This window comes from Streptococcus sp. SV2 (assembly GCF_030440175.1).
In the GTDB taxonomy this organism is placed as follows: Bacteria; Bacillota; Bacilli; order Lactobacillales; family Streptococcaceae; genus Streptococcus; species Streptococcus raffinosi.
In genome coordinates this window covers 1-48,986 of the sequence record NZ_JAQFJQ010000014.1, presented here as the reverse complement: position 1 = coordinate 48,986, position 48,986 = coordinate 1, and the positions used below count along the sequence as shown (strand labels likewise).

Below are 48,986 nucleotides of genomic sequence, written 5' to 3'. Positions count from 1 at the left end.
GATACCAGGTAACAGCCCTCAGCTTGCCTTCAAAAGAAACCTTACTTTTTCTAGACATAATAAAAATCCTACTTTCGTAAACAGTACTTTATGTATTTTTACTGTCTACTTAAGTAGGACTATATCAGGTTAAAGCAGCTTTTTTCTTCTACAATTAAGTCCCTAAAATAAAGGGATAATAAGTGAAAACAAGGTCAAAATTGCAGGTCCACCTTGAGTTAAAATAATTTTCTTATTAGCAGTTACAGCACCATAAACAGCAGCAAAGAAAACATTAAGGACAAAAATCGTTACAAGTAGTTGACTATTTGTAAAAATACCATACAAGAGGAACACAGCAATCAAACCATTGTAAATCCCTTGATTTTTAAATAAGTTTGTAACAGAATCACGTTGAAGTTCTTCTTTGCTCATATTGAAAACACGACTAGTCGTGTCCGAATGCGTCGCAAAAGTTTCCAAATACATGATATAGAGATGTTCCAAAGCAACAATCCCAGCTAAAATTAGTGTAATAATAGACATTATATCTCCCTTCTTGAGTAACTTTGACAGTATATCAAAAGTAAAACTCTAAAACAACCTAAATGCTTTATTCGATTTAAAATATGGTAAAATAAAGTGTGAAAGAGAGGTTTTTATGACAAAGACAGAAGTAATCCAGCGTCTCCAAAAAGATTTGAAAATCCCTAGATTTCAGGCTTATATAGAGGATAGAGATTACTCCGAAGAGGAGTACGACCAACTAAAAAAAGATTTTGAAACCTACTTCACTAACTACGTTGAGAATGTTTCAGCAGATTTCGAAGGTGGATTGGATAATAAATAATCAATACCTCAAAGTCATCTATCATAATATTTCGAACCCCTAGTCACTTGTATTAGATAGACTAGGGGATTTTTTATATTAGAAAACAGAAAAGACGTCTCATTCTATGAAATGGCTCTAAAATCTATATAAAAGTAAGCAAAAAGGTAAGCAAATTGTCGAAATAGTCTTTGAAAACAAAGAAAAAGCCCATAAAAATGGGCTTTGATACAATAATCTTAAAATTAAAGCATTTTGTTGTAGAATTCAACGACAAGTGCTTCGTTGATTTCTGGGTTGATTTCATCACGTTCTGGAAGACGTGTCAATGAACCTTCAAGTTTTTCAGCATCAAATGATACGAATGCTGGACGTCCGATAGTAGCTTCTACTGCTTCAAGGATAGCAGGAACTTTAGCTGATTTTTCACGAACTGAAATTACTTGACCAACTTCAACGCGGTATGATGGAATATCAACACGTTTACCATCAACAAGGATATGACCGTGGTTTACGAATTGACGTGCTTGACGACGAGTAGTTGCAAGACCAAGGCGGTAAACAACGTTGTCAAGACGACGTTCCAAAAGAACCATAAAGTTGAAACCAAGTGTTCCACCTTTAACTTTAGTAGCTTGTACGAACAAGTTACGGAATTGTTTTTCACCCAAACCGTATGAGAAACGAAGTTTTTGTTTTTCAGCCAATTGCAAACCGTATTCTGAAAGTTTTGAACGGTTGTTTGGACCGTGTTGACCTGGTACGTAGTTACGACGTGCCAATTCTTTACCTGTTCCTGTAAGTGAGAAACCAAGGCGACGTGATTGTTTCCATGATGGACCTGTATAACGTGACATTAATAATGTCCTCCTATAAAAAATATTTTTTAGGAAATAACGTTTTAGATAAACCTGATTCGTTCAGAAAGACTTCGCCCAAACAGCAAAGGTTACTTTTTTAGCTGACTTCCTGTTGACGAGCTTCATTTTATCCTGCTATTATTTCACATACTTTAATAGTTTACCACGAAAAAAAGCCCAAGTAAAGGCTTTTTATTATTTATTCTCAATTTCAGCCTGTTCCTCAGGACTCAAATAGCGAATAAGGGTCTTTTCAGTTAAGATGTCTGAATAAGTATAAGACTCAACATAACTATTGTTAATAGCTCCTGCTTGAGAACTGAAGTCTTGATATTCAACAATAAACAACGATGGATAGACTTCCGTCAAACGGCCAATCTTGTTCTTTTCACGTTTACGACCATTCTCTAGGGTCAATTCCACCAACTGACCTTCATGGGCCTTAATAGCTTCCTTGATGTTTTTCATCTTGGCAACATCTGCAAATGCATCACTCATATATATCTCCTTAAATCTGAAAGTTATGATTCCTCAAACTGAGCAATCGATGAAAATTTATTATACTCTTTTTGAAATAGCAATTTAACCGTTCCACGCGCTCCAGCACGATTTTTCTCCAGAATAACTTCAATTGTATTATCTTCAATCTCGTTACCTGGTTCTTTGCCTTCTTTTCGATAGTAATCCTCACGATATAAAAAGGCAACAATATCGGCATCCTGCTCGATAGATCCTGATTCACGGATATCAGACAACACAGGACGTTTATCCTGACGTTGTTCCACGCCACGAGATAACTGACTCAAGGCAATTACAGGAACTTTGAGCTCCTTGGCCAAAATTTTTAACTGTCTCGAAATATCTGATACCTCTTGTTGGCGATTTTCTGGCCGTGTCCCTGTAATCAACTGTAAATAGTCAATGACAATAAGACCTAGACCACCCTCTACTTCCTGTGACAATTTACGAGACCGTGCCCGAATCTCAGTAATCTTAATACCAGGAGTATCATCAATGTAAATAGGTGCCTCGGCCAGAGCTCCCTGAGCAATCATAACATTATTCCAATCTTGCTCTGTCAATTGACCTGTACGTAAAGCATGGGAATCAATCATACCTTCTGAAGCCAACATACGATCTACTAAACTTTCCGCCCCCATCTCTAGGGAGAAAACTGCAACAGCTTTATTTTGCTTGGTGCCAACGTTCTGAGCAATGTTTAGAACGAAAGCTGTTTTACCAACAGCAGGACGAGCTGCTAAAATAATTAATTGATCAGGGTGTAAACCTGTTGTAATTTTGTCAAGATCACGGAAACCAGTTGGTAATCCGGTAACATCCGACGTTTGTTGTGAACGCATCTCCAAAGTATTAAAGTTGACATCAAGAACTTCAGATATTTTACGAAAACCACTACGATTACTATGCTCCGAAACATCCACCAAGGCTTTTTCAGCATTTGCAATGATTTCATCAGATTCAGTTGAACCCTCATAGGCTTGGTTGACAGTCTCTGTCAATCTACTTATAATACGACGAAGCATGGCTTTCTCAGCCACAATTTTAGCATAGTATTCAGCATTGGCAGATGTGGGTACACTATTGACCAAATCTACAAGATAAGAAATACCCCCTATATTTTGGAGGTCATCTTGGTCATCTAGAATGGTACGTACTGTCGTGGCATCAATGGCTTCATTTCGATCCGACAGAGTCACCATTGCTTTAAAAATGACACGATGGGAATACTTGTAAAAGTCATCTGCTTCGATATATTCTCGAACTGCAATCAACTTGTCAGGATTAATAAAAATAGCACCCAGAACAGACTGCTCAGCCACTAAGTCCTGAGGTTGTACCCGTAATTCTTGAGGTTCTGACACAATTACTCCCTCCTTTACAAGATTTACTTATAGTGTCAAGGTTTACTCAGCACTATTTTTGATATTAAGCTTAATTTTTGCACTTACTTCTTTATGAAGCTTTACAGGAACCTCAATCAAACCAATCGCACGAATAGGGTGTTCAAGTTCAATATGACGTTTATCAACCTTGATTCCAAATTGTTTCTGAAGTCCTTCTGCAATCTTTTTGGCTGTAATTGAACCAAAAGTACGACCGTCTGGTCCAACCTTCTCAGTAAATTGAAGACGATTTTCTTCCTTCTCAAGTTGCTCTTTAACGTATTTTGCTTCAGCTAACAACTCTGCAGCATGTTTTTCTTCAGATTTTTGTTTACCTTTCAACTCACCGATGGCTTGGTTTGTTGCTTCCTTAGCAAGGTTCTTTTTAATCAAGAAGTTTTGAGCGTAACCTGACGGTACTTCTTTGATTTCACCTTTTTTTCCTTTTCCTTTAACGTCTTGTAAGAAAATAACTTTCATTTTAGTCCTCCTTAGGAGCCAACTCTCCCATAATAGTTTCAATTAATTTATTTTTTACCTGCGCAACACCACAATCTCTTATTTGACAGGCAGCTAAGTTGAAATGCCCTCCGCCACCTAACTTTTCCATAATACGTTGCACATTAATTGTTTTATGACTTCGAGCAGATATATTTACCGTAGAATCGCTTGTACGAGCGATAACAAAAGTGGCTTCGATTCCAGCCATAGCAAGCATCGTATCTGCTGCTTTTGAAATGACAACATTATTGTAGCATTTATGATCTTCACCCATAGCAACGATAATATCGTTGGTAATTCGATCACCTGCTAAAATCAACTCATTAATACGTCGATACTCCTCAAAGTCCGTAGCCGAAATCGTTTGAATCTCTCCACTATCACTTCCTAAACTACGAAGGTATGAGGCAACATCAAACGTTCGACTTGTTACACGAGTAGAGAAGTTTTTCGTATCTAGCATTATGCCTGCCATGAGGATAGAAGCTTGAATTTTACTTAACCGCTCTGGAGCCCCTTGAAATTGCAACAATTCCGTAACCAACTCACAAGCGGAGCTTGCTCCACTTTCAATAAAGGTCAAAACGGCATTTTCAGGGAAATCATCATCACGACGATGGTGGTCTACGACAATAACTTCGTTAAATCGAGTATAGAAACTCTTAGATAAAGTCAGATTTACTTTAGAATGGTCGACCATAATCAGCAATGAATTCTGATTAACCAGTTCCTCAGCCTCTGAAAGTGTAATCAGTGGTGACTGTCCATCCTCCTTCAAACGATTAACTGCACGCGCAATATCAGCATTCATAGATTCATCATCGTAAACAGCAAAGCTCTTTCGAACAATCTGACTAGCAAAGTGAGCCATTCCGACGGTAGCACCTAGGGCATCCATATCCAAATTCTGGTGTCCAACAACAAATACTCTTTCGACTGTTTTCAACTTATCCGAAATCGCTGTCATCATAGCTCTTGTTCTTGTGCGAGAACGCTTGACCGTTGAGACAGAACCTCCGCCAAAGTATAGTAATTCTTTGTGATCGTCATTTTCCTTGACTACAGCCTGATCCCCACCACGAACAAGGGCAATGTTAAGATTCTGCAAAGCCACTTGTCCGATTTGATCATGCTTAATTGTTCCAAATGAGATCCCCATACTCAGTGTCAGTGGTAAACCACGTTCTTGAGCCTGTTGACGAAAATCATCTAAAACAGAAAACTTTTGATTCATGAACTCCATCAAAACCCTGTAATTAGTGAAAAAGTAAAAACGGTCACCTTCAATACGTCGATAATGGATGTGTTTAGCTTTGGCAAACTCTGAAATAAAACCTGCCACGAATGTATTGATCTTTGAAACATCTGCATCTGGCAAACTTCCTGTCACATCGTCGTAGTTATCGACTGAAATAATACCGATAACAGGACGTGTCATATTTGGGTCTGTATTCGTATCATGATTATAAACATTATCAATAAAGTAAATCAACTTATTATCAAAGTCAACAAAAGCAGCATATTTGTTTTCGCCAACTGTAATCACATTGGATGGTGATCCTTTACGCTTCTGAGCAATAAAATTAGCAACCAATTGCTTATTGAAGTTTCCGTTTTCATCCGAAAGTACTAGCTTCGCATAAGGATTAAACCATTCAATATAATCATTCTCATCAAAAGTAATTACCCCAACAGGCATTTTTCCAAGAAGGGTCTTCAAAGAATCTTCAACATCCTGATTTAGTTCATCTAATTGTTCTATTTCCAAGGATTCGTATGTTGTCTTTTGGTAATGTAATAAGGCAACAACCACTACCATAATGATAAAAAGCGCAAAAATGAGTGCAGACTCAGATTTTAAAATACGAACAAAGATGGTAGCAATTCCAAAAAGAATTAACCCTATCATTACAAGATGAATCGTTGCAAAGTGAAATCTTTTCATATAAAACCTCTTAATCTAGTAATTATAACATAAAAAAGCCCTAATTAAAAGGCTTTTAAACGCATTACTACCGTTAGTCCACTTTACGACGGGCCTTATTATTGCCTTCAAGGTAGACCATCAGAATAGAGATATCTGCTGGATTGACCCCTGAAATACGACTCGCTTGACCAATGGTCTCAGGATTAATTTTCTTAAATTTTTGACGAGCTTCAGTAGCGATAGAATCAATAGCATCCCAATCAATATTTTTCGGAATTCTCTTTTCTTCCATACGCTTCATCTTGGCTACTTGATCCAAAGCTTTATTGATATACCCTTCGTACTTGATTTCAGTCTCAAGCAACTCTATAATCTTAGCATCCAAATCTTCTGAAGCTGGACCTACAAACTGAGTAGCTGTGGCATAATCAATCTCTGGTCTACGCATAAACTCTTTAGCAGTCATGGCATCTGTCAAGGGCTTAAAGCCTAGGGCTTGAATTTTTTCATTCGTTTCTTTGACAGGTTTCAATTTTTCTTTTGACAGACGTGTCAACTCACTGTCAAACTGATTTTTCTTAATTTCAAAGATATTCCAACGTTCATCGTCAACCAAACCAACTTCTCGACCAATAGGTGTCAAGCGCATATCAGCATTGTCATGACGTAATATGAGGCGATACTCCGCGCGTGATGTTAATAAACGATATGGCTCCAAGGTTCCTTTCGTGACAAGATCGTCAATCATTACACCAATATAGGCATCACTACGTTTGAGGATAAGCTCAGGTTTACCTTGAACTTTAAGAGCCGCATTAATACCAGCAACTAGACCTTGGCCAGCTGCCTCCTCGTATCCAGAAGTTCCGTTGGTTTGTCCTGCTGTAAAGAGACCCGAAATCAACTTCGTTTCAAGTGTTGCACGTAATTGATGAGGGAGAACGATATCATATTCAATCGCATAACCAGTTCGCATCATCTCCGCTTTTTCAAGACCTTTGATTGAGTGAAGCAATTCTTTTTGAACATCTTCAGGCAAACTTGTTGAAAGCCCTTGTACATACACTTCCTCAGTTTCTCGTCCCTCTGGTTCAAGGAAAAGCTGATGACGATTCTTATCGGCAAATCGGACAATTTTATCTTCGATTGATGGACAATAACGAGGTCCTACACCCTTGACAATACCTGAAAACATTGGTGCACGGTGTAAATTATTATTGATAATATCGTGGCTCTCTTGATTCGTATAAGTTAGCCAACAAGGTATTTGATCCTGAAGATAGTCTTCATCTTTCGACAAGAATGAAAAATGATTTGGCTTTTCATCACCTGGTTGAATTTCAGTTTCTTCGTAATTAATTGATGATGCCTTAACACGAGGAGGGGTACCCGTTTTAAATCTTCCTATTTCAAGGCCAAGATCCCTCAGGTTATCTGCCAATGTAACAGATGCAAGGCTATTATTAGGACCTGAAGAATATTTGAGCTCACCTAGGATAATTTCACCACGCAAAGCCGTTCCTGTTGTTACAATAACTGCCTTAGCTCCATATTTTTGATTTGTTGCCGTTCTTACACCAACTACCTTACCATCTTCAACAAGTATGTCATCAATCATTGATTGACGGAGGGTCAGGTTTTCCTGGCGTTCAACTGTATGTTTCATTGTCATAGCATACAAAGCTTTATCTGCTTGTGCACGCAAGGCTCGAACAGCAGGCCCCTTACCGGTATTAAGCATTTTCATTTGAATATAAGTTTTATCAATATTTTTACCCATCTCTCCACCAAGGGCATCAATTTCACGAACAACAATTCCCTTAGCTGACCCACCGATAGAAGGGTTACATGGCATAAAAGCCAGCATCTCGAGGTTGATAGTGGCTAGTAAAACCTTACAACCCATGCGAGCTGCGGCCAAACTAGCTTCCACACCAGCGTGACCAGCTCCAACAACGATTACATCATAATTTTCATCAAACCTGTAAGACATTTTTTTGATTTATGCAGTGACTTACAATCAGCTGCCTTATCCTTTCTCTGATATTTTTCTACAAAAATAGCCAAAACTCCAGAAAACTGTACGCAAAAAACGCACAATTCCCATGAGCTTTGACCATCATGACTATTGTTAAAGTTATTGTATCAAATCAAATCATTTTGTCAAATCAAATCACTATTTGATTAATGACTGAACACTAGTGATAATCATTTGGATACCTATTGAAAATAGTAATAGTCCCATAAATTTCGTTATAATTTTCATCAAATTTTTTCCCAAGAAGCCTGCAATTTGTTTTGCACTTCTTAGTAGGAGATAAGTGATGACACATAGTAGAGCAAAAGCAACTACGGTTATTAGTTGATTCCGCAAACCTCCATTAGCCAAGCTTAAGGCAGTTGTAATTGTTCCTGGTCCTGCAAAAAGCGGCATTGCAAGAGGAGAAATAGCAATAGACATTGGATCTGAATTTACTGCTTGCTGCTCCATTCCTTTATAGCTAGGTGAATGATTACCATTAATCATATGATAACCGATAACGGCCACTAATATTCCACCAGCAATTCTGAAAGAAACAATTGTAATTCCAAAAACTTTGAAAATCAAATCTCCAGAAAAGACAAAGACTGTAACAATTATAAAGGCAATTAAAAGACTCTTAAATGCAATTTTTCGTGAAATCTTTTGACTATCATCTGCTACTAAAGCCATATAAGCAGGAAGGTTTGAAATGGGATTCATTATGGCAAAGAAGGACATAAATGCATAAAAAAATTGAGAACTCATACTTTTTACTTCATTCATCTAGATATATTGACAAACTTTTCCATCTTTATAGGCTTGGTCAATAATACCGCCACCCAAACATTCCTGACCATCATAGAAAACAACGGCTTGACCAGGTGTAATCGCACGCTGAGGTTCAGCAAAAATAACCTCTGCTTTATCACCCTTAACCTTTACAGTAACTTTACTATCAGGTTGACGATAACGGAATTTTGCTGTACACTCCATGTCAAATTCTTCAGGCATATCTCGAGTAAAATGAATCATTGAAGCGTCAAGAGAAGTTGACATCAATGACTCATGGTGGAAACCTTGACCCACGTAAAGAATATTCTTCGAAAGATCTTTCCCAACTACAAACCAAGGAGCATTATCGCCACCTTTTTGGCCACCAATGCCCATACCACCACGTTGACCAATGGTGTAATACATGAGTCCGTTATGTTCACCCATGTCACGACCATCTACAGTCATCATACGACCTTTTTGAGCTGGCAAGTATTGGCTAAGAAATTCTTTAAAGTTTTTCTCACCAATAAAACAAATTCCTGTCGAATCCTTTTTCTTGGCTGTTGCAAGACCTGCATGTTCAGCAATCTCACGAACTTCTGGCTTTTGTAGATGTCCTAATGGAAACATCGTTTTCTGCAACTGCTCTTGTGAAAGCTGACTAAGGAAGTAGGTTTGATCTTTATTGTTATCTGCACCACGCAACATATGGACAATGCCATCTTCATCACGAACAACTTGAGCATAATGTCCTGTAGCCACGTAGTCTGCTCCCAATGTCATAGCGTAGTCTAGGAAAGCCTTGAACTTGATTTCCTTATTACACATAACGTCTGGATTAGGAGTACGACCTGCGCGGTATTCTGCAAGGAAATACTCAAATACACGATCCCAGTACTCTTTCTCAAAGTTGACAGAGTAATACGGGATACCAATCTGATCAGCTACTGCTGCCACATCTTTATAATCTTCGGTTGCTGTACATACACCAAATTCATCTGTGTCATCCCAGTTTTTCATGAAAACACCAATTACATCATAGCCTTGCTCTTTTAAAAGTAAGGCTGTCACTGATGAATCAACGCCACCACTCATACCGACAACAACACGTGTTTTTGAATTATCAGTCATTGATAACTCCTCCCATCAAATAAAAATTAACATAGACTTGAAGGGTCTAGTTATTCAAATATCGATTTGAAGGTCGATTTTGAAGCGTAAAAGCACGCAAGCTTAATTATATCATGATTAAAGAATAATGCAAAAAGGTTACCACTAGGCAACCTTTTTTATACTTATTTTTGTGTAAAGCCACTGTAAACCTATTGTTCCTAAAACTACAAGTGGGGCACTTATTGCTACAAATAACCATTCTGGTTCTTGATACCGTAACTCAAGTTTATTTTTTCCTTCTTGCGATGAAACGGTCGGCGTACCAATCGTTGACAAGTTATAGTCATCCTTGTCTAGTTCTTTACCATTTAGTATCAAGATGGAATCTTTATATACAACTATCGGTAGATTCAATTCCTCCCCTTCATCAGCTTGCCAAGTTAATACGAGGTAGTTATCTTTAATTAACTTTTCGGTTCTTTGATTCATAACAATGTTTTCATAATAAAGATCGTAAGTGTTTTGCTTACCTATTGTCCCATAGATAGGTACATAATCTGGTGTGGATTTGACAACTAAATTTAAAAACTGTGACAGGTCACTGTCATTCATGGTAAGACTTATCGTCTGATAATCTCCTTCAACGTAAGTATGTTTAACAATGGAAATAAGTTCACCATCTTGAGCTGCACTCTTTACACGATCTGTAGTATCCATTATATTTTGAATTAGCCCAACCCCTGCAAAGGCAAATAATAAAACAGCAATACTTTTTCGCCAATTTACAAAACGTGTGACAGTCAACCCTGTAATCGCCAACAGCAATATAGTAGCTGGAACAAAAAAGCGAAATGGGAATTGGATCAACTCAGCAAAAGTATTTCCATTTTCTACCAGATACTGCCATGGAAAAAGACCTGTTGATAAAAAGAAGAAAACGAAATAAATAAAATGTAGTATTCGCTTCCATCTTGCTAGTTTTTTCCAATTTACAATAGCGTAAATAAACTGTAAAATGAGTAAAACCATTAAGGATATTGGAGTGTATAGCCAATATCTTGCTGTCCCATCAATTCCATTCTTACCTATCTCCCTATTGATAAATGGATCTAAAAGATGATTCGCACCTCTTAGATAGAGAAGCACCCCCCATACATTTACAGTCAATAAAAGAAAAAGAATAACTGCTATTAAGACTTTTAAAATAGTTTCCTTTTTTTTATAAGTAGTCGCCTTTACAAAAGTGTAAAGATAAAAAGGAAGATACATCATAGCTAGCATTAAAGCACTAAGCACATGAATCTGAAAAATTAAAGCCATTGATAGGGCTAGTCTAACTTGATCTACTCGTTGATAAAATACATAATGAATAGCAGGAATGAAACAATAGGGTAATAGAGCAGCTCCCCAACTAGAAAAGCCTTGACGCATCGTCCAATATTGAATAGAGAATGTCGTTGCATATAGTAAACCTAGTGACAAAGCAATGCTTGTCTTAACTTTACACTGCTTAAGTAACGCATACATTGAAGATTCAGCCAATATATGTAACAATACCCTAGAAACAATCTGATAACGGAACCAAGTACCACTTATTAAAATAAGCCCTCCTTGTAAATAGGCAAAAAAAGGGCCATATAGGGCATTAACAATACGTCCAGACTGTTGAAAACCATATAAGGATAGAAAGTAAGAAAAATTACCATTCTTTAATTGCATAGCAGCTTCATAAAACCTGTTATAGTGAAATATAGAATCTGATCCTAAAATGACTTTTCTAGTAAATAGCTGTGGTGTAACCAGTAATATAGCAAAAGAAATAATAAAAAGACTAACCCACAATCTCTCTCTTGATTTAAATATTTGTTTCATTGTCAAACCTTTCATTTTTTATTATAACAGAAAGGCCTATTCCTACCTAATAATAGTTACAATCTAATCTAAAACCCTATAAAACGACTCTTACTTACATCTAGAATAAAAAGCTGGGAGTCTCCTCCCAACTTCTTTAATTTCTTAGTAATTCCAAGCTGACAATCCTTGCGCATTATAGGCGTTCAAAGCCGATTGAATTTGGTCCTCAACAGTTGCTGTTGAGCCCCATCCTGGCATTGTTTGGAAAAGACCCGATGCTCCTGAACCATTTGCTACGGTATGATCACCGTTTGACTCACGCGCAATAATTGACTCCCAAGTTGACTGAGGGACGCCAGTGGCAGCCGCCATTTGTGCTGCGGCGTAAGAGCCGATTTCTCCTGCAGTATTGCCATTCGAAAGGATAACTGAGCCATTGCCACTCGCAGCAACTGCAGGTGTTGTCCCTTTATCTGAAGTTTGTGTAGTTTCAGTACTTGTTGTAGTAGTCTCTGGCTGAGACTGTTGAGGTGTTTCTACTGTTTCACTTGTTGTCTCAGATTGAGGCTTACTTTCTTCAACGTTTTCTTTGTTAGCTTTTTTCTCTTTGTTGGAGCTAATAGTTGATGATTTGACTAAATCTGCTGTTGATTCTGTCGCTGTTGACGTTGGTGAAGGAGTCGGTGTAACAGAATCTGAAAATGCATTAACCAATCCCTTATTGATTAGTGTAGAAAGAGATACTGCCAAAACGACAATAAAACTTGTTACAATTGCTACTGGCACTGTCAATGATTTTTTTGCTGCTAATTTGACACGACGTCCTTTATAACTTTTTTTAAACATAAATCCCTCCTAGTTTATTCTAGCCACATTCATCATAACTTAGTAATATTACTGTGCATTATTTGTAATGTGTCTAATGTTACAATGATTTATCATTTAAATAAAAAAATGCCAAAAATCTGGCATTTTCTTCATATTTGTATGAGGTTTTAGCTTAATACCAACCGTTAGCATTCCAGAAAGCTAGAGCTGCAGTCCATGAACCATAACGGCTTGCTACATAATTATCCGCTACTTTCTCTTGATTTTCAGGAGATAGGTCCCCATTTAAATATGAGGCAGCCAATTGATAACGTCCATAATATTGGCCATTTTGAGCTGTATAGCTACCGCTTGACTCACGTTGAGCAATTTCTTCCTTGGCAGCTGCCTCTGAGGAAGAAAGACTTGTATTTGTTGTTTGAGTACTTTCACTTTGTGTAGACTCTGCCGATTGTGCTGATTCAGCAACTGCTTCAGTTGTAGTTGGCGTAGCTGAGGCTTCTGTAGTCTCTTCTGTAGTTTCATTAATTGTTAAGTTTTGACCTACGGAAATCTTATTGGCATCTTGAATGCCATTTTTTGAAACAATTTCATCGACAGTAGTACCATTCTTCTTGGCAATAGCTGAAAGGGTATCACCTTTTTGAACTGTGTAAGTTTCTGCATTAGCTAAAGCTGTTGCCCCAAGCGTTGCCACTGTAACAAGTCCAAAAAGACCCAATTTTTTAGTGTTAGATGTATTCTTTGTTTGCATGATGATGCTCCTTTATCTATCTATAGTTCAGTCCATATTAGCCAATGATATTTTATTATTTTATTTGGTGATGACTAATAAGCAAATAAAATGGCTTAGTCTATATGGGAATTTTTCATTCCAGATTAAGCTGAAGAACTATAACCATGTAACTATCATACCGTGCAAATATAACATCCACTTGTTAGGGATATTAAAAATATTACAGGCAGTTTGGGATTAGACGAAAAAGAACGCCAACTTGGGCGTTCTTTCAATGGTTCTAGGTCTTAAGACCTAGTTTATATATATTAACCACTTAACTCTTAAGATAAAAAAGTATTACCCCCAAAGCTAAAATAGCAACAATGGATAAAGTATCTCGGCCATTCCATGAAAGTCGACGATATTTTGTTCGGCCGTCGCCACCTTGATAGCCTCGTGCTTCCATAGCAATCGCCAGAGCATCTGCCCGTTTGAAGCTAGATGCAAACAAAGGAATTAATATTGGTATAATTGAGCGTACCTTTTGAATAATATTTCCTTCACCAAAGTCAACTCCACGCGCCTTTTGAGCATTCATAATTCGCATCGTATCATCCATCAAAGTTGGTACAAAACGTAAACTTAAAGATAACATTAACCCAATTTCGTGTGCTGGTACTTTAAAAACAGTCATAGGTTTTAAAAGAGATTCAACGGCGTCAGATAAGCTTAAAGGTGTTGTCGTTAGAGTAAGCAAAGTAGAAAAACTAATAATAAGAATAAATCTAAGAAAAATCATCCATCCTTGATTTAACCCAACCTCAGTAATCTTTAAAAAGCCAATAGACCAAAGCACATTCCCTTTTGTATTGAAAAACACTTGAAACAGCGTAGAGAATAAAATAATCCAAATCATCGGTTTAATACCATCTAGAAAAAAACCAAGCTTAATTTTAGATAAGATAACCAAGAAAAGTGTAAACAGGGTTATAATGACATAAGTCAAAGGATTATTGGCCCAAAAGATAATAACAATGTAAACCAACATGGCTAATAATTTACTTCTAGGATCTAATCTATGTATGAAAGAGTTTCCGACAATATAACGTCCAATAATTAACTTATCCATTAGCTAATACCTCTACGAATTCCTCCATTGTAATGGGAAGACTTTCAAAGTGATAACCTTTTTTTTGTAGCTGTAACGCAAACTCTGTAATTTTTGGAACGCCTAATTGCTTCTCTCTAAGTAAGGTGACCTGTTGGAAAACTTCTTTAGGAGCTCCTGACAATACTAAATGTCCTTTTTCCATAACGTTTACAGCTGTTGCGTAATCAGCAACATCATCCATCAGGTGGGTCACTAAAACAATTGTCATTCCAGAAAGGTGTAATTGTTTAAATAGTGTCATTAATTCCTTTCGTCCCTGAGGATCAAGACCAGCAGTAGGTTCATCCAACACTAGAATATCTGGTTGCATAGCCAGAATACCCGCTATAGCAGCACGTCGCATTTGTCCTCCTGATAAATCAAAAGGATTCTGTTTATAAAACTCCTCTGGAAGACCAACTAATTTTAGACTCTCAATAGCACGCTGCTCTGCCTCCTCTTTAGAAATACCGAAGTTCTGAGGTCCAAAAGAAACATCTTCTAAAACAGTTTCTGCAAATAACTGACTTTCTGGAAATTGAAAAACTAACCCGACCTTTTTACGGATTGGCTTTATTTCCTTATTCTTGGATTGACTAGTTATAATAGTATCATCAACTTGGACATGACCGCTAGTTGGTAAATAAAGTCCGTTCAACAACTGCATGATGGTTGACTTACCACTTCCTGTATGTCCAATAAAGGCTGTATATGAACCATCTTTTATTGTGGTTGTCATATCAAAAAGGGCACGCCCCTCAAAAGGAGTACCCGCTTGATAAGTATAACTTACATTTTCGAGAGAGATACCCATAATTGTTCTACCAATTCCTTTTCTGTCAGATAGTCTTCACAGTCTATCAGACCTTTATTTCTTAGCTTTTGAGTTAATAATGCACTGAAAGGGATATCCAAACCTAAATCTACCAATTCTGAGCCCCTACTAAATAGTTCACGAGGACTTGAAATAGACTCCACTTTACCTTTCTTCAAAACCAAAACACGGTCACTCATTGCCACCTCATCAAGATCATGAGTAATTGATAAAACAGTCATTCCATATTGTTGGCGAATATCCTTAATGGATTGAATCAATTCCTGGCGTCCTTCTGGATCAAGCATGCTAGTTGCCTCATCCAAAATCAAAATAGACGGCCTCATAGCAATAATCCCTGCAATGGCCACACGTTGTTTTTGACCGCCAGATAATCTAGCTGGCTCTCTATCCTTAAACTCCAACATACCTACAAAAGATAAAGCTTCTTGAACTCTAGAAACCATCTCTTCATAAGCAATTCCTTTATTTTCAAGACCAAAAGCAACATCATCTTCAACGGTTGCCCCAACAAATTGATTGTCTGGATTTTGAAAGACCATACCAATCTTATTACGAATCTCCCAAACATTATCCTCTGTCAACTCTTGTCCATCCACAATAATATGACCTGATTCAGCCACCAGTAGTCCATCAATAAGACGTGCTGTCGTGGATTTTCCGGAACCATTATGACCAACAATGGATAGCCACTCTCCAGGTTTCACGTGAAACGACACATCATCAAGAATATAAGATGTCTGGTCTTGATTATATTTAAACTTTAAATTTTTTATTTCAATCATTGTTTTATCGTACTACTTAAAAGTGTCTCTAAATAAGAATCCTGCACCTTTGAAATAATCATAGCCTGAGTAAATCGTAAAGAATAAAGCTACATAAAGCATAATCATTCCTATAAGATTCACATGACACAATAACAAAATAATAGATAGCATCTGTGTCACTGTTTTTATCTTACCAGGCATAGCCGCAGCAAGAACTGTCCCCCCGTTTTCAACTAATAGAAGACGGAGACCTGTAACAGCCAGCTCTCGACAAATAATAACTGAAACAACCCATGCAGGTGCTTGATTAATACCAACAAGCATAATAAAAGCTGACATCACCAACATCTTATCTGCCAATGGATCTGCAAATTTTCCAAAATTAGTAACAACATGCCACTTTCTTGCCAAATACCCATCTAAATAATCTGTAAAACTTGCAATTGCGAAAACAATCGCTGCAGCAATATGCATTACGTTATTTCTAGCAAGTGATGTCATCACTAAAAAGACAGGGATTAAAATGATTCTAGCGAGGGTTAGCAGATTAGGTAAATTTTCTTTTTTGAACATTTCTTCTCGATTCTATTGAATTTTTAAAGTTAGGTAACTAGGTTTGTTTTTATCTAATTGAGACAAATCAAGAGACTCACCATTTATCTTTACGGTTACTTTTGAAGATTGTGCAATGGTAATTTGAGTCGTTCTCGTTTTATCTGAAAGATCTAAGGAATATTTTGATTTTTTTGTTTTTGAAAGAAGATAACTCTCTGAAACATCTGAGTTATCTACAGAAAACCATGTATCTTCGTTATTTCCAGACAACTCCACACCTAAAACCACAGAAGAAGCAACATTAGAAAGGTCAACCATTAATTGATTACCTTGCGTAGTTGTTTTAACATTTGCTCCAGAAACCGTAACTTCAGAAATATTTCTAGACGATTTAGCTTTTCCTGCTACTGATAGGTGATTAGCTGTTGAAATAGTATTGAGCTTAATCACCTGAGGTTGATTAGAAAGATGTCTAATAATGATATAACCAACCGAACAGATAATAAGCAACGAAACTGCACTGAGAATTAGTAAGGGGAGGTATGTGGATTTTCTTTTTTCTTCACGTTTATGCTTAGAAAAGCGTGACATGGGAGTTTTTGCATCTAAGCTGTCTTCCTTACGATTAGATTGATTCTTCTTTTCTGCTAATCGTCGCTCCTTCTGTCTCTGCTCTTCATACAAACGTTTACCATCCAAACCTACGAAGGTAGCATACTTTTCAAGCGCCTCTTGCTGAATTTCCTCTGGTAAAGCTTTAAGTTGATCCATTTCCATAGCTAAAAGAAACTGTGCTTCAACTCCAGTAAGTTTCTCCACATCATATAAACTTAATTTTTTCTTTGTTCGTGCCGCACGTAACTGCTCACCAAGAGAATATAACTTCATTTTTCCCCTTTCTAATATTTTTCTTTTTTAGTGCTTCTATTATAACAAATAATTACCTATTTGGGGAATACAACAAAGTCGGTAATTACCATATTTGACAAGTAATGATTCAAAAAATCCTTTAGTTCCTTAGAAGTAATACTCATCAATTCCTGTCCTAAATCAAAATAAGTTTTGTCATTATCTAAGAATGCTAAATATTGATTTCCTAACCCCTGGATATTGTCTAAACTACGTAAGAATTCACCATACAAAGCTTTTTTTTGTAAATCTAACGCTTCTTCTGTCAACAATCTTTTTTTGTCCGCTGACGTCATTACTTGACGAATTAGACTTGACATTTTTATAGGTTCTACGGTGTCCATAGTTATAATGACAAACGAATATCGATTAGAGACCTCGTATTCAATTGATACAGATTCATCAATTTTTCCTTCAGAGTACCAATTTTGATAGTAGGGAGACGTCCACCCAAACAATAAATTAAATAATAATTGTACTAGTAAATTTTCTCTCATACGACTGTCAGAAAAAGTAGCACTTTTAAAACCCACGGCTAATTTGGCGATAGACACCTCCATTTGAAGATTGTCCCTTTTTTTGATCTCGGCCTCAATGAGTTTTTTTTCTTTTTCTACTATCGTTTTCAACTCTGTCAACCTTCGTTGTCTTTCGTTTACAAATGTGTAAACATCATCAACATCAAAATCACCTACTAAGACAAGATGACAGTTTTCTGGCCTATAAAAACAATCAAAGTTATTCTTCAAATCCTCTACAGTAATTTTTTCAATACTTTCATTATTTCCAGCAATGTCTTGACCTAATATGGTATTTGGATACAAGTTTTGCAAACAACCTAGATAAGCTCTATAATCAGGGTCATCTTGATACATATTTATCTCTTGTTCGATAATTTTTTTCTCGTGATTGACAGATTTTTCAGAGCTTGTAAAACCTGACGTAAATTTAAGTAAGAGGCCTAATGCCTCCTCAAAGTTGTCAAGTGTAGAAAAATAGTAAGTTGTCCTGTCCAAGGTTGTAAAAGCATTAACATCAGCTCCAAGTTTGACAAAATCCAATGTTACATCTTTTCCTTGCTCATCCTCAAATAATTTATGTTCAAGAAAATGTGCAATACCAGCAGGATAGGTTTGTAACTCTCCATCAAGATAATAGCAATTATCTATTGATCCAAAATTTATTGATAGAAAAGCAGCTTTTTCTAAGAATCCTTTTTTCTTGATAATAGATAAAGATAAGCCATTATCTAAGGTTGCTGAATAAATCTCTTCATCAATCTTTTGATAATAACGTTTTTTTAAAGCAGACATTCTAAGACACTCCCTCTAAAAAGAACAAACTTTGCAGTTTGACTTGACGTGCCACACGGCAAACATCTTTTTTAGTAACCTTTTCCATATTATCTAACCACTGTTCTGATGAAAGACTTTTATCTTCAAAAATAACCTTATTGAAACATTGTTCAACTAATGTTAACGCATTGTCCTCAGAAAGAAGGGCATTCATTCGTATGATTTTCTTTGTCTGATTTAATAGAGAGCTTGAAAAACGCCCAAGTTTAATATTATTCAATTCTCTACTAATTCCTCGGATAGCTTGATTTCTATTATCTTTTTCAATCCCAGCGTAAACTTCAAGTAAACCTGTAAAAACATTAAGTTGACTACTAATTGAATATGCTAATCCTTCTTTTTCTCGAATCTCTGTAAATAAAACTGAGTGAGCAAATTCACCAAACATCGCATTGAATACAATCAAAGCAAAATAATCTTTATCACCATATTGACAAGTAAACTGATATCCCAACTGTAAAATAGATTGACTACTTTGTCTAGGTTCTATTTTTTCTTTTACGACGTTGGAAAAAGGCTGACTATAGCTGAACTGTAAATCAACTTGACGTCCCTCTAAAGGAAATCTATGTAACCCTTGTAATACTTGATACTCATCAAAATCTCCAACCATAAAGATATCAATACGATCCTTTGTCAACATGTTTTGAAACTCTTGAAAAGCTGTATATGAAGTCTCTACATCAACAAGTTCCGATTGACCATATTTAGGAACTTTCAATCCTTCGTTTACAAAATAAAGTTTCCTTCCTTTAACCTCACTATAATAGTAATTATTTTCATTGTCAACATCCAGATAAGTCATCAAGTTTCGCTTTTCTATATCAAATACTTTATTTTGGTATTGAGCTACTCTTGACAAAGGCTTGTAAAGACAATCTTTTAGAAATCCTAGGACTTCCCAAAACAATCCATTATCAGAAGGGATAAAAGCCTCTTTTAAATATGTCAACTCGATGTCAACGCTATGTGTCAAGCCTTTCGTTGACACCCTAGTTGACAACTGTGTTCCATATAGAGAGGCTAATCTCTCTTTGAAAGCTTGCACTGTTGGATAGGGCTGGTTGGCTGTAGCCAACATTTGTGAAGCTAAAGCTCGTTTAGCAATCGTTTGTTTGTTCAAAGAAGCCGTCATTCGAAAAACGATACGGTTAGTTTTATATTTTTGTGTTGGAATGAAGTGTACATGGACACCATCAGCAATTTTCATTGATAACCTCTAAAAAGTTTATGCTTTCAATTATACCATTTTTATGCTATCTTATCTCAAGAGAAAGTTGAGGTACTATGGAATACAAATTATTTGATGACTACATCACACTGCAAGCACTTTTCAAAGAACTAAGCATTATTCATAGTGGCGGAGCTATTAAAGGTTTTTTAGCTAACAATACCGTTTTATTCAACGGTGAAGATGAAAAACGTCGTGGAAAAAAACTTCGTCATGGAGATATTATCACAATCCCATCTCAAGAACTTCAAATTACTATCGTGGCTCCTACACAGGTTGAAATTGAAGAACATAAACAACAGATTGCTGAAAAAGCTCGTGTTGCAGCCATTGTAAAAAAAATGAACCAAGATAATAAAAAGAACCAAAAAAGACAGCAACCAAAAGAAAGTAATAAAACTAAACGGAAACCTGTTCGTTTCCCAGGGACCTAATTATGTGGCTTGAAAAAATTGATCTCCAGCATTTTAGAAATTATTCTGAAGCCTCTGTAACTTTTTCTCCCCATCTCAATATCTTTCTGGGACGTAATGCTCAAGGAAAAACCAATATTCTTGAAGCTATCTATTTTCTCGCATTAACACGTAGTCATCGTACTCGTTCTGACAAAGAGCTGATTCAATTTCAGCAAAGTACTCTGAAATTGAGCGGTATTGTCCATCGTCGTAGTGGAAAACTTCCCCTCGAAATTAGTTTATCTAATAAGGGACGCATAACTAAGGTTAATCACCTCAAACAAGCTAAATTATCGGATTATATTGGTCATATGACGGTTGTGCTCTTTGCTCCTGAGGATTTACAACTTGTTAAAGGATCCCCAAGCTTACGACGTAAATTTATAGATATTGATTTAGGGCAGATTAAACCTGTATACCTCTCTGATCTATCCAATTACAATCATGTCCTCAAACAGCGTAATGCCTATCTCAAATCTACCGACAAGGTAGACATTGATTTTTTGTCGGTTTTAGATGAACAACTCGCTGATTTCGGAGCACGAGTTATTGAACACAGACTAGACTTTATCAAGCAACTAGAAGTAGAGGCTGACAAGCACCATAGTCTTCTCTCAAATCAAATTGAGCGTCTTAACATCTCCTATGAATCGAATATATCTTTGCAAAACCACAAAAGTATTCGCCAAGCATTTTTAATTACACTTAGGCAAAATCATAAAAGAGATATCTTCAAAAAGAATACTGGCGTTGGTCCTCATAGAGATGATTTAACGTTTTACATTAATGACATGAACGCATCTTTTGGTAGTCAAGGACAACAACGTAGTTTAATTCTTTCTTTAAAGATGGCTGAAATTGCTCTTATTAGAAATGTAACTGGTGAATTTCCAATTCTTCTCCTGGATGATGTTATGAGTGAGCTTGACAATCACCGTCAACTCAAATTATTGGAGAGTATTGATAAAGAAGTTCAAACTTTCATGACAACAACTTCACTTGACCACCTGACTAATCTCCCACCTGATTTAAAGGCCTTCGTAGTTGAAGCTGGTAGTATTAGCAGAAAGCAAGTCAATATATAGACTTGCTTTCTTATTTTTTATAATTTACACATCTGACAACGTAAATATCTAAACTATGATTGTCAGATGTGTAAATTTTTTGTAAACTTTGGTGTAAAGCAAAAGTACTTATCTCCCGATAAGTACTTTTTTACTTTTAGTGAGCAGAATAGTTAGGAGCTTCATTGGTAATTTGAACATCATGAGGGTGACTTTCAATCAGTCCTGCACCTGACATTTCAACAAACTGAGCTTTGTCATGTAAAGCTTGAATATCTTCCGCACCTGTATACCCCATACCTGCACGGATACCACCAATCAATTGGAATACGATATCAGCAGCAGAACCTTTGTAAGCTACACGACCTTCAATTCCTTCTGGAACAAGTTTATTTGCTTCATTAACCGCACCTTGGAAGTAACGATCACTTGATCCCTTCTTCATCGCTGCAATTGATCCCATACCACGATATGATTTATATTTACGACCTTGGAAGATCTCAGTTTCACCTGGTGCCTCATCGGTTCCAGCAAACATTGAACCAAGCATTACTGCATCACCACCAGCTGCAAGAGCTTTTACAATATCACCAGAGTATTTGATACCTCCATCAGCAATGATTGTTTTGCCGTATTCACGAGCAACATTAGCAGCATCGTAGATAGCTGTCACTTGAGGAACCCCTACACCAGCAACTACACGTGTTGTACAAATTGAACCTGGTCCAATACCAACCTTAACCACATCAACACCAGCATCATAAAGCGCACGCGCACCTTCAGCTGTTGCAATATTTCCTGCAATCAAAGTTCGTTCTGGGAAGTGAGCACGAATTTCAGCGATTTTACGAAGAACTCCTGCTGAGTGACCATGTGCAGTGTCAATAACGATAGCATCTGCACCTGCTTCAAAGAGTGCTTCGGCACGCTCAAATGTATCAGACGTTACACCTACAGCACCTGCGACTAAAAGACGACCAAATTCATCCTTGGCTGCATTTGGAAACTCAATGACTTTTTCAATATCCTTAATAGTAATAAGTCCTGACAAACGTCCTTTGTCATCAACCAATGGCAACTTTTCAATACGATGCTCATGAAGAATACTTTCAGCTGTTTCAAGGTCTGTTCCAACTGGAGCTGTAATCAATTTTTCAGAGGTCATGTGTTCTGAAATGAGTGTATCGTAATCAGAAATAAATCGCATATCACGATTGGTAATAATACCAACCAATTTACGATTATCAAGAGTCTCAACAATCGGAACACCTGAAATACGATAACGTTGCATCAATTCCTCAGCCTCAGCAACCTTATTTTCTGGCGTTAAGAAGAATGGATCAATAATGACGCCATTTTCAGAGCGTTTTACTTTGCGAACTTCTTCAGCTTGTTCGGCAATAGACATATTTTTGTGAATAACACCTAAACCTCCTGCACGAGCAATTGAAATAGCCATCTTGCTATCTGTGACAGTATCCATAGCAGCAGTGATGATTGGGATATTTAATGTCAAATTTTTAGCCAATTTCGTCTGCAAGTTAACGTTGTTTGGTAGAACATGACTTTCCGCAGGAATAAGCAATACGTCATCAAAAGTGTAACCTTTTTTTAAGAATTTAGTGTCCCAATTTGACATTATAATCGTCCTCTTTTCTCAAAGCTTGGAGGTACAAAAAACCCCAGTCTATTTTTTAATTGATAATATCATATCATGCTAAAAAGATTTGTCAACAGATTATCATAAGATTCCTAAGAAATCCTTTTTTTAAAAAAATAGGAACCTTATTGTTCAAGGTTCCTAAAATCATTTAATTAGAAATAATTAATTCCCATAGCTTCTTTTACTTCTGACAATGTTTGTCCTGCAACTTCACGCGCCACTTGACTACCTTTTTCAAGCATACGGAAAACCTCTCCCATATCCTTAGCATATTCTAAACGACGTTCACGAATTGGAGCCAACTCGCGTTCTAAGATTTCTAGAAGATAACGTTTGGTTTTCACATCTCCTAAACCACCTCGTTGATAATGTTCTTTCATCTCAGCAATTGTAGCAGCATCCTCTTCGCGACCAAAGATATCAAGATAATGGAAAACCATATTACCTTCGATTTGGCCTGGATCTTCCACACGAATATGATTTGGATCGGTATACATGCTCATGACTTTTTTACGAACAGTATCTTCATCATCCGACAGAAAAATGCCATTGCCTAAGGATTTAGACATCTTAGCATTACCATCTAAACCTGGTAGACGCCCAGCAGCTTCATTTTCAGGATAAATTCCCTCTGGCTCAACCAAAATATCACAATTATAGGTATGATTAAAGCTACGAACAATTTCACGTGTCTGTTCAATCATTGGCTTTTGATCATTTCCTACAGGAACAAGATTTGCTTTAAAGGCCGTAATATCAGCCGCTTGGGAAATTGGATAAACAAGGAAGCCTGTTGGAATAGATTCTCCAAAACCTTTTTGTGAAATTTCTGTCTTAACGGTCGGATTACGCTCTAAACGTGCCAAAGAAACTAAGTTCATGTAGTACATCGTCAGCTCAGCTAATTCTGGAATTTGGCTTTGAACAAAAATAGTAGACTTTGAAGGATCCAAACCCACAGAAAGGTAGTCTAAAGCGACATTTCCAATTGATTCTTTGATAATTTCTGACTCTTTTGCATGATCCGTAAGGGCCTGTTGATCTGCCAAAAAAACAAACATATTGTATTTGTCTTCGTTTTGTAAAAGTACACGATTCTTCAGACTTCCAACATAATGTCCAAGGTGGAGTTTTCCTGTTGGACGGTCTCCTGTCAATATAATAGGTTTCGTCATATAAATACCTTTCTACTACAAAAAAATCCCCACGCAAAAATATGCGTGAGGGCGTTAATCACTTATGATACGCGGTACCACCTCAATTGACAACTTTTTTTAAAGCTATCATCTCAAATCTTCTCAACAAAGAAGTTGCACGGTAAGGGGTGCCAGTCCTAACGTTTATGTGTTCACGTTAATCATCAAATTTTCTTCAGCCCATTCATTCTACCCTCATACTGGTTCACAGCTACCACCAGCTCTCTACAAGGACGGATAGAACTACTCTTCTGATGACTATTATTCTACATGTTTTTATCCTTTTTTGTCAAGGTTATCTTTCTAGTTTCACGTGAAACACAAGCGTACATACTTTCAAAATAGTCATTGCTTGACGTAAACTAAAAAAGGCTTGATAATAAGAATATCATATCTAGGAGATAATGTATGAAACGTAGAATAATAGATATACTTTTAGTTACAATTGGTTCATTTATAGCTGCAGTCGGTTATAATTCACTTTTAGTTAAAAATCATATTGCCTCAGGAGGTGTAGGAGGGCTAGCTATCAGCTTAAATGCCCTATTTGGTTGGAATAATGCTAACTTCGTATTAGCTACAACCATCCCCTTATTAATTCTATGTTGGTGTTTTCTAGGCCGTGAAGTTTTACTCAAAACATTCTATGGTTCTATCATTTTTCCAACTTTTATTAAATTAACTGAGGGATTACCAACACTTACCAAACAGCCAATGCTGGCAGCCATTTTTGGTGGAATTGTACTAGGATTAGGACTAGGCATAGTCTTCTATGGGAATTCTTCAACGGGAGGAACTGGAATTATCACACAAATTCTTAATAAATACACACCTCTCCCACTAGGAACAGTGTTACTTCTTGTTGATGGGGTCATTGTCGCTATCAGTGCTATCGCCTTCTCTCCTGACACTGTTATGTATTCCATTCTATCGCTTGGAGTTGTCTCTCTTACAATTGACAAAATGATGGTGGGACTCAACTCTTCAAGGAATCTTCTAATCATTTCAAAGAATAGCGAACAAATTATTAACTATATCACTAAGGTAGCAGATAGAGGTGCAACAAAAATACCAGCTCTAGGTGGACATACTGGACAGTCACAAAATATGATTATGACCACCTTATCAACCCATGAGGTTCCAAAAGTCCAAGAAGAAATTCAAAAAATAGATGAAACTGCCTTTATTGTCATTATACCTGCTTCTACAGTTATGGGGCGTGGCTTCAGCCTACAAAAAGACTACCAAAGAGTACCAAATGACTTTATAACTCCCTTATAAAATCAATTGAAATAAAGTCTAATTTCTCGTAAAATAGTACATAAGAATAAAAATAAAGGATAATGTATGCTTAATGTATCGGATGTATCGCTTCGTTTTAGCGATCGCAAACTTTTTGATGATGTTAATATTGCCTTCACACCTGGTAATACTTATGGGCTTATCGGTGCTAATGGTGCTGGTAAATCTACTTTTTTGAAAATTTTAGCAGGTGATATTGAACCCACAACAGGACACATTTCTCTTGGTCCTGATGAACGTCTTTCTGTTCTTCGCCAAAACCACTTCGACTATGAAGAAGAACGTGTTATTGACGTTGTTATCATGGGTAATGAACGACTCTACGATATCATGAAAGAAAAAGATGCCATCTACATGAAGGAAGACTTCTCGGATGAGGATGGTGTTCGTGCTGCCGAACTAGAAGGTCTCTTTGCTGAATTAGGTGGTTGGGAAGCTGAAAGTGAAGCCTCTCAATTGCTTCAGAATCTAAATATTTCAGAAGATCTCCACTATCAAAACATGAGCGAATTGGCTAATGGTGACAAGGTGAAGGTCCTCCTTGCAAAAGCACTTTTTGGTAAACCTGATGTACTTCTACTTGACGAACCGACCAATGGTCTTGATATTCAATCAATCTCTTGGCTTGAGGATTTCTTGATTGATTTTGAAAATACCGTGATTGTCGTATCCCATGACCGTCACTTTTTAAACAAAGTATGTACGCACATGGCCGACCTTGACTTTGGAAAAATTCAACTCTACGTTGGTAATTATGATTTCTGGAAACAATCTTCAGAATTAGCTGCACGCTTGCAGGCCGACCGTAATGCAAAAGCAGAAGAAAAAATCAAAGAACTTCAAGAATTTGTTGCACGTTTCTCTGCCAATGCTTCAAAATCTAAACAAGCGACTTCTCGGAAGAAAATGCTTGATAAAATTGAGCTAGAAGAAATCGTTCCATCAAGTCGTAAATACCCATTCATCAATTTTAAAGCAGAGCGTGAAATCGGTAATGACCTTCTAACAGTTGAAAATCTCACTGTTAAGATGGATGGTGAAACCATTCTTGATAACATTAGTTTCATCCTACGTCCAGGAGATAAGACAGCTATTATCGGGCAAAACGATATTCAAACCACTGCTTTAATTCGTGCCCTAGCTGATGATATCGACTATGAAGGTACAATCAAATGGGGTGTTACAACTAGCCGTTCTTACCTTCCAAAAGACAATTCTAAAGACTTTGCATCCGGTGAATCAATCCTTGAATGGCTTCGTCAATTCGCAGAAAAAGGGGAGGATGATGATACCTTCTTGCGTGGATTCCTTGGGCGTATGCTCTTCTCAGGAGATGAAGTCAAGAAATCTGTCAATGTCCTCTCAGGGGGAGAAAAAGTACGTGTTATGCTCTCTAAACTCATGCTTTTGAAATCCAATGTCCTTCTTCTAGATGACCCTACTAATCACTTGGATTTGGAATCAATCTCAAGTCTAAATGATGGTGTCCGTGATTTCAAAGAATCTGTTATCTTTGCCAGTCATGACCACGAGTTTATTCAAACAATAGCGAACCACATCGTTGTCGTTTCTAAAAATGGCGTTATTGACCGTATTGATGAAACTTATGATGAATTCCTTGAAAATGAAGAAGTTCAAGCTAAAGTCAAAGCACTATGGACTGATTAAACTATAAAGAGATGCAGGTTGGGATATCCCAACCTGTCTTAGTATCATTATGACAAATAAAAAATACTATAAAACATTATTATTTTACCTAGCCGCTTTATTATTGCCAATACTGATCATGGTAGGGGTGCTTTATAGCCAAGATATCTATCCTGGTAGTAGTCAAACCATTTTAACGAGTGATGGTTTTCATCAATATGTGATATTCGCCACTGGTCTTAGAAATATATTACATGGCGACGGGAGCCTATTTTACACATTTACAAGTGGATTAGGTCTCAACTTTTACGCCTTAACCAGCTATTACTTAGGTTCCTTTTTATCACCGCTTTACTATTTCTTTACTGTCAAGCAAATGGCCGATGCCTTTTACTTCATTACAATACTTAAGTTTGGTCTTATAGGGCTCTCTGGTGCCTTCAGTTTTAAGCACCTCTTTACAAAGGTGTCAAGGAGTTTTATCCTTTGTCTTTCTACAGGATTTTCTTTAATGAGTTTTGCTACCAGCCAGTTAGAAATTAACACCTGGTTAGACGCCTTCATTTTAGCCCCCCTCATCATACTAGGTTTACACCTTCTACTACGATTCAATAAACGTGGATTATACTTTATTAGTCTTACCTGTCTCTTTATTCAAAATTACTATTTTGGATATATGATGGCCATTTTCTTAACGCTTTACACCTTAATACAGCTAGTATCTATTAAGGGTTGGAAAAATAAAATAATCCATTTCTTAGATTTTGGTGTAGTTTCTATATTGTCTGGTCTTAGTAGTGCTATAATGTTACTTCCAACACTACTTGATTTGACTACTCATGGTGAGAAGTTTACAAGTGTGTCAAATTTATTGACAGACTCCACTTACTACTTTGATTTCTTTGCTAAAAATCTTATCGGAGCTTACGATACCACTAAATTTGGATCAATTCCGATGATTTACGTAGGACTCTTACCTTTGATTCTTTTTTTACTATTTTTTGTTAGTAACGAAATCAAGCTGTCATTACGTCTAAGCTACTTATTACTTTTCACCTTATTTATTGTTAGCTTCTATATACAGCCCTTTGATTTATTTTGGCAAGGCATGCATGCGCCTAATATGTTTCTCCACCGTTATTCTTGGCTACTCTCTCTACTCAGTGTTCTTTTAGCGGGAGAAACTCTAAATCGAGTCAAAAAGTTTTCTTTATTAAGACTCCTAATGTCTTTCTTAGTCCTAGCTACCGGATTCCTATTAACTTGGATTTTCCGATCTCACTACAGCTTCATTGAACCATCTTCCTGGCTATTAAGCCTTGCTTTTCTCTTGGCCTACGCCATTTTATTTATTAGCTATTATAGACAACAGATTCCTAGAACTATTTTTCAGTATTTCACATTCTTGTTTTGCATCTTTGAGCTTAGTCTAAGTACATACTATGTTATCGGTGCCTTAGGAAATGAGTGGGTATTTCCAAGTCGTGAAGGTTATCTTCGAAATATGTCCGCAATTACAAAACTAGTCTCAGATACCCGAAAAACTAATAAAACTTTTTACCGTACTGAGAGAATCGAGTCTCAGACTGGTAATGACAGTATGAAATTCAACTACAACGGTATTTCTCAATTTTCATCCATTCGAAATACAGCCTCAAGTTCAACGCTCGATCGATTAGGATTTAAATCTGAAGGTACTAATTTAAATCTTCGTTATCAAAATAATACTATTATCGCTGATAGTCTTTTCGGAATAAAATACAATTTATGGAGCTTAAATCTTAATAAGTATGGGTTTTATCAGCTAAACTCTGAGAAGTCCATGAGAATTTATCAAAATAACAATGCTGCCCAGCTTGCTATATTAACTGATGGCGTTTACAAAGACACTCCCTTTACTGTCAACACACTTGACAACCAATCTAATCTCCTAAATGCTCTATCTGGTCTAAATTTAACTTATTTCAAACGAGCCCCCTCGCAACTTTTGGATAAAGATGCTAAATCTTTGAATCAACGTGTAGCCAAACGAAATAGCCACTCAAACAAAGATTCTGTGACAGTAACTTATCAGGTTATTACTCCCCCTCATAGCCAACTATATGTTAGTATTCCTAATATTTCTTGGTCTGATGACAATCCCCACTCACTGTCAACTACTGTAAATGGAGTGACAAAAAGTCAAATAACTGATAATACCTTTGATTTCTTTGATCTTGGCTACTTTGAAAAAGAAGAAACAATTACAGTTGGACTAACGTTTTATGGTAATAAAGCAATATCTTTTGACAATCCTAGCTTCTATGCCTTAAATACTCAAAACTACCAGACCGCTATGGATACCATTAATCAACGGGATGTCAAAGTCACTACAGCAAAAAATAAGGTATTTGCTGATTATAACAGTAAAAAGGAAGCCTCACTATTTTTCACCATTCCATACGATAAGGGATGGACAGCTACTGTCAATAGTAAAAAAGTTAAGATTTACCGATCTCAAAAGGGATTCATGAAGGTTAATATACCTAGTGGTAAAGGAAAGGTAGTCCTTACCTTTGTGCCTTATGGATTTAAATTAGGTTTATTGATTAGCTGCGTGTCAATCCTAACATTTTGTTGCTATGCTCACTTCATCAGAAAATCAAGATTAATCTAAAACTCAAGATACATTATCCTAAAACAGGTATGGAACGACCGTTCCATACCTGTTTATTTTTTAGGTAAATAAAAAAACTCAAGTCATTAAACTTGAGGTGTCTTATCACTCCGCCAGTAGGACTCGAACCTACGACATCATGATTAACAGTCATGCGCTACTACCAACTGAGCTATGGCGGATAAAACTGCTATGTAGCAAAATAGTCCGTACGGGATTCGAACCCGTGTTACCGCCGTGAAAAGGCGGTGTCTTAACCCCTTGACCAACGGACCAATTTTGAGTTAATCATCTCGTTAACACTCTTATTATTATATCAGAGTATTTGATTTTGTCTATACTTTTTTTCAAAAAAAATATTAAATTTTGCTAATTCATTTTGAATTTTAGGTTAGATTTTACAAAGTATTGACATGTTGCTATATATTTTGTAAACTAATAGAGTTGTTGGTCTCATAGCTCAGCTGGATAGAGCATTCGCCTTCTAAGCGAACGGTCGCAGGTTCGAATCCTGCTGGGATCAGATACAAAAAACGCAATCTAGAGTTTCTAGTTGCGTTTTTCTTTTGCCTCAATATATAGAAAATAATTTAAAATAAACAAAGGCAACAACGTCGTATAGAGACTGTATTCATGTAAATAATGAGAAAACCATGTTGATGTCGCCACTCCCACCATAAAAGTAAATATGATAATAGTAGTATAAGATGCTTGTTTAAGTACTTTAGAATCATGTTCATCAATGGCTCGTGCAACAGTTAAAGAGGTATTGGTAATATTACCAGTCATCATAAAGGAGGCATAATTTACCCCTCTGACACGCTTGAAAATACCTACTTGAAGAGAGGCGAAGAAAGCTAATCCCGCGATAGTAATAGTGGAATCTACATATGGAGTGATGATTGCGAGTACTATCATCAATAGAAATGCGAGCCTAATGGCCTGTAAATGCCATCCCCATTTATGGTTAATAAGCCACTTTTTTGCAAAAAAGACAAAAAACTGACCTAAAATAAAGAAAAATATAGGGATAGAGTAACTAAAAGCCCTTGCGATATGACCATCAACGAGATGAATAACCAAATAAAGGAGATTCCCTGTCTGTATACTAGCAAATCGCCCATCTTGAGTATTGTAAGTGTAAGCGTCAATAAAACCACCTATGTAACTGACTAAGGTAGCTACTCGTAAGCCTTCAAAAACACGATAAGACCGTTTTTTCATTTTGAACATGTCTGTTTCCTTCTTCTACTTATGATAGGGACTTCCTTGTTGAATCATGAATGCGCGATAGATTTGCTCAACTAATACAAGACGCATAAGCTGGTGAGGAAAAGTTAGGAGACCAAAACTCATTAATTGGTTAGCTCTTTTTTTGACTTCCAATGACAGTCCCAAACTTCCACCAATAATAAAAGTAATTTCTGAATGGCCTTTAAGAGTGGCCTGCTCAATTTCTTTCGCAAATTGCTCTGAAGGAAATTGCTTACCTTCTATTGCTAAAGCAATAACATAATCACGGTCACCTACTTTAGATAGGATGCGTCGCCCCTCTTTTTCGAGAATTAATTTATTTTCAGACTCGCTTGCATTATCAGGTGTCTTTTCATCAGGTAATTCTATAGACTCAAATTTTGTAAAGCGTCCTAGTCGTTTAACATACTCCGAAATACCATCTTTCAAATATTTTTCTTTCAATTTTCCAACTGTAATCAATTTCACTTTCATAAATTTATTATAGCACATATCCACAATCTTTTAACACCTTATCCACAACTTTCCCTCTTCAACTCTGTCTACTAATCCCTTTAAAACAGCCTATTATCTACACTTATAAAAACTTATCCACAGGTTGTTGATAACTGTTTTTGCTATAACTTTATGATATAATTAAGCTTACTTTGATATGTTTATCAAAAAAGGAGGACTAAACGTGAAAAAATTTAACTGGAAAAAAATAGTAGCACCTATAATAATGCTACTTATTGGATTACTGGGAGGTTTGATTGGAGCCTTTATCCTGTTAACAGCAGCAGGTATATCCTTTACAAATACAACATCAACAGGTATCAAAACAGCTAAAACCGTCTATAGTAACACAACAGATACAACTAAGGCCGTTAAGAAAGTGCAAAATGCCGTTGTTTCTGTTATCAATTATCAAGAAGGATCATCATCAGATTCTCTAAACAATCTTTACGGACGTATTTTTGGTGGGGGTGATAATTCTGATTCCAGCCAAGAAAAATCAAAAGATTCTGATGGCTTGCAGGTAGCCGGTGAGGGGTCTGGAGTCATCTATAAAAAAGATGGAAAAGAGGCTTACATCGTAACTAACAACCACGTTGTTGATGGCGCTAAAAAGCTTGAAATCATGCTTTCAGATGGTTCAAAAATTACTGGTGACCTCGTTGGGAAAGATACTTACTCTGACCTAGCAGTTGTCAAAGTTTCCTCAGATAAAATATCAACGGTTGCAGAATTTGCAGATTCAAACTCACTAACAGTAGGGGAAAAGGCAATTGCTATCGGTAGTCCACTCGGTACTGAGTACGCCAACTCCGTAACTGAGGGAATCGTATCTAGCCTGAGCCGCACTGTAACCATGCAAAATGATAATGGTGAGACGGTCTCAACAAACGCTATTCAAACAGATGCTGCCATTAACCCTGGTAACTCAGGTGGCGCACTTGTCAATATTGAAGGTCAAGTTATCGGTATTAACTCAAGTAAAATTTCATCAACTTCAGCAGTGGCTGGAAGCGCCGTAGAAGGTATGGGATTTGCCATCCCATCTAATGATGTTGTCGAAATCATTAATCAGTTGGAGAAAAATGGAAAAGTAACACGACCAGCTCTAGGAATATCAATGGTTGATCTTAGTAACCTTTCTAGCAGTGCAACTTCTAAATTAGATTTACCTGATGATGTCAAATCTGGAGTTGTTGTTGGCAGTGTTCAAAAAGGTATGCCAGCTGACGGTAAACTCCAAGAAAATGATGTTATTACTGAAATTGACGGCAAAGAAATTACTTCAAAAACAGATATCCAAACAAATCTTTATAGTCATAGTATTGGTGATACCATTAAGGTAACCTTCTATCGTGGTAAAGATAAGAAGACTGAGGAACTTAAATTAACAAAATCTACAGAAGACTTATCTGATTAATCATTGACAAATCTGTCAAAAGACCTTTACAATAATGTAAAGGTCTTTTTGGGAAAGGAACGCTATGTCAGAACAACTCAAAACTTTACCTATACAGGAAATCTATCCTAATCCTTTTCAACCTCGCCTAGAGTTCTCAGATGACGAGTTAACAGAGCTTAGTCAATCAATAGCTGAAAATGGCTTAATACAACCCATCATCGTTCGAAAATCTGATATTATTGGTTATGAACTAATTGCTGGAGAAAGACGTTTACGAGCTTGTAAACGTCTAGGAATGACAGAAATCCCTGCAGTTGTAAAAGAAATAACAGACCAAGATAGCCGTAAACAAGCCATTATTGAAAATTTACAGCGGTCAAATCTAAATCCTATTGAAGAAGCAAAAGCCTATCATAATTTAATTAGTGAGTTATCATATAGCCACGAGGAGCTGGCCAAAGCTATGGGAAAATCTAGGCCATATATTAGTAATGCTCTTAGACTCCTCCAACTACCTAGAGAAATTCAACTGAGTATCGAGCATGGAAAATTGAGTCAAGGACATGCCAGAGCGCTCTTAGCTATTGAAAATCCTGAAAAGCAATTAAACATTTTTCATAAAGTCCTTACTGAAAAGTGGTCGGTTCGTACTCTAGAAAAAAGACTTCAGGAGCTACCTAGAAAGCAAAAACTAAAGAAAGATATACATATAAAAGATAAAGAAAAAGAACTTGAGAAATCACTTGGCCTCCCTGTGACTCTTAGTTATCATAAAAATCACTCAGGGACAATTAAGATACAATTTTCGTCAGAAGAAGATTTTAACAGACTTATCAACAAACTTATTTAACCTGTGAATTTATACGATAAGAAATACACTCTTATCCACAGATTATAAACGTAAAAACCCTTTTAAAATAAAGGGTTTCTTTTTTTATTCACAGACTGTGGAAAACTCATATGCACAATGTGGATTATCTTTTTTAGGTTGTTGATAACCTCAGCTTGCTTCTCTTTTAGACCTGTGGAAAACTTTTTTATTTTATGATAGAATCAGAGGATAAGAATATAAAAGGAGAATTGATGGAATGACAGAAAAAGAGCAATTTTTTTGGAATAAGCTCTTAGAGCTGGCCAAAGAGGAGCTTACACAAGCCACTTTTGATTATTATGTTCTAGATACCAAGCTCATCAAAGTTCAAGATAACGTTGCTACAATTCTGCTTGAAGAGGTCAAAAAACTATTCTGGGAAAAAAACATGCAGTCTGTCATCTTATTGGCAGGATTTGAAGTCTATAATAGTAAAATAGAGGTTGAATATGTCTTTGATGAAGCACTCTTAAATCAAGTGCATCAAAACGTAACCACTAATGACTTCAGCAGTAATAAGGATTTGCAATCTCCTGCTCTTCCTACATTGAACTCAGACTTAAATAGTAAGTATACCTTTGACAATTTTATTCAAGGAGATGAAAATCGTTGGTCAGTAGCTGCATCCTTAGCTGTTGCTGATTCCCCTGGGGCAACTTATAACCCTCTATTCATATACGGGGGCCCCGGTCTTGGAAAGACGCACTTGCTCAATGCCATTGGTAACAAAGTCTTACATGATAATCCTCAAGCTCGCATTAAATATATTACTGCTGAAAATTTCATTAATGAATTTGTCGTACACATCCGTTTAGACAAAATGGATGAACTAAAACTAAAATATCGCCACCTAGATGTCCTCTTGATTGATGACATCCAATCACTGGCAAAAAAATCAACACAAGCTACCCAAGAGGAATTTTTCAATACCTTCAACGTCTTGCACAACAATAACAAGCAAATCGTCTTGACTAGCGACCGTAACCCAGATCAATTAAATGAGATGGAAGAACGTCTCGTCACGCGCTTCAAATGGGGATTAACCGTCAATATTACACCCCCTGACTTTGAAACTAGAGTTGCTATTTTGACCAATAAGATTATGGACTACGATTATCATTTTCCATCTGAAACTATTGAATATTTAGCTGGCCAGTTTGACTCAAATGTCCGTGACTTAGAAGGAGCCCTAAAAGATATTAGTTTAGTTGCTAACGTCCGTCAACTAGATACTATCACAGTAGAAGTAGCTGCAGAAGCCATCCGTGCACGTAAAATGGATGGACCTAAGCTAACTCTCATTCCTATTGAAGATATCCAAACTGAGGTAGGTAAGTTTTATAATGTTACTGTCAAGGAGATTAAGGCGACCAAAAGAACACAAAATATTGTCTTGGCACGCCAGGTTGCCATGTATCTTGCGCGTGAAATGACTGACAACTCTCTTCCTAAAATTGGGAAAGAATTTGGGGGAAGAGACCACTCAACAGTCTTACATGCCTATAACAAAATCAAAAATATGATTTCTCAAGATGACAGTTTACGTATCGAAATTGATACCATCAAAAATAAGATAAAATGACCCTTGTGGATAAGTCAACAAAAAAATTCAGAGTTTTCCACAAGCTGTGCACAAGTCCTATGCCTTGCTAAATCTATGAATTTTGAACTTATGCACAGTGTCCACAAGACCTACTACTACTACTAAAATAATACTAATAAAATAAAGGAGTATCATGATTCAATTTGCGATTAATAAAGCTTATTTCCTACAAGCACTTCATACAACTCGACGAGCTATTTCCTCTAAAAATGCTATCCCAATTCTATCAACCATAAAAATCGAGGTAACTAGTGAGGGAATCTATTTGACTGGTTCAAATGGTCAAATTTCAATTGAAAACAGCATTTCCGTTTCAGAAGAAAATGCAGGTTTATTGATTACCCAACCAGGTACTATCCTTTTGGAAGCAAACTTTTTTATTAATGTTGTTTCAAGCCTACCTGATGTTACCCTTACTTTTGAAGAAATCGAACAATACCAAGTATTACTAAAAAGTGGGAAATCTGAAATTACTCTAAAGGGGAAAGATGTCGAACAATATCCACGTATTCAAGAAGTTGATAGCTTAACCCCATTAATGATGAATACTAAGGTATTAAAATCCATCATTTCTGAAACTTCATTTGCAGCAAGTACACAAGAAAGTCGTCCAATTTTAACCGGAGTTCACTTTGTCCTCTCCAACCACAATGATTTAAAGGCTGTAGCAACAGATTCTCATCGTATGAGCCAACGCCAACTTGTTTTAGAGCATTCTGCAGATAATTTTGATGTTGTAATCCCAAGTCGCTCTCTAAAAGAATTATCAGCAGTCTTTAGTGATGATATTGATAACTTGGAAGTTTTCTTCTCAGCTAATCAAATTCTTTTCCGTAGTGAAACCATCTCTTTCTATACACGTTTACTGGAAGGAAATTATCCAGATACGAATCGTCTCTTGTCAGATTCATTTGAAACTGAGGTTGTTTTTGAAACTGCAAGCCTCCGTTCTGCTATGGAGCGTTCTTATCTGATTTCAAATGCAAGTCAAAGTGGAACAGTCAAACTCGAAATCGTCAATGGTAATGTTAGCGCTCATGTTAACTCTCCGGAAGTCGGAAAAGTTAATGAAGACATTGATGTGCAGGATGTTTCGGGTAGTGATTTGATTATTAGTTTTAATCCAACCTACTTGATTGATGCCTTAAAAGCACTTAAGAGTGAGACTGTACGTGTGCGTTTCATCTCACCAGTACGTCCATTTACTTTGACGCCAGCAGATGATAGTGAAAACTTTATTCAATTGATTACACCTGTAAGAACAAACTAAAATCGAAAAAGTTATCCACTGTGGATAACTTTTTTACTAGAAAGGGATTTTATGTACCAACTTGGAAGTTTCGTTGAAATGAAAAAACCGCATGCTTGTACTATTAAAGCAACAGGAAAAAAAGCCAATGAATGGGAAGTGACCCGTCTTGGAGCTGATATTAAGATTCGTTGTACCAATTGTGATCATGTGGTCATGATGAGTCGTCATGATTTTGAAAAGAAACTAAAAAAGGTTTTATAACTAGGTTTAAGGATGAGGTCTGCATCCTGAAGATTGCCTATATTGGCAGGGTGTCAAAGTTACCCCAAAAGCTCTCATTTTGTTATTTCTTCCATTTTCTAATTATCAAAAGGAAGGTGCCAATTTTTAACATTTTTTGTGTTATAATTAACTGAATTACTTTTTTTATGGAGAAAAATATTAATGGCTTTAACAGCAGGTATCGTTGGTTTGCCTAACGTTGGTAAATCAACTCTTTTCAATGCAATTACAAAAGCAGGTGCGGAAGCTGCTAACTATCCTTTCGCAACAATTGATCCAAACGTTGGTATGGTTGAAGTACCAGATGAGCGTTTGACAAAATTGACTGAACTTATTACCCCTAAAAAGACAGTTCCAACCACATTTGAGTTCACAGATATTGCAGGTATCGTAAAAGGAGCATCAAAGGGTGAAGGTCTTGGAAATAAGTTCTTGGCCAATATTCGTGAAGTGGATGCGATTGTCCATGTTGTTCGTGCCTTCGATGATGAAAATGTTATGCGTGAACAAGGGCGTGAGGATGCTTTCGTTGATCCGATGGCTGATATTGATACCATCAACCTAGAATTGATTTTGGCTGACCTTGAGTCAGTTAACAAACGCTATGCCCGTGTTGAAAAAGTTGCCCGTACTCAAAAAGATAAAGATTCTGTGGCAGAGTTTAATGTTCTTCAGAAACTTAAGCCCGTGCTGGAAGATGGCAAGTCAGCTCGTACGATTGATTTTACTGAGGAAGAGCAAAAAATTGTAAAGGGACTTTTCCTCTTGACAACAAAACCGGTGCTCTATGTGGCAAATGTTGATGAGGATCAAGTCTCAAATCCAGATGATATTGAGTATGTTAAACAAATTCGTGAGTTTGCAGCAACTGAGAATGCAGAAGTAGTCGTTATCTCAGCTCGTGTTGAAGAAGAAATTTCTGAGTTGGATGATGAGGATAAAGAGATGTTCTTGGAAGACCTCGGCTTGACAGAGTCTGGTGTTGATAAACTGACACGCGCAGCTTATCACTTGCTTGGTCTTGAAACTTATTTCACTGCTGGTGAAAAAGAAGTAAGAGCTTGGACCTTTAAGCGTGGTATCAAAGCCCCACAAGCTGCCGGAATTATCCACTCTGACTTCGAGAAAGGCTTTATCAGGGCTGTAACGATGTCTTATGACGATTTGATTAGCTATGGATCTGAGAAAGCTGTTAGGGAAGCTGGACGCCTTCGTGAAGAAGGAAAAGATTATGTTGTTCAAGATGGTGACATCATGGAGTTCCGCTTTAACGTATAGAAAATAAAAAAATAATGCACCAGGCTGAAAAGTATTTTTCAGTCCTTTTGCTGTCTATCAAAGAGGAGAAATAATGACAAAATTAGTAGTTGGTTTGGGCAATCCAGGTTCAAAATACCATGAGACACGTCACAATGTTGGTTTTATGGCCATAGACCTTATTGCTAAGGGGTTAGGGTTAACATTTTCTGAGGAAAAGACCTTTAAGGCTGAAGTGGCTTCAACTTTCTTAAACGGTGAGAAAGTTTATTTTGTTAAACCAACAACCTTTATGAATCTATCAGGTCTAGCCGTTAGAGCATTGTTGGCTTATTACAATATTCCAATCGAAAATTTTATCGTCATTTATGATGATTTAGATATGGAAGTTGGAAAAATCCGTTTTCGTCAAAAAGGTTCAGCAGGTGGTCATAATGGTATTAAATCTATCATTGCTGAAACCGGAACTCAAGAATTTGATCGTATAAAAATTGGCATTGGTCGTCCACAAAAAGGTATGACAGTCGTTAATCATGTTCTTGGAAGATTTAATGAGGATGATTATGCCACAATACAGCTGACTTTAGATAAGGTAGAGGCCGCACTGAATCATTACCTGAAAACAAATGATTTTGAAGACACCATGAGGCGTTATAATGGCTAATACAATCTTAGATCTTTTTGAGGAAAATCCTCAATTGGTTGAATGGCGAGATAAGGTGTCATTATTAAGTCGACAACTGTTAATGGGATTTTCTGGTTCGAGCAAGGCAGTTGTCATGGCATCCGCTCTTTCTGAACAGGTTCCAAAGATTTTAATAGTCACCTCAACACAAAATGAAGCTGAGCAATTGACAGGAGACTTGTCAGCTATCTTAGGAGAAGACAAGGTTTACTCCTTTTTTGCAGATGACGTATCAGCTGCTGAATTTATCTTTGCTTCACCAGAAAAGACCCATTCTCGTCTCGAAAGTCTTAATTTTTTAATGGATAAAGAGGCAAGTGGAATCTTGGTTACGAGTTTGGTTGGTACTAAGTTACATTTGCCTAATCCTAAGGTTTATAAAGACTCTCGTATTGACTTAGCACTAGGGGAGGAACATGATTTAGAAGCTCTTAGTAAGCATCTGAGTAATATTGGATATCAAAGAGTAGAGCAGGTTCTCTCACCTGGTGAGTTTAGTCGCAGGGGCGATATTTTAGATATTTATGAACTGACTGCAGAGCTTCCCTACCGTTTAGAATTTTTTGGAGACGAGATTGATGGCATTCGTCAGTTTGATAGCGATAGTCAGAAATCTTTAGACAATTTAGAGCATGTTATCGTATCACCGGCAGATGATATTATCTTAACAAGAGAAGATTACCAACGTGCTGAGAAGGCCCTAGAAAGCGCAGTCTCAAAGGCAGAGGGCCCTCATAAGGCTTATCTTGAAGAAGTTCTGTCAGTAACGATTGATGGTCACCGTCATAAGGATTTGCGTAAGTTTCTATCTCTCTTTTATGACAAAGCTTATACCTTATTTGACTATCTGCCTAAGGGAACTCCTGTATTCATTGATGATTTTCATAAAATAGTGGACCGCCACGGGCGTCTTGAATTGGAGGTGGCTAATCTTTTAACTGAGGATCTTCAACAAGGTAAGTCGCTAAGTCATCTAAATTACTTTGTGGATTCATTTAAGACTTTGCGTAACTATCATCCTGCTAGTTTCTTTTCAAATTTTCATAAGGGACTGGGGAATCTTAAATTTGATAAGTTGTATCAATTCACGCAATACCCTATGCAGGAGTTCTTTAACCAGTTTCCACTTCTAGTTGATGAAATACATCGCTATACCAAGAATAAGGCGACAGTTATTTTACAAGTAGGATCTGAGAAGCAGCTCAAATCTTTGAAGGAAACTTTGGAAGAATATGATTTAGATTTACCTTTTAGTAGTTTTCAAGATTTAATACCTAATAAGCCTCAGTTAGTTTTAGGAAACTTATCAAATGGTTTTTACTTTGCGGATGAAAAGCTTGTTCTTGTTACTGAACGTGAGATTTTCCATAAAAAAGTAAAACGTCGTGTGCGTTCCAGTCATGTTTCCAATGCTGAGCGTCTTAAAGATTACAATGAACTTGAAAAAGGTGATTATGTTGTACACCAGACTCATGGTATCGGACAATTTAAAGGTATTGAGACTATTGAGATTAAAGGGGTGCATCGTGATTATCTGACTATCCAATATCAGGATGCAGCTACAATTTCTCTACCTGTTGAGCAGATTGAGAGTCTCTCTAAGTATGTGTCGGCAGATGGTAAAGAGCCCAAAATTAATAAACTCAATGATGGGCGCTTCCAAAGGACCAAGCAAAAAGTAAGCAAGCAGGTAGAGGATATTGCCGATGATCTCTTAAAACTCTATGCCGAGCGTAGTCAACTTAAAGGTTTTGCATTTTCACCGGATGATGATAATCAAAGAGATTTCGAAGATGATTTTGCCTACGCTGAGACAGTGGATCAATTGCGTTCTATCAAAGAAATTAAGGCAGACATGGAGTCAGATAAACCCATGGATCGTCTCTTGGTTGGTGATGTTGGTTTTGGTAAGACAGAGGTAGCTATGCGTGCTGCCTTCAAGGCAGTCAACGATGGTAAGCAAGTTGCTATTCTAGTTCCTACAACAGTTCTCGCCCATCAGCACTATTTGAATTTTAAAGAACGTTTTGAAAATCATGCCGTTGAAGTGGATGAACTTAGTCGTTTTAGAAGTAAAAAAGAGCAGACTGAGACTATTGACAATCTAGCTAAAGGTCGTATTGATATTATCATCGGTACCCATCGTTTGCTATCTAAAGATGTTAAGTTTTCTGACTTAGGATTGCTAGTAATTGATGAAGAACAACGTTTTGGCGTGAAGCATAAAGAGAAACTTAAGAAGTTGAAAGCTAAGGTTGATGTCCTTACTCTAACTGCGACACCTATTCCTCGTACGCTTCATATGTCTATGTTGGGGATTCGTGACTTGTCGATTATTGAGACAGCGCCTACCAACCGTTATCCAGTTCAAACGTATGTGATGGAAACCAATCCTGGTCTTATTAGAGAAGCTGTGCTAAGAGAGATGGACCGAGGTGGTCAAGTTTTTTATATTTATAACCGTGTTGAAACCATTGACCAAAAAGTTTCTGAACTACATGAGTTGGTCCCTGAAGCACGTATCGGGTTTGTACATGGTCAGATGAGTGAGGCGATGCTAGAGAACACCCTCCTAGACTTCTTGAATGGTGATTACGATGTTCTGGTAGCTACAACCATTATCGAGACAGGGATTGATATCTCCAACGTTAATACTCTTTTTATTGAGAATGCAGACCATATGGGCTTGTCTACCCTTTATCAGCTAAGAGGTCGTGTTGGACGTAGTAATCGAATTGCTTATGCTTATCTCATGTATCGTCCTGACAAAGTACTAACAGAAGTCTCTGAGAAGCGTTTGGATGCTATTAAGGGCTTTACAGAACTGGGATCAGGTTTTAAAATTGCCATGCGTGATTTATCGATTCGTGGTGCAGGAAATATTCTTGGTGCTTCTCAAAGTGGTTTCATCGACTCAGTCGGATTTGAAATGTACTCGCAACTCTTGGAAGAGGCTATTAATAAACGTCAAGGTAAAACTCAAGTTCGCCGTAAAGGAAATGCAGAGTTCAATCTTCAAATTGATGCTTATCTTCCAACCGACTATATTTCTGACGAGCGTCAAAAAATTGAAATTTATAAGCGGATTCGAGAAATTGAGAATCAGAAAGACTATCAAGACCTTCAAGACGATCTTATTGACCGCTTTGGAGAATATCCAGACCAGGTTGCCTATCTCATTGAGATTGGTCTGGTTAAGGCCTATTTGGATGCTGCCTTTGCAGAATTAGTTGATCGTAAGAATGATAGTATTATTGTTCGTTTTGAAAAAGCTTCTCTTAAATTCTTCTTGACTCAAGATTATTTCGAAGCCATCTCTAAAACGCATTTAAAGGCAAGAATTAGTGACAACAAGGGGAAAGTAGAGATTACTTTTGATGTTCGTAGCAAGAAAGACTATGAAATCCTTGAAGAATTAAAGATTTTTGGTCAGACATTCATGGAAATCAAAAAACGTAAAGAAAAAAAAGAAGCTTAAGGAAAGTTTAAGTAAGTCGCTATATACTATAAACATCCTAAAACTTTTCTTTTTCATAAATCTCCTGAGAGGGGCGACTGGTGTCGTTCCTCTCATTTTTGCGTTTAAAAAGGCTTTCGTCTGCTATTTTCTAAAAAAAATGCTATCATAGAAGAGATATCCTAACGAAAAGGAAATAATAATATTGAGATTAGACAAATATCTAAAAGTATCACGAATTATCAAACGTCGTCCAATAGCTAAAGAAGTAGCTGATAAAGGACGTATAAAAGTGAATGGGGTGCTCGCTAAGTCATCCACGGATTTGAAGATTGGGGACCAGATTGAAGTTCGTTTTGGAAATAAACTGCTGACTGTTCGTGTACTCGAAATGAAAGATAGTACTAAAAAAGAAGATGCGGCAAAAATGTACGAGATTATAAGTGAAACAAGGATTGAAGCAGATGAGCAAGAAGCCTAATATTGTACAGCTTACGAACGATTACATTGATAATGCCAATCAAGAGCAACGATTAGAGCGTGCCGAACACGAACAAAGGAATCGCTTTATGGGGTGGATTCTTTTTGTGGTTGTTTTACTCTTTATCTTGCCAACCTACAATCTGGTTGAGACCTATATGAATATCAAACAGCAAGAGAAGGAAGTCTTGTCGCTTCAGAAAGACTATGATAAATTGTCGGATCAGACAAAGGAACGAAAGGATTTGGCTAAGAAACTTAAGGATGATGCTTTCGCCGAGAAATATGCGCGTGCTAAGTACTATTATTCACGTGAAGGAGAGTCAATCTATCCTGTACCAAGCTTATTACCCTAATGAAAGATTTACTAAAAACTGTAGAAACTTTTTTAACCTATTCAGAAGCCAAGTTAGAGGAACTATCAGAAAAAAATCAGCAACTTAAAACGGAATTACCGAGGAAAGAGGAGGTGAAGAAGCAAGCATGAAAAAGCTCTTAATAGCTGCAACTGTTGTGCTTGTATCTTCTAGCCCCCTGGTCTTACTTCCTATGGAGAAGGAGCTAACTCTGACCCCAAAACAGGTCCAAAAATTGACTCAAAATACTACAGCTAGCTTGACTCAATTTAAACAGATTCCTAAAAACCCAAGAACGATAACAACTATCCTAACTTATAAGAACAAGGATTTAACAGAATTTAAAACCAGTATCCAAGCGGATACCAAACTATCGATTTCTGCTATTTTTTGGAATGCTAAAGGTGAGCCTGTTTTCCAACTTCAAGATGGTGATTATGTAGCCGCTAGTCAGAAATCAATTGTAGACGACAGTATCTATAATCAAAAAACAGTAGATATGACCTTCTGGACTAAAGATGGTTTAACGGTATACAAAGAACCTTACGTTTTAGGAACTGAAAAAGCTGACTCCAAACTCGCTAGTTTTAAACCCATTAAGGTTAGCCAAGCAGCTCAGACGCATGCTGGAACTTATTATTTTGCAGATGGAGAAGGTTGGATCAATGCCTCTGACTTGTCAACTACTGATAATCGCATTGAGGCTGTTCAAAAAGTACTTAACGAGAAGTATAACAATCAAGAGCGCATATCAGTTTATGTTAAGCAACTTGATACTGGAAAAATAGCAGCTATCAATGACGAAAAAAGCATGTATGCTGCTAGCGTAGCCAAGCTAGGTGTCCTCTATTATGCACAGGAACGTCTGTCGCATAAGAAGTTATCTTTATCAGATGAGTACCAATATACCTCTGCTGTGAATGGATTCCCAGGTGCCTATGATCCAGATGGTTCTGGAAAAATCAGTAAAATGCCTGATGATAAAAATTATAGCTTGGAAAACCTGTTGAAGGCTGTAGCCCAAAACTCAGATAATGTAGCGACAAATATACTAGGGTATTATGTGGCTAATCAGTATGATCACTCCTTCCAAAAATCTGTAGATAAAGCCTCAGCGACCTCGTGGAATATGGATAAAAAGGAGTTGACTGCTAAAGCAGCAGGTACCCTGATGGAGTCTGTTTATAGGCAAAATGGGGATATTATCAATTATCTTTCAAGTACAGACTATGATGGCGAACGTATTTCAAAAAACATTGATGTTCCTGTTGCACATAAAATAGGAGATGCCTACGACTTTAAACATGATGTGGCAATTGTTTATACAGATTCACCCTTTATTCTATCGATTTTTACGGATAAAGAGGGCTATGACAAAATTACCTCAATTGCAGATGATGTTTATGGAATTTTAAGATAATGACAGAAAAATTGTTGCAAATGATGCAAGACAAAGGTTATTTTAACCAGCACAAGAAAATTTTAGTAGCAGTATCAGGTGGGGCAGACTCGATGAGTTTGCTGCACTTTTTATATAACCATCAAAAAGACTTGGACATTCAGCTTGGGATTGCTCATATTAATCATAAACAACGACAAGAATCGGAGCATGAAGAAACGTATTTACGTCATTGGGCAAAGGAACATCAGATTTCTTTCCACTATAGTGCCTTCTCAGGAAAGTTTTCAGAAAATGACGCCCGCACCTTTCGCTATGAGTTTTTTCGGAGAGTTATGAAGGATTATGGTTACACTGCCCTTGTGACTGCGCATCATGCTGATGATCAGGCTGAGACGATTTTTATGAGACTTTTGAGAGGAAGTCGTTTAAGACATTTGACAGGAATTTCAGCTGTAAGACCTTTTGGCACTGGTCAGATTATTCGTCCCTTTTTGCACCTCACAAAAGCTCAACTTCCAGAGACTTTCCATTTTGAAGATAAGAGTAATACTTCATTAGCCTATCTCCGGAATCGTATTAGACTATCCTATCTCCCTACCTTATCTCAGGAAAATCCTAAATTCAAGGAGCATCTTTGTCTTTTATCCGAGGAGATTGGTCTTATGGAGCAAGCTCTAGAGGAGTTAACAAAGGATATTACTATCACTGATTTATCTGTTTTTCAACAACAGTCAGATGCTGTCCAACTCCTTCTTCTTCAGAATTATTTAGACTCCTTTCCTGAATTACAGCTTTCTAAAGGCCAATTTAATCAATTGTTAAGTTACTTAAGAAAAAAAGCTTCTGGAAAGGTGCCCCTAAAAAATGGTTATGAATTAGTCAAAACACAAACTGATTTCTTAATAAGGCAAGAAGAGTCTCTATCTTTATCTTCCCCTCGTCACTTAAAACTTGGAGAATCTATCACGTTTGAGGAGTACACATTGACTTTTTCGGAATTTAATGACAATTCTAACGTAGATTGTGTTAATATTTGGTCAGATTCTCCAATTACGATTCGTCATAGACAAAAAGGTGATAAGATTGACTTTGGTAGTCACCATAAAAAATTAAGACGACTTTTCATAGACAATAAAATTCCAGACAAGGAAAGACAAAAAGCTATTATAGGAGAACAAGATGGTCAGATTATCTTTCTTTATGTCTCCGGGCGTCTCTATTTGAAAAAAAATCCCGAAAATGCTATACTTTATGGCACTGTAGTCATTTATAAGAATTTCTAATCAAATACCATGTTTAAATAACGATGATTGAAGTAAAAGTGGTATAATAATACAATATTGACTTCGAGAAAGGGAACCCAATGTTAGAAAAAGACATTAAAAAAGTCCTCTTTTCCCAAGAGGATATCGTAGCTAAAACTAAAGAATTAGGTCAGCAATTAACAAAAGATTATGAAGGAAAAAATCCCCTTTTAGTCGGTGTTTTAAAAGGTGCTGTTCCATTTATGGCTGAACTTATCAAACATATCGATACACATCTTGAAATGGACTTTATGGTCGTTTCAAGTTATGGTGGTGGAACTGTCAGCAGTGGTGAGGTAAAGATACTTAAGGATGTTGATACCAATGTTGAAGGACGAGATATCATCTTTATTGAAGATATCATTGACACTGGACGTACCCTCCTTTACCTTCGAGATATGTTCAAATACCGTAAAGCAAACTCAGTAAAAATAGCAACTCTTTTTGATAAACCAGAAGGTCGCGTCGTTGACATTGAAGCTGATTATGTATGTTACGATGTTCCTAACGAATTTATTGTTGGTTTCGGACTAGACTATGACGAAAAGTACCGTAACCTTCCTTACGTTGGTGTTCTAAAAGAAGAGATTTATACAAAATAAGTAAAGGTCTAATTAGCTTATGAATAATAAAAATAATAATGGCTTCTTGCGGAATGCTTTCCTCTATATCTTAGTGATTATTGCAATCGTAACAGGAGTCCAGTATTTTGCTGGGGGAAGCCAAAGTCCAAGTCAATCACTGTCTTACACGCAGTTGGTTAATAAAATTAAAGATGGTAAGGTGAAATCAATCACCTATCAACCAAACGGTAGTATCATTGAGGTTAAAGGAAACTACAAAAAGGCCGAGAAGGTTGATACAGACCTTAGTTTACCATTTTTAGGTAGCGCTTCGTCAGAGACACGTAGCTTTACCTCAACAGTTCTTCAGAACGAAACAACAATGAAAACATTGCAATCGGCTTCAGAATCAGCTGATGTTAATGTTAAAATGATTCGTGAAAGTTCAAGTGGCACTTGGATATCGTATCTCTTTAGTTATATCCCTTTGATTGGTATTGCTATTTTCTTCATTTTTATGATGAATCAAGGTGGCAACCGAGGCGCCATGAATTTTGGTCGCAATCGTGCTAAAACACAATCAAAAGAGAATATTAAGGTTCGCTTTACAGATGTAGCGGGTGCAGAAGAAGAAAAAGAAGAACTCGTAGAAGTAGTCGATTTCCTCAAAAACCCACGTAAATACAAGGCTTTGGGAGCACGTATTCCTAAGGGGGTTCTTCTTGAGGGCCCTCCAGGAACAGGTAAAACTCTTCTTGCTAAGGCTGTGGCTGGTGAGGCAGATGTTCCCTTCTTCAGTATTTCAGGTTCTGATTTTGTAGAAATGTTTGTTGGTGTCGGAGCAAGTCGTGTTCGTAGCTTGTTTGAAGATGCTAAAAAGGCTGAGAGAGCTATCATCTTTATTGATGAAATTGATGCTGTTGGTCGTCGTCGTGGTACCGGAATGGGTGGTGGAAATGACGAACGTGAACAGACCCTCAACCAGTTGTTGATTGAAATGGATGGGTTTGATGGCAATGAGAATATTATTGTCATTGCTGCAACCAACCGTAGCGATGTTCTTGATCCAGCTCTATTGCGTCCAGGACGATTTGACCGTAAAGTTCTTGTTGGTCGCCCAGATGTAAAAGGTCGTGAAGCCATCTTGAAAGTCCATGCTAAGAATAAACCATTGGCTGAAGACGTTAACCTTAAGGTTGTTGCTCAGCAAACTCCAGGTTTTGTTGGAGCCGACCTAGAAAATGTTTTGAATGAGGCAGCTTTGGTTGCAGCGAGACGTAGTAAGACAAGGATTGATGCTAGCGATATTGATGAAGCGGAAGACCGTGTTATTGCTGGTCCTTCTAAGAAAGATCGTCAAGTATCTGAACACGAACGTAAAGTTGTGGCTTACCATGAAGCAGGACATACGATTGTTGGTCTAACCCTTTCTAGTGCTCGTGATGTTCATAAGGTTACTATTGTTCCTCGAGGTCGTGCAGGTGGATATATGATTTCTTTACCAAAAGAGGATCAAATGTTGTCATCTAAGGACGAGCTTAAAGAACAATTGGCAGGCCTTATGGGTGGACGTGTGGCAGAAGAAATTATCTTTAATGTTCAAACATCAGGTGCTTCAAATGACTTTGAGCAAGCAACACAATTAGCACGTGCAATGGTTACTGAATATGGTATGAGCGAAAAACTTGGACCAGTCCAATATGAAGGTAACCATGCTATGAATCCAGGTCAATTTACACCGGATAAGTCTTATTCAGCTCATACTGCCCAACTCATTGATGAAGAAATTCGATCACTTCTGGTTGAAGCACACGATAAAGCAGCTGAAATTATCAATGCAAACCGAGAAACACATGCTCTCATTGCAGAGGCTTTGCTTAAGTATGAAACACTCGACGCTGCACAGATTAAATCAATCTATAAAACTGGTAAAATGCCAGCAGATTCTCTTGAGGATTCTGACGAAGATAATCATGCTTTATCTTTTGATGAAGTCAAAGAGAGACTTGAAACAAAGAAATAATAAAGATGAAGAAGAGTAGAGTGTTTACTCTTCTTTTTTATTGAATAAAAAAGTTACAAAAAAAGAAAATTAAAACTTTAAAAAAGTTATTGACAAGGTAAGCAAGAGATGATAATATGAATAGGCTACATCGGAGGATGAAGCAGAGACACGAGGAAGTTTGGAAAAAACTTTTCAAAAAGTGTTGACAAGATATTCTAGATTT

At 37.0% G+C, this 48,986-nt stretch carries 44 protein-coding genes, 3 tRNA genes and 1 other annotated feature; of the genes, 22 read left to right on the top strand and 25 right to left on the bottom strand.

All coding sequences use genetic code 11. The annotated features are described in order from the left end of the window. Positions 1–162: 162 nt before the first annotated feature. Positions 163–525 (bottom strand): DUF1304 domain-containing protein, encoded by a 363-nt coding sequence (locus tag PCY14_RS07740; protein ID WP_021152681.1) that lies wholly within the window; start codon positions 523–525, stop codon positions 163–165. Between the two features lie 115 nt (positions 526–640). Here PCY14_RS07740 and PCY14_RS07735 point away from each other — a divergent pair, with 115 nt between their 5' ends. Continuing rightward, a complete protein-coding gene (locus PCY14_RS07735; RefSeq protein ID WP_021152682.1) occupies positions 641–829 on the top strand; it encodes a hypothetical protein in 189 nt (62 codons plus the stop codon). Between the two features lie 224 nt (positions 830–1,053). Here the strand turns inward: PCY14_RS07735 and rpsD are convergent, their stop codons facing one another. From rpsD to PCY14_RS07645, 18 genes are all read right to left on the bottom strand, one after another. Continuing rightward, positions 1,054–1,665 (bottom strand): 30S ribosomal protein S4, encoded by a 612-nt coding sequence (rpsD, locus tag PCY14_RS07730; protein WP_002885833.1) that lies wholly within the window; start codon positions 1,663–1,665, stop codon positions 1,054–1,056. 198 nt (positions 1,666–1,863) lie between these two features. After that, entirely contained in the window at positions 1,864–2,166 is a 303-nt protein-coding gene (locus PCY14_RS07725) for a Veg family protein (RefSeq protein WP_002888157.1), read from the bottom strand. Between the two features lie 23 nt (positions 2,167–2,189). Then, positions 2,190–3,551: a replicative DNA helicase gene (gene dnaB, locus PCY14_RS07720; RefSeq protein WP_021152683.1), complete on the bottom strand. Its 1,362-nt coding sequence runs from the start codon at positions 3,549–3,551 to the stop codon at positions 2,190–2,192. A gap of 42 nt (positions 3,552–3,593) precedes the next feature. Next, positions 3,594–4,052: a 50S ribosomal protein L9 gene (rplI, locus tag PCY14_RS07715; RefSeq protein ID WP_008535997.1), complete on the bottom strand. Its 459-nt coding sequence runs from the start codon at positions 4,050–4,052 to the stop codon at positions 3,594–3,596. A 1-nt stretch (position 4,053) separates the two neighbouring features. Beyond that, on the bottom strand, positions 4,054–6,018 hold the full coding sequence (locus PCY14_RS07710) for a DHH family phosphoesterase (RefSeq protein WP_293919910.1): 1,965 nt from the start codon (positions 6,016–6,018) through the stop codon (positions 4,054–4,056). 73 nt (positions 6,019–6,091) lie between these two features. Beyond that, a complete protein-coding gene (mnmG, locus tag PCY14_RS07705) occupies positions 6,092–7,993 on the bottom strand; it encodes a tRNA uridine-5-carboxymethylaminomethyl(34) synthesis enzyme MnmG (protein ID WP_021152686.1) in 1,902 nt (633 codons plus the stop codon). 183 nt (positions 7,994–8,176) lie between these two features. Beyond that, positions 8,177–8,788, bottom strand: coding sequence for a MarC family protein (locus tag PCY14_RS07700; protein WP_021152687.1), 612 nt, complete (start codon positions 8,786–8,788; stop codon positions 8,177–8,179). An 18-nt stretch (positions 8,789–8,806) separates the two neighbouring features. Then, positions 8,807–9,928: a tRNA 2-thiouridine(34) synthase MnmA gene (mnmA, locus tag PCY14_RS07695; RefSeq protein WP_021152688.1), complete on the bottom strand. Its 1,122-nt coding sequence runs from the start codon at positions 9,926–9,928 to the stop codon at positions 8,807–8,809. A 144-nt stretch (positions 9,929–10,072) separates the two neighbouring features. Then, complete coding sequence (locus tag PCY14_RS07690) at positions 10,073–11,782, bottom strand: hypothetical protein (RefSeq protein ID WP_301363379.1); 1,710 nt, start codon at positions 11,780–11,782, stop codon at positions 10,073–10,075. Between the two features lie 144 nt (positions 11,783–11,926). Beyond that, positions 11,927–12,610 (bottom strand): transglycosylase SLT domain-containing protein, encoded by a 684-nt coding sequence (locus tag PCY14_RS07685; RefSeq protein WP_021152691.1) that lies wholly within the window; start codon positions 12,608–12,610, stop codon positions 11,927–11,929. 154 nt (positions 12,611–12,764) lie between these two features. Beyond that, positions 12,765–13,346, bottom strand: coding sequence for a LysM peptidoglycan-binding domain-containing protein (locus PCY14_RS07680; protein WP_002888141.1), 582 nt, complete (start codon positions 13,344–13,346; stop codon positions 12,765–12,767). A 298-nt stretch (positions 13,347–13,644) separates the two neighbouring features. Continuing rightward, on the bottom strand, positions 13,645–14,439 hold the full coding sequence (locus tag PCY14_RS07675) for an energy-coupling factor transporter transmembrane protein EcfT (protein WP_164376597.1): 795 nt from the start codon (positions 14,437–14,439) through the stop codon (positions 13,645–13,647). Beyond that, a complete protein-coding gene (locus tag PCY14_RS07670; protein ID WP_008535982.1) occupies positions 14,432–15,274 on the bottom strand; it encodes an energy-coupling factor transporter ATPase in 843 nt (280 codons plus the stop codon). The genes PCY14_RS07675 and PCY14_RS07670 overlap by 8 nt, the downstream gene beginning before the upstream one ends. Then, positions 15,250–16,080 carry an energy-coupling factor ABC transporter ATP-binding protein gene (locus PCY14_RS07665; RefSeq protein ID WP_293919912.1) on the bottom strand — a complete coding sequence of 277 codons (831 nt, stop codon included), beginning with the start codon at positions 16,078–16,080 and terminating at the stop codon, positions 15,250–15,252. Before PCY14_RS07665 ends, PCY14_RS07670 begins: the two co-directional genes overlap by 25 nt. Positions 16,081–16,092: 12 nt before the next feature. After that, a complete protein-coding gene (pgsA, locus tag PCY14_RS07660) occupies positions 16,093–16,635 on the bottom strand; it encodes a CDP-diacylglycerol--glycerol-3-phosphate 3-phosphatidyltransferase (RefSeq protein ID WP_008535980.1) in 543 nt (180 codons plus the stop codon). Positions 16,636–16,647: 12 nt separating this feature from the next. Then, the gene (locus PCY14_RS07655; RefSeq protein WP_021152694.1) at positions 16,648–17,505 is read right to left on the bottom strand and encodes a helix-turn-helix transcriptional regulator; all 858 of its coding nucleotides are present in this window, start codon (positions 17,503–17,505) and stop codon (positions 16,648–16,650) included. 56 nt (positions 17,506–17,561) lie between these two features. Then, positions 17,562–18,839 (bottom strand): pitrilysin family protein, encoded by a 1,278-nt coding sequence (locus PCY14_RS07650; RefSeq protein WP_060933499.1) that lies wholly within the window; start codon positions 18,837–18,839, stop codon positions 17,562–17,564. Between the two features lies 1 nt (position 18,840). Continuing rightward, on the bottom strand, positions 18,841–20,091 hold the full coding sequence (locus tag PCY14_RS07645; RefSeq protein ID WP_021152697.1) for a pitrilysin family protein: 1,251 nt from the start codon (positions 20,089–20,091) through the stop codon (positions 18,841–18,843). Between the two features lie 77 nt (positions 20,092–20,168). On the opposite strand from PCY14_RS07645, the gene yaaA reads away from it, so the two are divergent. After that, positions 20,169–20,546: a S4 domain-containing protein YaaA gene (gene yaaA / locus PCY14_RS07640; protein ID WP_021152698.1), complete on the top strand. Its 378-nt coding sequence runs from the start codon at positions 20,169–20,171 to the stop codon at positions 20,544–20,546. 2 nt (positions 20,547–20,548) lie between these two features. Further along, a complete protein-coding gene (gene recF, locus PCY14_RS07635; RefSeq protein ID WP_021152699.1) occupies positions 20,549–21,652 on the top strand; it encodes a DNA replication/repair protein RecF in 1,104 nt (367 codons plus the stop codon). Positions 21,653–21,788: 136 nt separating this feature from the next. Here recF and guaB read toward each other — a convergent pair whose 3' ends face one another. Beyond that, positions 21,789–23,270, bottom strand: coding sequence for an IMP dehydrogenase (gene guaB, locus PCY14_RS07630; RefSeq protein WP_021152700.1), 1,482 nt, complete (start codon positions 23,268–23,270; stop codon positions 21,789–21,791). 176 nt (positions 23,271–23,446) lie between these two features. Continuing rightward, positions 23,447–24,469: a tryptophan--tRNA ligase gene (trpS, locus tag PCY14_RS07625; protein WP_021152701.1), complete on the bottom strand. Its 1,023-nt coding sequence runs from the start codon at positions 24,467–24,469 to the stop codon at positions 23,447–23,449. 44 nt (positions 24,470–24,513) lie between these two features. Then, positions 24,514–24,755, bottom strand: a binding site (T-box leader). 143 nt (positions 24,756–24,898) lie between these two features. On the opposite strand from trpS, the gene PCY14_RS07620 reads away from it, so the two are divergent. The 3 genes from PCY14_RS07620 (at position 24,899) to PCY14_RS07610 (ending at position 30,095) form a co-directional block, all read left to right on the top strand. After that, positions 24,899–25,771 carry a YitT family protein gene (locus PCY14_RS07620; RefSeq protein WP_008535971.1) on the top strand — a complete coding sequence of 291 codons (873 nt, stop codon included), beginning with the start codon at positions 24,899–24,901 and terminating at the stop codon, positions 25,769–25,771. 66 nt (positions 25,772–25,837) lie between these two features. Continuing rightward, positions 25,838–27,460, top strand: coding sequence for an ABC-F family ATP-binding cassette domain-containing protein (locus PCY14_RS07615; RefSeq protein WP_002887369.1), 1,623 nt, complete (start codon positions 25,838–25,840; stop codon positions 27,458–27,460). 49 nt (positions 27,461–27,509) lie between these two features. Continuing rightward, on the top strand, positions 27,510–30,095 hold the full coding sequence (locus PCY14_RS07610) for a YfhO family protein (protein ID WP_293919917.1): 2,586 nt from the start codon (positions 27,510–27,512) through the stop codon (positions 30,093–30,095). Positions 30,096–30,203: 108 nt separating this feature from the next. Here PCY14_RS07610 and PCY14_RS07605 read toward each other — a convergent pair. Beyond that, positions 30,204–30,277: transfer RNA gene (locus PCY14_RS07605), tRNA-Asn, on the bottom strand. A gap of 21 nt (positions 30,278–30,298) precedes the next feature. Further along, positions 30,299–30,370, bottom strand: a tRNA-Glu gene (locus PCY14_RS07600). A gap of 174 nt (positions 30,371–30,544) precedes the next feature. Here PCY14_RS07600 and PCY14_RS07595 point away from each other — a divergent pair. Continuing rightward, positions 30,545–30,618 (top strand) — tRNA-Arg (locus PCY14_RS07595). Positions 30,619–30,644: 26 nt separating this feature from the next. Here PCY14_RS07595 and PCY14_RS07590 read toward each other — a convergent pair. Beyond that, a complete protein-coding gene (locus PCY14_RS07590) occupies positions 30,645–31,328 on the bottom strand; it encodes a YoaK family protein (protein WP_002887367.1) in 684 nt (227 codons plus the stop codon). A 15-nt stretch (positions 31,329–31,343) separates the two neighbouring features. Beyond that, the gene (rlmH, locus tag PCY14_RS07585; RefSeq protein WP_002887366.1) at positions 31,344–31,823 is read right to left on the bottom strand and encodes a 23S rRNA (pseudouridine(1915)-N(3))-methyltransferase RlmH; all 480 of its coding nucleotides are present in this window, start codon (positions 31,821–31,823) and stop codon (positions 31,344–31,346) included. A 205-nt stretch (positions 31,824–32,028) separates the two neighbouring features. On the opposite strand from rlmH, the gene PCY14_RS07580 reads away from it, so the two are divergent. The 15 genes from PCY14_RS07580 (at position 32,029) to ftsH (ending at position 48,781) form a co-directional block, all read left to right on the top strand. Then, positions 32,029–33,264, top strand: coding sequence for a trypsin-like peptidase domain-containing protein (locus PCY14_RS07580; RefSeq protein WP_002887365.1), 1,236 nt, complete (start codon positions 32,029–32,031; stop codon positions 33,262–33,264). 64 nt (positions 33,265–33,328) lie between these two features. Then, the gene (locus PCY14_RS07575; RefSeq protein ID WP_021152704.1) at positions 33,329–34,096 is read left to right on the top strand and encodes a ParB/RepB/Spo0J family partition protein; all 768 of its coding nucleotides are present in this window, start codon (positions 33,329–33,331) and stop codon (positions 34,094–34,096) included. Positions 34,097–34,334: 238 nt separating this feature from the next. Next, entirely contained in the window at positions 34,335–35,699 is a 1,365-nt protein-coding gene (dnaA, locus tag PCY14_RS07570; RefSeq protein ID WP_002887363.1) for a chromosomal replication initiator protein DnaA, read from the top strand. A gap of 154 nt (positions 35,700–35,853) precedes the next feature. Continuing rightward, positions 35,854–36,990 (top strand): DNA polymerase III subunit beta, encoded by a 1,137-nt coding sequence (gene dnaN / locus PCY14_RS07565; RefSeq protein WP_164376596.1) that lies wholly within the window; start codon positions 35,854–35,856, stop codon positions 36,988–36,990. A 51-nt stretch (positions 36,991–37,041) separates the two neighbouring features. Then, complete coding sequence (locus tag PCY14_RS07560; RefSeq protein WP_008535964.1) at positions 37,042–37,233, top strand: DUF951 domain-containing protein; 192 nt, start codon at positions 37,042–37,044, stop codon at positions 37,231–37,233. Positions 37,234–37,416: 183 nt separating this feature from the next. After that, positions 37,417–38,532: a redox-regulated ATPase YchF gene (gene ychF / locus PCY14_RS07555; protein ID WP_021152706.1), complete on the top strand. Its 1,116-nt coding sequence runs from the start codon at positions 37,417–37,419 to the stop codon at positions 38,530–38,532. A 73-nt stretch (positions 38,533–38,605) separates the two neighbouring features. Next, positions 38,606–39,175 (top strand): aminoacyl-tRNA hydrolase, encoded by a 570-nt coding sequence (gene pth / locus PCY14_RS07550; protein ID WP_002887360.1) that lies wholly within the window; start codon positions 38,606–38,608, stop codon positions 39,173–39,175. Beyond that, positions 39,168–42,674 carry a transcription-repair coupling factor gene (mfd, locus tag PCY14_RS07545; RefSeq protein ID WP_301363378.1) on the top strand — a complete coding sequence of 1,169 codons (3,507 nt, stop codon included), beginning with the start codon at positions 39,168–39,170 and terminating at the stop codon, positions 42,672–42,674. Before pth ends, mfd begins: the two co-directional genes overlap by 8 nt. Positions 42,675–42,858: 184 nt before the next feature. Further along, on the top strand, positions 42,859–43,134 hold the full coding sequence (locus PCY14_RS07540) for an RNA-binding S4 domain-containing protein (protein WP_164376594.1): 276 nt from the start codon (positions 42,859–42,861) through the stop codon (positions 43,132–43,134). Continuing rightward, positions 43,118–43,489 (top strand): septum formation initiator family protein, encoded by a 372-nt coding sequence (locus tag PCY14_RS07535; protein WP_002886276.1) that lies wholly within the window; start codon positions 43,118–43,120, stop codon positions 43,487–43,489. The genes PCY14_RS07540 and PCY14_RS07535 overlap by 17 nt, the downstream gene beginning before the upstream one ends. Further along, positions 43,489–43,620, top strand: a complete 132-nt coding sequence (locus PCY14_RS07530; RefSeq protein WP_002883955.1) for an SP_0009 family protein — start codon at positions 43,489–43,491, stop codon at positions 43,618–43,620. Before PCY14_RS07535 ends, PCY14_RS07530 begins: the two co-directional genes overlap by 1 nt. Beyond that, positions 43,617–44,909, top strand: coding sequence for a serine hydrolase (locus tag PCY14_RS07525; protein ID WP_301363376.1), 1,293 nt, complete (start codon positions 43,617–43,619; stop codon positions 44,907–44,909). Before PCY14_RS07530 ends, PCY14_RS07525 begins: the two co-directional genes overlap by 4 nt. Then, positions 44,909–46,174, top strand: a complete 1,266-nt coding sequence (gene tilS, locus PCY14_RS07520) for a tRNA lysidine(34) synthetase TilS (protein WP_060933965.1) — start codon at positions 44,909–44,911, stop codon at positions 46,172–46,174. The genes PCY14_RS07525 and tilS overlap by 1 nt, the downstream gene beginning before the upstream one ends. 80 nt (positions 46,175–46,254) lie before the next feature. Continuing rightward, positions 46,255–46,797, top strand: a complete 543-nt coding sequence (gene hpt, locus PCY14_RS07515; protein WP_002887355.1) for a hypoxanthine phosphoribosyltransferase — start codon at positions 46,255–46,257, stop codon at positions 46,795–46,797. Positions 46,798–46,816: 19 nt separating this feature from the next. Next, positions 46,817–48,781 carry an ATP-dependent zinc metalloprotease FtsH gene (gene ftsH, locus PCY14_RS07510; protein WP_164376593.1) on the top strand — a complete coding sequence of 655 codons (1,965 nt, stop codon included), beginning with the start codon at positions 46,817–46,819 and terminating at the stop codon, positions 48,779–48,781. Positions 48,782–48,986 lie beyond the last annotated feature (205 nt).

What these genes read in the sequence shown, in the direction of transcription:
- PCY14_RS07740 (WP_021152681.1), bottom strand. Translation starts at nt 525, where the DNA reads ATGTCTATTATTACACTAATTTTAGCTGGGATTGTTGCTTTGGAACAT.
- PCY14_RS07735 (WP_021152682.1), top strand. Translation starts at nt 641, where the DNA reads ATGACAAAGACAGAAGTAATCCAGCGTCTCCAAAAAGATTTGAAAATC.
- rpsD (WP_002885833.1), bottom strand. Translation starts at nt 1,665, where the DNA reads ATGTCACGTTATACAGGTCCATCATGGAAACAATCACGTCGCCTTGGT.
- PCY14_RS07725 (WP_002888157.1), bottom strand. Translation starts at nt 2,166, where the DNA reads ATGAGTGATGCATTTGCAGATGTTGCCAAGATGAAAAACATCAAGGAA.
- rplI (WP_008535997.1), bottom strand. Translation starts at nt 4,052, where the DNA reads ATGAAAGTTATTTTCTTACAAGACGTTAAAGGAAAAGGAAAAAAAGGT.
- PCY14_RS07710 (WP_293919910.1), bottom strand. Translation starts at nt 6,018, where the DNA reads ATGAAAAGATTTCACTTTGCAACGATTCATCTTGTAATGATAGGGTTA.
- mnmG (WP_021152686.1), bottom strand. Translation starts at nt 7,993, where the DNA reads ATGTCTTACAGGTTTGATGAAAATTATGATGTAATCGTTGTTGGAGCT.
- PCY14_RS07700 (WP_021152687.1), bottom strand. Translation starts at nt 8,788, where the DNA reads ATGAGTTCTCAATTTTTTTATGCATTTATGTCCTTCTTTGCCATAATG.
- mnmA (WP_021152688.1), bottom strand. Translation starts at nt 9,928, where the DNA reads ATGACTGATAATTCAAAAACACGTGTTGTTGTCGGTATGAGTGGTGGC.
- PCY14_RS07690 (WP_301363379.1), bottom strand. Translation starts at nt 11,782, where the DNA reads ATGAAACAAATATTTAAATCAAGAGAGAGATTGTGGGTTAGTCTTTTT.
- PCY14_RS07685 (WP_021152691.1), bottom strand. Translation starts at nt 12,610, where the DNA reads ATGTTTAAAAAAAGTTATAAAGGACGTCGTGTCAAATTAGCAGCAAAA.
- PCY14_RS07680 (WP_002888141.1), bottom strand. Translation starts at nt 13,346, where the DNA reads ATGCAAACAAAGAATACATCTAACACTAAAAAATTGGGTCTTTTTGGA.
- PCY14_RS07675 (WP_164376597.1), bottom strand. Translation starts at nt 14,439, where the DNA reads ATGGATAAGTTAATTATTGGACGTTATATTGTCGGAAACTCTTTCATA.
- PCY14_RS07670 (WP_008535982.1), bottom strand. Translation starts at nt 15,274, where the DNA reads ATGGGTATCTCTCTCGAAAATGTAAGTTATACTTATCAAGCGGGTACT.
- PCY14_RS07665 (WP_293919912.1), bottom strand. Translation starts at nt 16,080, where the DNA reads ATGATTGAAATAAAAAATTTAAAGTTTAAATATAATCAAGACCAGACA.
- pgsA (WP_008535980.1), bottom strand. Translation starts at nt 16,635, where the DNA reads ATGTTCAAAAAAGAAAATTTACCTAATCTGCTAACCCTCGCTAGAATC.
- PCY14_RS07655 (WP_021152694.1), bottom strand. Translation starts at nt 17,505, where the DNA reads ATGAAGTTATATTCTCTTGGTGAGCAGTTACGTGCGGCACGAACAAAG.
- PCY14_RS07650 (WP_060933499.1), bottom strand. Translation starts at nt 18,839, where the DNA reads ATGTCTGCTTTAAAAAAACGTTATTATCAAAAGATTGATGAAGAGATT.
- PCY14_RS07645 (WP_021152697.1), bottom strand. Translation starts at nt 20,091, where the DNA reads ATGAAAATTGCTGATGGTGTCCATGTACACTTCATTCCAACACAAAAA.
- yaaA (WP_021152698.1), top strand. Translation starts at nt 20,169, where the DNA reads ATGGAATACAAATTATTTGATGACTACATCACACTGCAAGCACTTTTC.
- recF (WP_021152699.1), top strand. Translation starts at nt 20,549, where the DNA reads ATGTGGCTTGAAAAAATTGATCTCCAGCATTTTAGAAATTATTCTGAA.
- guaB (WP_021152700.1), bottom strand. Translation starts at nt 23,270, where the DNA reads ATGTCAAATTGGGACACTAAATTCTTAAAAAAAGGTTACACTTTTGAT.
- trpS (WP_021152701.1), bottom strand. Translation starts at nt 24,469, where the DNA reads ATGACGAAACCTATTATATTGACAGGAGACCGTCCAACAGGAAAACTC.
- PCY14_RS07620 (WP_008535971.1), top strand. Translation starts at nt 24,899, where the DNA reads ATGAAACGTAGAATAATAGATATACTTTTAGTTACAATTGGTTCATTT.
- PCY14_RS07615 (WP_002887369.1), top strand. Translation starts at nt 25,838, where the DNA reads ATGCTTAATGTATCGGATGTATCGCTTCGTTTTAGCGATCGCAAACTT.
- PCY14_RS07610 (WP_293919917.1), top strand. Translation starts at nt 27,510, where the DNA reads ATGACAAATAAAAAATACTATAAAACATTATTATTTTACCTAGCCGCT.
- PCY14_RS07590 (WP_002887367.1), bottom strand. Translation starts at nt 31,328, where the DNA reads ATGTTCAAAATGAAAAAACGGTCTTATCGTGTTTTTGAAGGCTTACGA.
- rlmH (WP_002887366.1), bottom strand. Translation starts at nt 31,823, where the DNA reads ATGAAAGTGAAATTGATTACAGTTGGAAAATTGAAAGAAAAATATTTG.
- PCY14_RS07575 (WP_021152704.1), top strand. Translation starts at nt 33,329, where the DNA reads ATGTCAGAACAACTCAAAACTTTACCTATACAGGAAATCTATCCTAAT.
- dnaA (WP_002887363.1), top strand. Translation starts at nt 34,335, where the DNA reads ATGACAGAAAAAGAGCAATTTTTTTGGAATAAGCTCTTAGAGCTGGCC.
- dnaN (WP_164376596.1), top strand. Translation starts at nt 35,854, where the DNA reads ATGATTCAATTTGCGATTAATAAAGCTTATTTCCTACAAGCACTTCAT.
- PCY14_RS07560 (WP_008535964.1), top strand. Translation starts at nt 37,042, where the DNA reads ATGTACCAACTTGGAAGTTTCGTTGAAATGAAAAAACCGCATGCTTGT.
- ychF (WP_021152706.1), top strand. Translation starts at nt 37,417, where the DNA reads ATGGCTTTAACAGCAGGTATCGTTGGTTTGCCTAACGTTGGTAAATCA.
- pth (WP_002887360.1), top strand. Translation starts at nt 38,606, where the DNA reads ATGACAAAATTAGTAGTTGGTTTGGGCAATCCAGGTTCAAAATACCAT.
- mfd (WP_301363378.1), top strand. Translation starts at nt 39,168, where the DNA reads ATGGCTAATACAATCTTAGATCTTTTTGAGGAAAATCCTCAATTGGTT.
- PCY14_RS07535 (WP_002886276.1), top strand. Translation starts at nt 43,118, where the DNA reads ATGAGCAAGAAGCCTAATATTGTACAGCTTACGAACGATTACATTGAT.
- PCY14_RS07530 (WP_002883955.1), top strand. Translation starts at nt 43,489, where the DNA reads ATGAAAGATTTACTAAAAACTGTAGAAACTTTTTTAACCTATTCAGAA.
- PCY14_RS07525 (WP_301363376.1), top strand. Translation starts at nt 43,617, where the DNA reads ATGAAAAAGCTCTTAATAGCTGCAACTGTTGTGCTTGTATCTTCTAGC.
- tilS (WP_060933965.1), top strand. Translation starts at nt 44,909, where the DNA reads ATGACAGAAAAATTGTTGCAAATGATGCAAGACAAAGGTTATTTTAAC.
- hpt (WP_002887355.1), top strand. Translation starts at nt 46,255, where the DNA reads ATGTTAGAAAAAGACATTAAAAAAGTCCTCTTTTCCCAAGAGGATATC.
- ftsH (WP_164376593.1), top strand. Translation starts at nt 46,817, where the DNA reads ATGAATAATAAAAATAATAATGGCTTCTTGCGGAATGCTTTCCTCTAT.